The organism is Vitiosangium sp. GDMCC 1.1324, from assembly GCF_003044305.1.
Taxonomy (GTDB): domain Bacteria; phylum Myxococcota; class Myxococcia; order Myxococcales; family Myxococcaceae; genus Archangium.
On record NZ_PZOX01000013.1, the window covers coordinates 1 to 57,068 of the forward strand.

A 57,068-nucleotide genomic window follows, 5' to 3' on the forward strand; every position below is an offset into this window, starting at 1 on the left:
GACTGCGGTTTCCGCAATCGTCTTCTTCTTGGGCTTGCTATTTGGTTTTCAAAGACCGAGTCGCTTGTTGCTGCCGCGACTTCGTGCTACCGTTTTCTTCACTTCTCGGCTGCACCCCGTTCAACTTCGGGGCCGCCTTCTTTATTTCGAACCGGCTTCCCTGTCAAGCGACCGTTGCCGCTCCGTTTCACCGTTTCGTCCCGATTCGGTTTGCTCGGCGCCGTTGCGCTCTGCTTTCCTTTTCAGGAAGGGCGCGGAACCTACTGCTTTTCCGCATCCGCTGTCAACCCGCTTCGTCGACTCTCTTCTTCCCGCCGTCTCGACTTCGTCGCCTTGGCGACTTCCGCCGTTTCGAGGGGCTGCGGCTTCTACCACCACCGCGTCGGGAGTCAACTTCGCTCGCTGACTTTCTATTTCGTCTTTCCCTGCTTCGTCCGGAGGCCTCCGTCGCCGTTGCGACTTCGCCTTCCCGTCCGAGGGGCGCGGCTTCTACCACCGCTGCGCCTGGAGTCAACCGCCTTCGCCGACTCTCTTTTCCGCCTACCTGGCTTCGTCGCCTTCGCGACTGCTGCCTCGGTGAGGGGCGCGGCTTCTACCACCGCCGCATCGAGAGTCAACTCCGTCCTGCCGACTCCGTATTCCGTCTTTCCTCTCGTCCAGGATCTCCGCCGCCGTTGCGGCTTCGCCGGGTCGAGGGGGCGCGGCTTCTACCATCGCCGCGTTGGGAGTCAACTCCGTGCCGCCGACTCCGTATTTCTTCTTTCAGCACGTCCGGGTGGTCCCACCGCCAGTGCGGCTTCGCCTTTCCGAGCGAGAGCGACGTTGGATCTACCCGCCACTCTTCCCTTCCGCTCGGGGGGCGTGCAGCGCCGTTGCGCCAGCCCGTCGTGCGAAGGGACCGACTACCTAACGCTTTGTTGCGTTTCCGTCAAACCTTCCGTCGTGATGGGTGAGCCCGAGGAACAACTCAGCGTCGGGTTTCATTGGGCATAACCCTCCAGAACGACGCTCCCCTTCCCGCGAGGGCCAATTTCGCCCCGACTCTTCTTCACCGGCCCTTTTGGAACAGGCTGCCCTTCCTCAAGGTGAATTGGAGCGCACTCCGGGTCAGTCCTACAGCGGCGCTCGGACCACGCGAGTCCGCCCGCACCGACCTCAGCACCACACCATGGCTCCCTAGCAACGCCGGCAGGAAGTTCGCTGGCCCGCCAACCCCTCCTTCATCAGGAGCTCCACCGCGGAGATGACCACCTGGTCGAAGTGCCCATCCGCAATGCGGATGCCCTTGAACCAGGGACGGAAGGCCTCCCTTCCACATACGCACGCCCGGTCGTTCGGCATGTGGGGCGAGGGCCCCTCCTCTACCCGGTCGAAGTCCAGGCTTGAACCCCACAATCCAAGAGACCCTCGTACCGTCTCATGACCCGCCATCACCCTCGTCACCCGCACGCGGGTGCTCGCCATGAAGGCGCATCCATTCCAATGCTCAGGATTACCAGGCGCCAGACTCCATCTGGCCTACATGGTCTCCGAGAGCCCTGCTCCCAGTCGGGCAGGCCCACCCGCCCTACCGTCGACTGGAGGCACTCCCACCGGGCATGTGCATCCTTCTGCGTCTCCACCGGGCCCACTCGGAGCTCCTCTCCGTTCCCCAGATGCCCGCAGCACTCGCGTGCCATCGCACACTCTGTCGCCAGCTCAGCCCTCCCCTGTCCCCCTGCGCCACCTCGAAGGGGAATCATTGAGGCCCGATCAGCAGGCGACCCACCTCCTCCTGTTCGGCCAAGAGCTCGACGTGCGCTCAAGGGTGCACGTCGCCGTCTCATGCACTACCCGCTCCCACTCGCGCCCAGTGCAGAACACGCCTCGTCCTCGCCTGGACGTCCTTCCGTGCCCGGCGCCAGTTCCAGGCCCTGGAATCCAGAAGAGCGACCCCGCTCGCTATTCCTTCTTGAAGACCACGTAGCCCGCCGCCGGGATGTTCACCTTCGTATTCCCGCCACTCAGCGTGGCCCCATAATTGCCAAAATTGTTCCCCCCGTACGCCGCCGCATCGCTGTTCATCACTTCCTTCCAGTTCCCCGGCGGCAACGGCAGCGTGTAGCCCTCCAGGTTCTTCCGGTTCAGGCTCCCCACCATCAGGTACTCCTCTCCCCCTGACTTGCGCGTGAAGGCCATCACCGAGTCGTCATCGTGCGTGTACACCCCCCGCACCTCCGCGTCCGCGCGGAAGGCCGGGCTCGACTGACGCAGCGCAATCGCGTCCTGGTAGAACCGGAAGCTCTGCCGGCGTGTGATGTCCAGCATCGCCTCCGTCCTCTGCTCCGCCGGCATCGCCGCCAAGCTCTCGAAGACCTTCCGGTCCTCCGCCGATAGCCCCTGGTACTCCGCGTCCTTCGCTCGCGCCTCCGGCTGCTGCGTGAAGAGCCGCTCGTACGTCGCCTTCCGCGCGTCGTTGAACGTCACCTTGTCCCAGTTCCAATCCTTCCCCAGCGACTCCCAGCTCCAATCGCTGTCCCACGTGGAGGCATTGCCCCAACGAAAGTCGTTCTGCGCTCCGAACTCGTCTCCCTGGAAGAACATCGGTATGCCAGGGCCCGCCATCCCCACTCCCGCCGCAAATCGCGCCGCGCCCCTCGACCACTGGTCCGGGAAGTCCGTGGGCCTGTCCCCCTCCGCCGTGTTCATCGTCCGCTGCCCGTTCCCCACCTCGTCATGGTTCGAGATGATCGACAGCGCGTTCTTCCACCCGTCCAACCCTCGCGGATTCGTCAGCATGGACACGAATGCCCCCATGTCCGTCTTCCACCCGCGCGCCGCCGCCTGGATGAGCCCCGGTTTGCTGTTGTCGTTCACCAGCCGGTGCTGGAACTCCGTGTACCACTGCGCGTCGAACCCCGCCCCCGTTCCGTCCTTCTGCGCCGGCCTCGAGATGCTCGGGTCGTAGTCAAACTGCTCCGCCACCGTCCACACGTCCGGGTTGTAGAAGTGGACCTGCCGGTTGATCTCCCGAAGCATCTCCCAGCCATCCTTTCCTCCCACTCCCTTGATGGGCTCGGTGAAGTCGAAGCGCAGCCCGTCGAAGTGCAGTTCCTCCACCTGCGCCACCGCGTGGTCCACGAAGAGCTGCTTCACCTTCGGGTTCGAATACGCCGGCACCGAGCCCCATGGCGTGTCCCGCTGCTCGAACTTCCCCGGCTCCTTCGACCAGTTGAAGTACGGGTTCTCCGCTCCCCCCACGTTCCACAGCCCGTTGTAGTCCCCGAACACGTGGTTGTAGACCACGTCAGAAATGACGTTCAGCCCCCGGGCATGCGCCTCGTCGATGAACCGCTTCATCGCCTCCGTCCCGCTCACCCACTTCCCGTTCGCGTCCTCGAAGCCGAACGCACTCTCCACCGCCAGGCTGTTCACCCCCAGGTAGCCCCAGTTCCGGTTCCCCTCCACCTCGTTCACCGGCAACAGCTCCAGCGTGTTCACGCCCAGCTTCTTGAAGTAGTCCAGCTTCGCCGTCAGGTCCTCCAACGTCGACCGGTCCGCGTTCTTCGACTCGCCCAGGAAGCTCCCCACGTGCAGCTGGTACACCACCCACTTGCCGTGGTCCTTCTCCCTCGGCGCGCTGTCGTTCTTCCACGTGTAGCTCGACGGGTCCGTGATGACCGAGCCCCGGAACGTCACCCCGCTCCCCTCTGTAAGGACGTCGCTCCACGCGTCGTTGTTCGGTGACTTCCGGCGCTCCGCGTCGCTCAACCTCCCATCCCGGTTCCCGTCATCCCTCAGCCGCAGGTTGCCCTTCGCGTCCTTCTCGTAGACCTGGAACTCGTAGCGCAGCCCCACCAGCTTCTTCGGATCGTTCACCAGCGCCGTCCACGCCCCTCCCTCGTTCGTCATCCGGATGCGACCGTCCGCCTCGACGTTCTTCGACCAGAAGTCGTTGAACTTCCCGTCGTGCAGCTTGTCCACCAGCGTCGTGTCGAAGCTCCCCAGCCTCGCCACCAGCTCGTCCCTGCTCAACTGCCGGCCGCTCGCGTCCTTCAGCACCAGGTACGCACTGTGCGCGTCCTCTTCGTCGTCGATGTCGAAGCGCATCAGCTCGAGGTTGTCCGGTGCATACCGGTTCACCTCCTTGCCCGTCTTCGCGTCCACGTTCATCCGCGACAGGCCCCGCTGCTCGCCCATCATCACCCGCGCGTACGGATCCGGCCTCTCACTCGTCGCTCCCGCCGAGTCCACCACCTCGTAGACGTACGACTTGCCCACCAGGTCCTTCCACGCCCCCTTCGCCCTCGCGGACCAGTTGCCCTCGTCGTCTCGAGCCATCGCGAAGCGCTGCACCCGCCCCTCCGCGTCCGTCACCTTCACCTGCACGCTCTTCGCGTTCGGCGCCCAGAACTTGAACGTCGCGTCCGCTCCCGACTTCCTCGCCCCCATCTCGTGGTACGTCGTCGGCGCGTACGTCGCCGTGGGCTTCTTCACGTCCAGCTTCAGGTTGCCCTCCCCCATCACCGCCCACTTCCCCTTGCCCGACGGGCCATCCGCCAGCACTCCCCACTCCCAGTCGTGCGGCTGGCCATCGTCCAGCACGTCCACCGTCGCCGCCCACTTGCCGTCCCCCAGGGGCTTCATCGCAACGGTGCGCTCGTCCCACTGCGCGCTGTAGCGGCCCGTGGCGTCCCAGCTTCCCTTCAGTTGCAGGTTCGTGAGCTTGCTGTGCGGCCCCGCGTCGTAGACCAGCGTGATGGAGCGCTTCACCGGATTGTCCGCGGTGAGCGTGCTCGCACCCACCGCTACCGCCGCACTCGTGCCGAGCACGTTGCGCGCGGCCGCGCCTCCCATTGGCTCGAACGTGGAGTCCGGGCCTCGTGCGGAGGCCTGGCGCGCCGCTGCCTCGAAGGCCGAGTCCTTGCCTCGTGCGGAGGCCACCCGGGTCTTCGTCTCGAAGGCATCCCGTGCCTCGGGCGCCCCCGCCGCCGGCTTCTGCCCCGCCTTCTCCACTCCAGCGGTCGCGCTCTCCTTGCGGACATCGCGGCTGCTCGCGGCGGCTTCACTCTTCGGGCCCGGCACCGCGCCCTTCGGCGGCTGGTTGATCCTGGAAGAACTCACGCTCGTCTCCTCTGGCGCAGATTCGAAGTCGGGGACCTCGATTATCCGCCCATCGCGAGTCCGAGTTTCCTTCCACCCGATGTGACGCGCCGCATGGCACGACCGCTCCAACACTCCTGGTGCGAGCCATCGTTCACAACTCGTCAGCAGTCACGCTCCGAGGGTCTCTCGCCTCACCCCCAGCCCGGCCCCTCCGAGCTCGCCGAGTGCCCCACCTCTGTGCCCCGGAAGTCTCCCCGCTGCACCCGCAGCGCGAACTCCTCCGCGTCGATCTCCTCGCGCGTGCGCCACTTCATCCGGCGCAACACCGCCACCGGAAAACACCACCCCGATACCGCGTGTTGCAGCAGGAAGCCCGCCACCACCCCTGGCAACACCAGCCACTTCCGGCTCACCCGCACGCCCAGCGCCAGCCCCACCAGTGACACCACCGCCGCGCTCATCTCCAACGCGCGCTCGAGGTCCCACTCGCGGTCCAGGTCCTCCAACCGCCGCTCCACCTCGTCCTGGGGACGGCTCGCGTAGTAGGCGATGCGCTCGCGCATCTCCCGCAGGATTTCCTCGTTGGCCTTCTCCGGTCCGTGGCGGCGCACCCGGTCGTACCGGGGCTCGAGGAGCTGCTCCAACCTGGCATCCATGCCGAACCTCCCTGGGACGTACTCTCCCCGCCGGAAGGTGATGCCTCGGACACGCAGCGCCAAGGCGGCTCCGCTCCCCGGTGGCTTGCGCGCTCGAATGACAGACGGGCCACGAGGATTCGCTCCCCGCGGCCCGTGGTCCACTTTCTCCTGCAACGGCTACCGACGCTCCTTCACCTCTTCATCCGCGTCCTTGATGACCCGCTTCACGTCTTCAATCTTCTCCTTCACCTCGCCCTTGAGGGTGTCCTTCTTCCCCTCGGCCTCCAGCTCGCGGTCACCCGAGGCCACGCCCACCGTCTCCTTCACCTTGCCCTTCAGCTTGTCCGTCCACTCACCCATGGCACTCCTCCTTGGTGTCCATTCATCGACACGGAGAAGCTAGGTACCGGGGGGAGCCACAAGCACCCATCGAACGCTCGTCCGCACGCGTGCCCGGCAAACGGAGGACCAGCGAGCGGAACGGGCTCGACGCGCCGCACACATGCGCTCCGGCCAGCGCGAGCAGCCCCCTGAATCCGCCAAGCCCGCTCCACTCCTACCTCAAAAAAACGCGAGGCCCGGCGGACGGGAGGCCCGACACCTCCCGCCCACCAGGCCTACGCCTCCTTACCCCAAGGAGTTCTCTACGACGGTCTCAGCCGCAGACCGTCTCAAGCATGATGCGGCACACCTCGTATGGATCGCAGTTGGCCGCAGGACGGCGGTCCTCGAAGTAGCCGTGGCCGTCGTTCGCCGTCCCCAGCGGGATGCGGATGGACGAGCCGCGATCGCTGATGCCCCAGCGGAATACGTTGATCGGCGCCGTCTCGTGCAGACCCGTCAGGCGCTCCGTGTTGTGCGCGCCGTACACCTGGATGTGTGCATCGTGGCGCCCGCGCAGCTTCTCGCACGCCGCCTCGATGACCTTGATGCCACCCGGCGAGCGCATGGCCTTGGTGCTGAAGTTGGTGTGGCAGCCCGTGCCGTTCCAGTCACCCTTCACCGGCTTGGGGTGCAGCGTGGCGCTGATGCCGTACTCCTCGCCCATCCGGTACAGCAGCCAGCGCGCCAGCCACAGTTCGTCCGCCATCTCCAGCGGCGGGAGGGGACCAATCTGGAACTCCCACTGCGCGGGCATCACCTCGGCGTTCGTGCCGCACAGCTTGATGCCCGCGCGCAGACACGCCTCGGCGTGCGACTCCACCAGTTTGCGGCCGAAGACCTCGTCGCTGCCCACGCCACAGTAGTAGCCACCCTGCGGCGCCGGGAAACCCTTGTCCGGCCAGCCCAGCGGACGGTTCCCCTCGAAGAGCGTGTACTCCTGCTCCATGCCGAACCACGCCTCTTCCGAGGTCACCTTCTCCGCCACCGCGCGCAGCGGGGCGCGCGTGTTGCTCCAGTGCGCGCTGCCGTCCGGGTTCATCACCTCGCACAGCACCAGGATGTCCTTCGTCCCCGGCCGCAGCGGGTTCGCGATGAAACGCGCCGGCCTGAGCAGCAGATCGCTCTTCTTGCCCTCGGCCTGGTAAGTGCTCGAGCCGTCAAAGCTCCAGTCCGGCAGCTCGGAGGTGCTCCGGACTTCCCCATCCAGTACCTTCATCTTCGAGCGCAGCTTCGCGGTCGGCCGCTGCCCGTCGATCCAGATGTACTCCGCCATCACCTTGCTCATTCACTTCCTCCAAAGGAGCCCGTCGCCGGGCCGGTCTCTGCCGCGGCCCTTGTCAGGGCCTGACCCCTAGACTCTTCTGCAGATGCAATGCCAACGGGCCAAACGGCGGGGGGAGCGACGGAAACCCTCGAAATCGCTCGGGACGGGGCCTCGCGGGCCACCTGAATGGGGCCTCAGGTGGCCCGACAATTTTGTAGGATGGGCCCGAGATTCCTACAAAATCGTATGAAACCGCTCTCAGAATCGCGCGGGCGACAGTGACTCCAGGGACTCGGGGCCCTCGGCCGTGATTCCAGGGACTCGGGGCCCGACCCCCAGCCCTCTGGATGACCAGAATCCAACGGAGCCCCCCGATTCCGGGGCAGGCTCCTGGACGCTTCTCCGCCCGTCTGCTCCCAAAGTTCGAGACAGCCCCTCATACAATTTCGTAGGACTTCAGCCAGGAAGCGACAAAACTGTAGGAATCGCCCCGGGGCCCCTTCGGGGGCTCCCGCATCGTAGGAGCACCGTCACATGGCGAAGCGGTTGGACGAACAAACGGGCAAGCACGCGGCCCTGGCCAGCCTCCTCGAGGTCAGCCAGGCCCTGGCCGGCGCCCAAGACTTGAGGGCCGCCCTCCACCGCGTGCTGGAGCGGCTCGAGCGCTACCACGGCGTCGTCCGCGGCGCCGTCACCCTCCTGGACTCCAACTCCGGAGACCTCTACATCGAGGCCTCCATCGGGTTGAACGCCGAGGGCCGCAAGGCCCGCTACAAGATTGGCGAGGGCATCACCGGCCGCGTCGTCCAGAGCGGCAAGCCCATCGTCGTCCCGGAGATCAGCCGCGAGCCCCTCTTCCTCCACCGCGCCTACCTCGGCCGGCGCAGCGGCAGCCAGGAGCTCTCCTTCATCTGCGTCCCCATCCTCCTGCACCGCAAGCCCGTGGGCTCGCTCGGCGTGGACTTGCTCTACTTCAAGGACCGCGACTACGCGGAGGAGTCCCGCCTCTTCGGCGTCGTCGGTTCCATGATTGGCCAGGCGCTCTCCGCCCACCGGCTCCTGGAGGACGAGCGCAAGAAGCTCCTCGAGGAGAACACCACCCTGCGCCAGGAGCTGCGCGAGCGCTACGACTTCTCCAACATCATCGGCACCTCCGGCCCCATGCGGCAGGTGTACGAGCAGATCCACCAGGTGGCCCGCACCTCCACCACCGTCCTCATCCGCGGCGAGTCCGGCACCGGCAAGGAGCTCATCGCCAACGCCATCCACTACAACTCCACCCGCGCCAAGAAGCCCTTCGTCAAGGTCAACTGCGCCGCCCTCCCGGAGACCCTCATCGAGTCCGAGCTCTTCGGCTACGAGAAGGGCGCCTTCACCGGTGCCCAGGCACGCAAGCGCGGCCGCTTCGAGCTCGCCGAGGGCGGCACCCTCTTCCTGGATGAGATTGGCGAAATCAACCCCGCCACCCAGGTGAAGCTCCTGCGCGTCCTCCAGGAGCGTGAGTTCGAGCGCGTCGGCGGCACCGAGACGCTCAAGGCCAACGTGCGCCTCATCGCCGCCACCAACAAGGACCTCGAGACCGCCATCTCCGAGAAGGCCTTCCGCGAGGACCTCTACTACCGCCTCAACGTCTTCACCCTCTTCATCCCGCCCCTGCGCGAGCGCAAGAGCGACCTGTTGCTGCTCGCCGACCACTTCGTCGCCAAGTACTCGCGCGAGCACGGCAAGAACATCAAGCGCATCTCCACCCCCGCCATCGACATGCTCGTGAGCTACCACTGGCCCGGCAACGTCCGCGAGCTGGAGAACATCATCGAGCGCTCCGTGCTCGTCTGCGACGGCAACGCCATCCACGGCCATCACCTGCCGCCCACGCTCCAGACCGCCGAGGCCTCGGAGACCGTCACGAACCACTCGCTCGTCGACGCCGTCCAGCGGTTCGAGAAGGACATGATTGTCGATGCCTTGAAGACCACCCGCGGCAACCGCGCCAAGGCCGCCCGGCTGCTGCTCACCACCGAGCGCATCGTCAATTACAAGGTCACCAAGTACGAGATTGATTGCTCACGGTTCCGCGGGTAGCCGTCCTCCTCCGGCCCCGCGTGCCGCCCCCGCCCGGCACCGCTCCTGGTAGAGCGTCAGCCGGCGCTCATACTCCGCACGCAGCTCCCGGGGCGCTCCCTGCCCCAACAGGTCCAGCGCCCGCGCCTGCATCACCTCGCTGTCCGGACAGCGGCCGAGCTGGTCGAGCACGGACGCGCAGGTGTCGAGCACCACCGGATTCCCAGGCGAGAGCCGGACCGCGTGCTGTGCCGCCTCGAGCGCCTTCTCCAGGGGACCCGCCCGTGCGTAGAAGCGCGCCAGCGTGCCCAACACCTCCGCCTCGTCGGGGGCAAGCTGCTCGGCGCGCTGGAAGGCATGGCGCTGATCCTCCTCGGACGCTCCCGTCTCCGCGAGCGCCCTCCCCAGCAGCGCCCACGCCTGGCCACTCTCCGGGTGTGCCCACGCCAGCTTGAGCGCCAGGTCGAGCCGCTGGGCGGGTTCCGGAACCAGGCGCGCCTTGAGCACGAGGGCCTCGGCATTCGCCGGGTCCTCATGCAGCGCCCGGTCCACCTCACGCGCGGCGGCGGCGACCCGCTCCCCCACCGGAGACTGGCCCGGAATCTCCAGGTGGAGCTGTCCTCGCAAGGCGAAGACCTCAGCACAACCCATGTCACGCACGGTGGGCTCCTCCGTGGATAACGGCGGTAGCGCAACGGCCCGGGTGCTGAGCTGCGGGCGCCGGAGGTAGTTCTGAAATGGATTGCGCAGGTCTTCCACTCCCTGGAAGGCAGCCTCCCACGCCCGACGGGGATCCTCCGCTCGAGCCAGACGGGCCTGGAAGTCCGCGAAGCGCTCCGGATGCTCGTTGAGCAGGTAGTGCACCCACGCCCAGGCGGACGCCCGGTAGAGCCTGGCTTCGCGCCGGTGGAGTGACTGCTCGTCCCACGCCCAGAGCGACTCCAGGTCCGGGACGCGCCCCCCGGCATCGCGCAGGTACACGAGCGTGTCCTTGTATGCCATTCCGAAGAGGACCTCACCGGACGCCTCCTGCACGTCGGCCATTTCCAGATACTCAGCCAATCCCTCGGCAAGCCACCTCGGCTGGCGCAACAGGATGTAGTGGCTGAGCAGGTGCGCCAGCTCGTGTCTCAGGATGGGAAGAGGATCCTCAAACTCTTCCTTTTTCATAAAATACGGAACGGCGGATGCGCCTGACAGCACGAGCTGCGGACCGCGCTCGGTGAACTGGGTGAAGTGCGGCTCCGCCCTTCCTCCGGAGAACTCGTCCAGGGTGGAGCTCGCTCTCACGAGGAGCACCTCCGTCTCGCCGGGTGGGTCAACCGTGTCGTTCCAGTAGCGCCGCAGGATGCGCCGCTGCGCTTCCAGTTCCCTCACGAGCCGCTTCGACTCTTCCAATTCGAGATGGGAGCGCACCCGGAAGTGGGCGCTCCTCAACTCGTGCCAGGAATCTCCCCCCTGACGGGTGCACAGGATGCGAGGGAGACGTGCCGCACAGCCTGACGCGAGCACCCACACCACCAGCAGGACCGTGCATCGTTCCAATGGCATCGCTGCAACCGTGACACAGCAGGCCCGCCCTGGCTTTCACACACAGCGCCATTCCCTAGCCCGCGAGCACTTCCAGACACACCTCCAAAAAATATTTGCGCTTTGAAGCGCATCCGCCGCGCCTTCCCCTGAAATGTGTTGACCAACACACACTTTCCGTGAGATCTACTTTTCCACGGTAGGCAGAAAGATACCGTTTTATCGAAGAATGGAAATACACCTATGACATTTCAACGGGTCGATGTTTCTTCTTTCCGTGGGTGGCGGTGGGGTGTGGTTCTCCTGACGGCCATGGTGGGGTGCGCTCAAGAGCCGGAGGCTCCGGCCCCCGCCCCCGAACAGGAGTCCATTCGCGCCCTCGAGCAGCGCTCCCTGCAGCTGACACCGCCCGCCGGGTGCACGGAGATCTCCCTGGGCGAGCTGAAAAATGGCATCGAGCTGTCGCCCGTTCAGTACTCGTCCCAGCCGCTGTATCGCGGAGAGTTCGCGAGCTTCGGTGACCCCGCGTTCGTGGACACCGCGTACATCCGGTTGGACGTGAACACCGCCCCGGGGCTCCACGACCTGGCCAACGGCGGCACCAACCTGTTCAACTGCGAGCAGTGCGTCTATGGCTACCAGGATGTCAAGGGCCCGACGCAGAAGACCTTCGTCGCCGAGTCGGGCTCGCTCCTGCTCGCGCTCAAGCTCTCCCCTCAGCAGACCGCCGGTGCGCTCGCCAACGTGACCCTGCGCGAGTCGGTCTCCGCTCCGCCCCTCAACGCCCCGTACAAGGGCACCGCTCCGGTGGCGGGCGGTGAGTGCCGGTGGATCCGCTTCGCCACGTGGGACACCATCCGCTCCGGCGGCTGCGATCCCCGCGAAGGCTCGCTGACCTCGAACCTGCCCGGCCACACCTGCGTCGCCGAGGACGCCGCCGCCACCGACGGCACGCTCGAGAAGTCGCTCGGCACCAAGACTCAGGGAGAGGCGTGCACGAAGACTCCGGCGTCCGCGGATCAGCTCGCTTCGACGGACTGCGCCCAGGGCTACGCGTGTACCAACGCCTACACCGATGAGCGGCAGTGTCTCGCCACGTGCGACTTCATGGCCGCTGACCCGGGTTGCCCCACCGGCACCGTGTGCGGCGTCTATGGTCTGTGCATCCAGCAGTCCGTCATGGAGCCCATCGGCTACGCCTTCGACCCCGCGCACATCGGCGAGCCCTGCACCGAAACCTGGGCCGAGTTCTGCGGCGTCGAAGGTGCTCGCGGCGTCTGCGTCGCCCTGAACGGCGCGAGCCATGGCACCTGCTACCGCTATGCGCGCGCTCGCTCGGAGTGCGGTGCCGGCGAGGAGCTCGGCTACGTCTCCTACCCGCTCGCCGACGGCGGTCGCGACAACACCTACGGGTGGTGCTACCCCGACGGCCTGTGAGTCGTCCGCCTCCTGCCCGCGCGCGACATGGCTCGGGCAGGTGAGGTGACACTCCCGTCCGCCTCCGGTGTTCCCTGGTGAGCAATCACCCCGGAGGCGGACGTATGCGTCGCGATCGATTCCTCGCATGCCTGATCAGTGCCATCGCACTCGGTGGGCTCGCGGGATTTTCCAACAGGGACACCGAGGTAGAAGCATCCCTGTCCGAGGCCCCTGAAGCTCGAGGCGGCAAGAAGCTCTTCCAGCAGGCCTTTCCGAACACCAATGGGCGGTCCTGCGCCACCTGCCACGTCCTCGACGAGCACACCATCCTGTCGCCTGGGAACGTCGAAGCCCGGCTGGCCCGTGACCCGGGGGATCCGCTCTTCAACCGCATCGACGCGGACAACCCCGCCGCTCCAACCCCCACGTACGAGCACCTCAAGAAGGGACTCGTCCGTGTCGTCCTGCCGCTTCCCGGCAACATGGACGTCATCGACGCCTCGGGCAACGTCATCACCCCCCCGGACCGGAAGATCTCCGTCTGGCGTGGCGTGCCGAGCATCGAGGACACGGCCTTCACCGGGCCCTATCAGTACGATGGCCGCGCCGCCAACCTGCCCGCGCAGGCCCAGGCCGCGATCAGCAGCCACAGCGAGGGAGGCACGGTCAGGCCCGCGGAGCTCCAGCGGATCGCGGAGTTCGAGCGCAGCGTGTTCTCGTCGGTTCGCTCGCGGTTCGTCTCGGAGTTGCTCGAGCGCGGCGTTCCCCTCGAGAACATCCCGGATCCCGAGGCCTTCCTGCAGCTCAATGCCCAGGAGCAGCGCGGCCGCGACCTCTACCTGGCCGCCTGCGCCGCCTGCCACGGGGGCCCCACCACGAACCAGATCACGAATCGCGCCGTCCACGACGCGCTGTTCTTCGCCCTCACCCCAGAGGGCAACGTCCAATACACCGTGGCTCCGGGCTCGGCCCCCGTCCCCGTGCGGGTGCCGCGTCCGAACGACGAGTTCCTGAACATCGGGTTCTCGTTCCTCTCCTACCTGGGACAGCGCGGGCAATTCCCCACCTTCAATGCCTCCGTCGAGCTGCCTCGCTATCGCTTCCGCTTCTACACGGACGGCACGCGCCAGCACCCCGTCACCGAGCTGCCCCCCATCCCCGTCACCGCCAGCGGCGACCCCTTCGACCTCACCCCCGCGGTGGACGCGCGTGGAGCCCCCATCGTCGGGCCCAACGCGGCCCCTCAGTGGTTCTCGACCGATCCCGGACGCGCCCTCATCACCGGAGACCCGGCCGACTTCGAGGCTTTCGACGTTCCGCCCCTTCGAGGCATCGCTCGGACGGCCCCGTACTTCCATGACAACAGCCACGCGACCCTGCAGGACGTCGTCAACAGCTACAGCCAGTTCGTCCTGCCCTTCCTCCCGGACCTGAACCTGCCGCCCGTCAACCCACCCGAGTTCCCCGGCGGCGCTCCCGAGGCCCTCAGCCCCACCCAGAAGCAGGATCTGATCGCCTTCCTGAACCGGCTCTGAGCTCCGAGCCTCCACGTCTGAAACGCTCGGCCGCGAGCGGCGCACCTGGAGGCGCTACTCGCGGCCGTGAAGCGGTGACCGGGCTCTTTCCTCCGTCTCAGTTGCCGGTGCCGTAGAGGGCGTCACGCACGGAGATGGTGAAGGCGCCCGCCATGCCCTCGAACGCCGTGTTCGTGAGCGCCACGACCGTCAGGCCACGCGTCGGATCCACGAACCAGTTGTGGCCGTACGCTCCGCCCCACTGGTACGTCCCCGCCGACTGCGGGCTGTGCGCCTTCGCCGGGTCGACGAGCACCGCCCCCACGAAGCCGAAGCCCCAGCCCGGCCCCTGCGTCTCGGCCTCCGGCCCCACCTGGGCCGTGCTCAGTTGCTCGACGGTGGACGCCGTCAACACCGGCGTGCCCCCCTTGCGCAGCGTCTCCAGGAACTTCACGTAGTCCCCCGCCGTTCCCACCATGCCCGCCCCTCCGGACGGGAAGGCGCGCGGGTTCAAGGCCCGGCCCGGGGCGAAGTGCACCCCTCCGCCATTGAAGACCGCGACATGCTCCTTGCCCATGCGCACCGGCTCCGGCTTCCCGTCCGAGTAGGGCGTCGCGAGCCGCTTCACGTCCTTCACGCTGAAGCCCGTGTCCGGCAGGCCCAGCGGTCCGGTGACGAGCCGCTCGACCACCCGCGGCAACGGCGCCCCTCCGGCTTTCGCCACGACCGCGCCCAGGACATCCGTCGCCACCGAGTAGCCCCAGCGCTTCCCGGGCTCGTACGACAGCGGCACCGAGGCGATCCGGCGCAGGTTCTCATCCAGCGTTATCCCGGACTCGTCCAGGCCATCCGAGACCCCGGCCTTGTGATACGGCCCCTGCTCGGACTCCGCGAAGCCATACGTCAGGCCCGCTGTATGTGTCAGCAGATGGCGCACCGTGATGACGGGCTCGCTGCCGTCCGCCAGCTTCGGCTTGAAGGCCGGAATCCACTTCGCGACCGGATCCTCCAGCTTCAGCTTGTGCTGGTCCACCAGCGCCAGCGCCGCCACGGACACGATTGGCTTGCTCATGGACGCCAGGCGGAACAGCTCGTTCTCCTTCATGGGCCGACCCGCCTCGCGATCGGCCAGGCCAGCGGCCCGCTGGTAGATGACCTTGCCGTCCTTGGCGACGACGACCACGGTTCCGACGATGCGCTTCTCCGCGATCGCCCGGTCGATGACCCCGTCCAGACGCGCCGCGATGGCGCGCTCCTCGGAGACGTTGGCGCTGGCGGGACTGGCGGGAGCTTGGGCGAGGCTGGCGGCGACCATGGTGGCGGCGATGACAGAATACATGGGGTGGCACTCCTGTTTATCTAGTGACCGCTATATAAATAAAGAGCCCGCCACCCATTTCAATAGTGATCGCTATGAAAAATGACCCCACCCCAGAAAAGCGCCCGCGCGGACGCCCCCGTGCCTTCGACAGCACGCGGGCACTCGACCAGGCCCTGGAGGTGTTCTGGAGGCTGGGGTACGAGGGCGCGTCGATCGCCGACCTCACCGAGGCCATGGGAATCACCGCGCCCAGCCTCTATGCCGCCTTTGGCTCCAAGGCCGAGCTCTACCGCCAGGCCCTGGAGCGCTACCGGGCCAGCCAGGGCGCCTCCACCCCCCGCGCGCTCACCGAGGAGCCCACCGCCCGCGCCTCCGTGGAGAGACTCCTGCGCGAGGCCGCCAGGAACTTCTCCAGCCGGGAGCACCCGCGCGGATGCATGATCTCGACGGCGGTGCTGAGGTGCGCGGAAGAGAACCAGCCGGTCGCCGAGCATGTCGCCACACTGAGAGCAGGTGCGCTGGCGGCGCTCCAGGCCCGCATCGAGCAAGGCCTCGCCGCGGGGGAGCTGCCGGCCGGGACGGACTCGAAGGCGCTGGCTCGATATTGCGGCGCCATCATCCAGGGCATGTCGGTGCAGGCGCTGGATGGTGCGAGTGAGGCCGAGCTCCTCGGCGTCGTGGATATCGCGATGCTGGCCTGGGACAAGGTGGCCCAGAAGTCATCGTCGCCACGAAAAAAGCCGGGCCCCGCTTCCCAGTGAAGGGAGGGGGCCCGGCCTGAATCACGGTGTGCGCGTCCCTATGCGCGGCGCCGACGGAGGGCCAACGCGGTGAACGCACCCAGGCCCATCAGGACCCACGAGGAGTCCCGCCCCGTGGCCGAGCAGCCGCTGCCCAGGAGCGCGAGGTCCGCACTGGTGACACGGAAGGTCTGAGTGGCCGGAGTGTCATCCACGTTGCCCGCGGCGTCACGGGCTCGCACTTCCACGGTGTGCGGACCCTCGGCCAGGTTGGGGAAGGTGGTGGTCCGCGAACACGGGGTGAAGTCGACGGCGCCATCCAGGCGGCACTCGAAGGTCACGCCCTCCTCCGTCGAGCCGAACTCGAACGTCGCGTTCGGCTCCCGCGTGCGGCCGGACGGGCCGGAGACGATGGAGGTGTCTGGTACCGAGGTGTCCACCGTGAAGTTATTGAGCGTGCTCCTGGCGCTCCGCACCTCCTCCACCTCCGCGACAGCCTGCACCGTGTGGGGACCGTCGGACAGGTCCGAGGACGGGACGAGGGAGTAGTTGCCGCTGGCGTCGGCCGTCGTCCGGCCGACCTCGCTCCCATCGAGGAAGATGATGACCTCAGCACCGGCCAGCGCCGTGCCCGTGATGGGAGGACGGCGGTTGTTGGTGACACTGCCATTGGCCGGAGTCACCACCGTGGGCACCGACGGAATGATGAAGCCGCCCGGCAGCACGGTGGGGGCAACAGCGCCGCCCGCCTGAGCTCCGTAGGCAGCGTCCGAGGCGTCCTGCTGCACGCCGGACGCGGCGCCCGTGGCAATGATGGTGCAAGTGCCTCCCGCCGCCTGAAACAGCACCCGCCCACCGCCGCCGCCACCGCCCGGACCCACTCGGATGGCGTTCACGTTGCCACCAATGCCACCCGTGGCGGAGACCGAAGAACAATCGGCCGTCTTGACGAAGCGCAGGTAGACGGAGCCGCCCGCACCACCGCCACTGCCTCCATCCGAGGAGGAAGCACCACCCAGGCTACCCGAGGCAGTGATGAGTCCCGCCCCCGAGAGTTGGTTGGCCCGGATGAAGATGGCGCCGCCTCCCCTGCCGCCCGCCACGCCCGAGCTGTCAGAGCCATGACCAGCACCGCCGCCGCCGCCAAACGTGAGGTGGTTCAGCACCGAGTAGGTGAGCGGCGCGCCCCCCAACCCGCCAACGTCCCGGGAACCATCCGTAACAGATGCGCGCCCTCCCTGACCGCCCGCTCCGCCATTGCCACCTCCGCCACCACCCGATTTGAAGCAGACACCGCCGCCCGCCCCATTGGCGACGTTGCCACGCCCGGTCTCCGAGGTTCCGTAGCGCGAATTGACGATGCCCTCGCCCTTCTGAGCTCCCGCTGAGGCCGGCTCATCCGCTCCCGCGCAGAAAAGCGCCCCAGAGGTGTCATTGACGTACTGGCCTCCACGAAACCCGAGGCCACTGGTGGTGATCTGCCCACTGTTGCTCACGATGCCATTGGCCAGGAACGCGACGATGCCGCCCGTGCTCCCGTTCCAGGCGGGAGCCGTGATGCTCCGGCCGGCAGCGAGGGTGACGTTGGTGTACTCGGGCACCCGGATGACCTGCGTCACATTCGCCGTGTATGCGTGGACGAGCGGCGCCGTCAGCTCCAGTGCCGGCGCCGTCGTCACCGCGGCCAGCCGCGCGAACTCCCACCGTCCCACCGGGTCAGTGGAGAGATCGACAGCGGTCTGATCTCCCGAGGTGGTCGGTGCGAGACCCGTCGTCTGGTACACCAGCACCAGATCTCCGGCCGTGAAGCACGTGGGATCTCCGACACACGCACCAATGGGAATGGGAATGGAGGTAGCCCCTATCACCAGCGATGCCGTCACCGGGGCATAGCTGTTGATGACGGTGCCACTCCCCGCCACCGTGAGCGGCCCGTTGTGCCCATCACCCACCCCGAACGAATCGGGCTCGGCCAGGGCCGCCGTCGCACCTAGAGCCAGCACGCACAGCGCGGCCGAAAGCCACTTCCTCATGAATGAAGTTCTCATGACCTTTGATTCCTTCGGCTACTGCCCGCTGTCGGGGGTGAGGATGGTGAACGCCACGCGGCGGTTGGCCGCACGGCCCTTGGCGGTCTTGTTGGACGCGATGGGCCGATCCGGCCCGTAGCCCTTCGCATCCAGGCGCGTCTCCTCCACGCCCTTCTTCACGAGGTAGTCCTTCACCGACTGCGCCCGCGCCAGCGACAGCTTCCGGTTGGCGTCCGCGTTGCCGATGTTGTCGGAGTGGCCCTCGATGACGACCTTGTCGATCTCCGGGTGCTGCCGGATGACCTTGGCGATCTGGTCCAGCATCTTGAAGGAGCGCGGCTGGATGATGGCCTTGCCGTAAGCGAAGAACACCGACTGCTTGATCTCCAGCTGGCCCTTCTGGATGGCCACGAGCTGCTCCTGCTGCGGCGGGCAGCCCTGGTTGCTGGCCACGCCCTTCTCCGTGGGGCAGTTGTCCAGGTGGTCCGGCACGCCGTCGCCGTCCGTGTCCTTCGCCGGGCAGCCACGCAGCTCCACCAGACCCGCCTGCGTCGGACAGGCATCACGATCGTCCACGACGCCGTCCCCATCCGTGTCCTTCACCGGGCAGCCCTGACGCGAGGCCGGGCCCGCCTCCTTGGGGCACTTGTCCTGGGCGTCCTCGATGCCATCTCCATCCGTGTCCTTCACCCGGCAGCCATTGTTCTCGGCCGGGCCCGGCTCGTTGGGACACTTGTCCACGGAGTCCGCGAGGCCATCCCCGTCCGAGTCCTTCACCGGGCAGCCATGGCTGCTGGCCGGACCCGGCTCGTTGGGGCACCTGTCCGCGGAGTCCACGACGCCGTCCCCATCCGTGTCCTTCACCGGGCAGCCCTTGTTCCTGGCCGGACCCGCTTCGTTGGGGCACGCGTCCTCACCATTCTTCACCCCATCGCCATCGTCGTCCCGCTCCGAAACAGGCAGGGGCTCGGGACTCCCGAAGGACACGCCGAGCAGCACGCGGAAGGACGGCGTGCCCGGCGTATCACCGAAGCCCGGCCCTCCCAGCGCGTAGACCTCCACCGTCTTCCCCACCGGCAGCCGGAGGCCGGCCAACAGCTCCAGGGACTTCGGCTGGGCGGTGAGCGGAATGGTGCCTCGCACGTTGAGCTCCCCGCGCAATCCCCTGCCCGTGGTGGCGAGCACCGCGCCCAGGCGCACCTCGTTGCCCACCTCGTCCTGGATGTTCTCGTCCGCGATGAGCGCCACCTTGGGCCGCACCAGCATGCCCGCCTCCACACCCGCGCGCAGCAGCCCGAAGCGCCGGCCCACCATCACCTTCGGCGAGAACCGGAAGGTGCTGTCCCTCGCGAGCGCGTCCTCGCTCCCCACGGGAATCCCCACGCCCAGTTCCACGGCCAGGTCCACCGGGGCCTCTCGCCACTGCGAGGCCAGTCCCACGCGCACGTGCGCCGAGGGCGTGCCCAGTCCCGTCCCCGCCGGAGCCCCGAGCCCCTGCGCGCTCAGGTCGTCCCCTCGCTGCCAGACCACCAGCGGCACCTGGAGGCCCAACTCCAGCCACCTCAGCGGCGCCCAGGCCATCAGCAGGTGCGCCGTCACCCGGTCTCCCACCAGCGCTCCCACCCGATTCCCATCCGCGTACAGCACGAGGGGATCCTTCTCATAGTGACCCAGCAGGGAGAGGCGGAACCCTCCCGCGGGCAGCAACTCGCCCGTGCCCATCACCAGTGAACCCTTACCGTCAGGGTTCAACTCCAAACGCTCCAGCTCGAACCCCGGCACGCCCTCGGGTTGGGCGAGCGCGGCCGAGGCGAACAACAAGGTGGCAATGGCGGATAGACGCAGGCTCGGCTGCGTGTGGCTCATGAGCTCTCCGTGTGGAGCAATGGGAGGAGTCCCACTGTATCCCGGGGGCAGTGCATCCTTGCCGGGAAGGCGGTGTTTGCGTGTTCCGCTCATCAATCCCAGGAGCCCTCAAGTTCGACAAGACAATCTGCTCTCATCGAATTCGTGCGCCCGAGGAGGACGTCCCGTTCAGGAGGAGATGTCTCAAGGAGCGAGCACCTGGCATGTGCGAGTGACACGCGGCCCCTGCGCTGTCTCCATACCAACGGGGGGCTCATCCCGTGGGGGCTCGTTACGGCCCCGAGCCCTCTCCCTATCTCTCAGAGTGCAGAAGAGGAGGAGCGGCCCATGTGCGGCCCTCGCCCCGGAGTCCTCGAGTGAGAGGAAGTGCTGGGGGCACTCCGTACGGCAAGGAGCCCACAATGAAACGATTCAAGGCGTTGATGTCTCTCTTCGTGGTGGCAATGACCGGGTGCTACTCCACCTACGATCCCTACTACTACGACTACGCGTATTACGACCCATACTATTACGGCTACGACGCATATTATGCCTACAGCTGGGTCGACCCTTACGGCGTCTACTACTACTCCGCCCCGACCCCGATGCAGAACACCATCGATCTGAACGCGGCCGCGACGGCGATCGCCAACCGGGCCGACGCCTACTACACCCCTGCCGGGTGTGCGGTGGCGACGGCCTCGGGTCCCACGGTGAATTACACCTTCAACAACTGCGAAGGCGCCTTCGGGCTGACGTCGGTCTCCGGGGCCGTGAAGCTCGAGCTCTCGGAGAGCAACGGCCAGCTGGTCCTCACCGGCACCTCCACGGACCTGACCGCGGGTGGACACCCCTTTGTCCTCGACCTGAAGGCGACCGCCACACGCTCGGGCACCCAGCGGGCGGTGACGATGACGTCGCACAGCCACGCGACGGATCAGGTCGACTCCCGCGACGCGCAGATCACCATGACCTGGGAGCAGGGGAGCGGGTGCGTGACCATGAATGGCCAGAGCGGTAGCACCCGCGGTGACAAGACCGTCACCTCGACCATCACCAACTACCAGCGCTGCCAGAACCAGTGCCCCTCCGCGGGCAAGGTGACGGTGGACGGCAAGGACGGCGCCTTCACTACCGAGTTCAACGGCACCTCGACCGTCAAGGTGACCGGCCCCAACGGGGACACGAAGACCTACGATTTCCAGTGCCAGTGACCGGCAGCCCGACTCAGCGCGGCATGTGACACGACGGGCCCGGAGACCTCTCCGGGCCCGTTGGTCCAGGAGCTGACACTGCAAGCGGCCAGGCTTCACGCCCCCACCCGACGAATCCTTTGCGCGGGCCCGGGGCCACGCTCTATACGGTTCGACGAACGAGAGGACGTCAGCCCATGAGCGAGAAGAAGCCCGACACCGCCGTCACCCAGCCGTTCACCCCCATCGACCAGCATCTGTTCGAGGCTCGCACCGTCTTCGTCAGCGGAGAGGTCAACTCCGAGCTCTCCATGAAGGTGAACCGCCAGCTGCTCGCGCTCGAGCGCGCCAATCCGACCGCGCCCATCATCCTCTGGGTGGACTCGCCGGGCGGAGAGGTCTACTCCGGCTTCGGCATCTACGACACCGCGCAGTTCATCCAGCCTCGCATCATCACCGTCGTGGCGGGGCTCGCGGCGAGCATGGGCTCGGTCATCGCGCTGGCCGCCGAGAAGCAGGACCGCGTCGCGCTCCCCAACGCCAAGCTCCTCATCCACCAGCCGCTCGTGGGCGGCGCCATCCGGGGCTCGGCCTCCGAGCTGGAGATCCACGCCAAGGACATCATCGAGCTCAAGAGCAAGATGCACCGGCTCTACGCGGAGCGCACGGGGCTCCCCGTCGAGCGGTTCGTCGACCTCATGGAGCGCGATCGCTGGATCGCCCCGAAGGAAGCCGTCGAGCTCGGGCTCATCTCGAAGGTCATCTCCAGCCGCAAGGACCTCGAGGCGATCATCAACCGCTGAGTGACGGCGAGGCGCTCGGACCCCTCTCTGTCCGAGCGCCCCGGCACTCAGAGCGCGTCGTGGAAGATGATGCCGAGGGTGTGGCGCCGCCCCGACCGCAGACGGCTGACGCCATGACGCAGGGTCACCCGGTACGCCCGGCGGGTTCCCTGGACCGGCCGGTGGTGGACCGCGAAGATGACCGCGGAGCCCCGGGTCAGCGGCACGACCTCGACGCGCGACTGCATCCTCGGACGCTGTTCGGTCAGCACGAACTCGCCACCCGTGAAGTCGCGTCCCGGCTCGGACAGCAGGATGGCCACCTGGAGAGGAAAGACCTGCTCGCCATAGAGGTCCTGGTGCAGGCAGTTGTAGTCGCCTTCTCCGTATCGCAGCAGCAGTGGCGTCGGGCGCAGTTGTCCGGCTGCGTGACACCGCTCGACAAACGTGGCGTGGTCCTCGGGGAACCGGGTCTCGCTCCCGAGTACCGTGTTCCACCGGTTGGCGATTCCCACGAGCGGCGCGTAGAACGCGCTCCGCAGCTCGGCGACAGGGTCCGGCAGGGGATAGGCGAAATACTTGTACTCGCCCCGCCCGAAGCCGTGGCGGCTCATGACCACCCGACTCCGGAACAGCTCCTCCGATTCGTAGGCCGCCGCCAGGGCCGCGCACTCCGGTGCCGAGAGCAGGCCGTCGAGACGCGCACAGCCCAGGGTGTCGAGCTCCTGGCCGATGCGCTCCCAATCCAGCATCCCCACCCGCTCGGTGATGGAAGGTCGTGACGTCATGCCCGCGAGGTAACCCGGCTGGAGCGCGGGGGCGACCCGGTTCTTGCGCACACTCTCGCCAGGGCGTGGTCCAGGGAAGCAGCTACCGGACCTTCGGAATCAGTTGCTCCGCGTCCGAGACGCCAGCGCCCGCTCGACCTCCAGCGCCAGTTCCTCCTCCTGGCGTGGGTCCCTCTCCTTGCGCAACGCCTCCCCCTCGCCCCAGGGCAGGTCGTCCCGCTCGCGCAGCTCCACCCATTGCTGGTGCTGCCCGTTCGTCTCGACAGCCAGCCGCGTGGCCCGCTCCGTCAGCTTCAGGATTCCCTGCGCATCCAGCACGTTCGTGGGATCCAACTGGTCCAACGGCGTCTGCTCCAGTCGGCCCAGGGACACCCGATCCAGGGTGAAGCCCAGCAGGTCGCTCCCCACCTCCACCATCACGTGGTCAATGAAGAGGCTCCGATCCGCCACCAGCTCATCGAAGTTGAACGTGCTCGCCGAGCTCACCAGCGCGCAGGAGAACCGCTCCTCCAGCAGCGCCTGCACCTCCTCCGGCCGGTTCGCCCTCGCACACCCCACCTCCCGCGCCACCCGCAGCACATTCGCCGCCACCCGCTCCACCTTCACCAGGAACGTGGCCCTCACGTCCACGCGGATTCCATCCCGGCACGACAACCCCTGTCGCCCCCGCCGCTCCACCACCACCTTGCGCACCGACAGGTCCAACACCTCCGCCCGGTGCAGCATCGGCAGCACCAGCGCGCTCCCGAAGCTCACCCGCGTGTTCGCCGCGCCCAGCTCGATGACCAGCGCCTCCCCCGAACCCACCCGGCGGTAGCACGTCAGCAGCACCCCGGCACACGCCATACAGGCACCAGCCACACCAGCAATCGCAAGCAGGATGGAGGTCTCCACGGGCACCGGCTCCTGAAAGGGGCTCGACACTCCACCACGCCCCCTGCCCCGCGCGCCAGGGTGCACACCCCCGCGTTGGTGTAGCCTGTTCACCATGCGTCCTATCGACATCTGCTCCGCGGTTCTGGTCACCACTGGCAACCGTGCCTTGCGTGAACCCTCGAAGGTCCGATGGGAATCTGTCGAGGAGCTCCTGGGCCTCAGCCTCCGCTCCAGGAGCTCCTTCGACGCACGTGTGACGATGGTGGACGCGGGCGGCGAGCGCATGTCTTTCGAGGAGTGGTTGGAGAACCGTCCCGCGCCCTCGGCGCGCCTGTGGGTGTCCCCCTTCCCCGACGGAGGCTCCACCGATCCCAGCCTCGAGGAGCTCTCCGACGAGGTGCGCGAGGCCGTCGACAACGGGGGACTCGGGTTCCTCCTGTACTCGGACGGCGAGCGCGCCGAGCGGTTCGTCCCCCGCGAAGTGCAGCCCCGCCTCTACGACATCTCCGGCCCCCAGCTGTACGCGTTCGTGAAGGGCCGCAAGAACGCCGCCGCCCTCATCCGCGTGCTCGCGCGTGAGCTGGAGCTCAAGACCGAGGACGTCGAGGGCTACCTCGGCACCTGCTCGCCCGACGAGATGCAGGACATCCTCCAGCGCTTCCTGTCCGCCAGCGCCGAGGTGCAGTACTCCTCCTCCGGCGAGGACGGGCCCGACTTCGACGAGGTGGAGAGCTGGAATGCCTTCTTCGCCCCCGCCCCCGGCTCCTCCAGCGTGTCCTTCGAGCTGCTCTACGCTGGGGCCGGCTCCGAGGATGACCTGGAGCGCGAGCTCGAGGCCGCCCGCGCCTCGCTCGCCAGCACCCTCGAGGCCGTGCAGGAGTTCGCCCACAAGCAGGGACTGCGCACCTGGAGCAAGCACTTCCGCCGCGCCCTGATCCGCCTGTCGCTCGAGCCCCAGCCGCTCGAGGACCTGCCCGAGCTGCTCCTGCTCAACGGACTGCCCACCCCCGCCATCCAGCTCGCCCTGTGCGCCGATGCCTCCGATGTGTTCGGCGGCATGGGCTCGTGGAACGACATGGCCTTCGAGGGCGCGGCCAGCGACGCCTACAACCAACTGTCGGATCGGCTCTTCAACTCGGTGAAGACGGCCCTGCGCGCCAGCCTCAACCGCTCGGCGCGCTGAGCGCTACTTCTCGTCCTTCTCGTCCTTGTGGCGCTTCATCGCCTTCTGGAGCTTCTTCATCTTCTCCAGGATGAGGCCCCGCTTCAGGCCCGACAGGTAGTCCACGAAGACGTGCCCGTCCAGGTGGTCGATCTCATGCTGGAGCACGTGCGCCAGACGGCCCTCCGCCTCCAGCTCGTGCCACTCGCCCGCCCGGTCCTGGTACTTCACCTTCACCTTGTGGAAGCGCGGCGTCTTCTCGAACTGGTCCGGCACCGACAGGCAGCCCTCCTCGAGCGTCACCGGCCCCGACTTCTCCACCACCTGGGGGTTGATGATCTCGAAGAACGTCCCGTCCTCGCGCCCCACCCACGAGCAGCGCAGCGACACGCCCACCTGGTTGGCCGCGATGCCAATCCCATCCGCCTCCTTCATCGATTCGGACATCTCCTCGAGCAGCTTCGTGAGGGGGTCTCCGAAGTCCGTCACCGGCTTCGTCGGCGTGCTGAGGACCTTGTTCGGCCAGATGACGATGTCGCGAGCCATACGGTGTCTCTTCTCCCTGCGCCTCCGCGCGTGAAGCGCCGTTGTACACCGTGCCCGCGCCATGGCCACAGCCCCGAGTGTGACCCGCCTGTCACCACCTCGACGCCCAGGGCACCGGCAGGGGGGAGTCTCTGCTACACCCGGAAGGAGTCAGTGCGAGGCGGTGTCTCGGGGAGGTGCTTCCGTGGCGCCTGTTCTCAACGCGGCCTTCAGGAGTTCGTGCACGTCCAACTCCGTGCGCCTCACGTTGCGAGCCTTCGACAGCGCCTCCTTGTACCCCGCCGCCACGAACGCCTGGAAGTCCGTGGTCGCCACCCGGTACGTCGTCTCTGGCTTCACCGGCTCGTAGCCCGCCCGGGGGTCGTTCGGGTCCTTCAACACCTGGAGCCCTTCCACCCGCCCGTCCCTCACCTCGTACCGGACTCCGCTCCGCTGGCTGTAGCCGTCCGTTCCCGCCTTCGACTCGCTCAGCGCCACCCAGTCCGCCAGCTGCGCTCCCGTCAGCTCCGCCGTCACCACGACGTTCCGGTAGGGAATCGCTCCGTAGAAGTCCTCCACCGTCACGTTGCCCGCGGGCAGTCCCGCCCGGAAGCCCGCCGACGTCGCGAAGAAGGCGTGCGCACCCGCCGCCCGACGTAGCACTTCCGTCGCCCAGATGCCCACCTCCGACTCGCCCGTCGAGAGGCCCTCGTCCCGCAGCGGCTTCGTCAGACGGCCCAGCACCTCGAAGCGCTCCGGCCTCTTCGCCACCAGCGCCCGCTGCAGCTCCCCTACCTTCGCCGCCGTCTCCGCGTCCTCCCGCTTCGACCCGTCCAGCTTCACCAGGCCCCCCTCCACCCGCTCCAATGTCCTCCCCCGGAAGTGCAGCCGCACCTCCGAGAGGTACGCGAGGTATTGGTACGGAGAGAGGTAGTACGTCCGTGTACCTGGAATGACTCGCAGCTCGCCCCGGTAGTGCGAGTGCGAGCCCATGATGACGTCGATGCCCGGCACCTCTCGCGCCAGCGCCTCGTCGTCCTCGCGTAGCTGGTGGCCGATCAGCACCACCGCGTCCACGTGTTCTTCGTTCCGCAGCGCGCCGACCATCGCTCGTGCCGCCTCCTTCGCATCCGTCCACCGAGTCCCCGCCGGCAGGTTCTCCGCCTTCACCAGCCGCTGCATGTCCGGCCCCGCCAACGCGAAGAATCCCAGACGCACGCCGCCCACCTCTCGCACCAGGTACGGCCGGCCCTCCACCTGGAAGTACGGCGCTCCGTCCGCTCGCACCAGGTTCGCGCACAGCAGCGGGTACTGGATGCCCGCCCTGCACCGCTCGAACGTCTCCGCCCCGTAGTCCAGGTCGTGGTTGCCCAGGGCCATCACGTCCAGCAACTCGTTGAACCACGGCCACTCCACGCACCCGTACTCGTCACTCCACGTGGGCACGCCCTTGTTCAACGTGTCTCCGCCCGACACCACCAGCGTGTCCGGGTGCGTCTTCGCCTCCCGGAGAAAGGCCAGCGCCCTCGCCACTCCGCCCTGTCCGGGCTCTCCCTCCGAATAGAAGGGCACCGCATGCGAGTGGTAGTCCGTCATCCCCACCAGCGTCACCGTGCGCGTCGTCTGGCAGGCCGGAAGGAACAGGAGGCTCGTGAGGAGGGCGAGGGACTTGTTCATGGTGTGGGGGCTCGTGCTCGCATCCCATCACACCGAGGGCCTCACGACGTCAAGCCAGGCCCCACTCAGGAACGGCCACGCTTGAGCCGCTCCAGCTCGGCCTCCAGCTCCGCCGCCCGGCGTGCCTCCCGGTCCGCCCTCCGCTCGGCTTCCGCGGCCCTCCGTTGCGCCTCCGCCACCCGGCGCTGTTCCCTCCGCAGCAGCCGGGCATCCTCCTCCACCCGATGATGCAACCCATCCACCATCTGCTCCAACTCGGCGCGCATCTCCTCGGAATCCAGCAACAGTTCCAGGCCGTCGTAGAAGCGCAGCCTTCCGTCCTCCAGGCGCAGCTCCAATCCCAGCTGCTTCGAGAGATAGACCCCCGCCCGAGGCTTCACCGGCACGTACGCCCGCGCGCTCGCTCTCGGTAGCCGATAGCCAAGCACCTGCTGCCGCGCCCCGTCGTAGATGAAGTACTCGGGGATACCCAGGCGGGCGTAGCGGACCACGTTCTTCCGGGCGTCCTTCCTGCGGTCTCCCCCCACGTGCACCTCGAGCACGAAGTCCAGCCCCTTGCCCTCGGCACTCACCATCCACTTGTTCCGCTCGTGGGCCTCCGCATCCAGCACCACCAGCAGGTCCGGTGCGAAGCGGCGCGCCCCCGGGTAGTACACCGGCAGCTCGGCCGCCAGGTACGCCCGCCTCCGCTCCCGGGCGAAGTAACCACGCAACGTGTCCAGCGCACGCACCTTCGCCTGGAAATGCCTGTCCCCCTCCGGCGGCGACATCTCCGCATCCGTCACCTCGCCCGGCAGCGAGGCCACCACCCGTTCCCGCTCCTCCGGGCTCATCGCCTCCCACGCCTCCTGCGAGGGAGCGCGGGGATACCTGTCCTCCTCTTGCGAGCCGCGCCGCAGCGTCATGCCCCCAGCCTGTGGCTCCCCTCCTCCCTCGTCAACCAACAGCCCCACGCCGCTGTTCTCCACCCGCTCCCGAACCCCTCCACCGTACGAAGCCTTCTGGTCCATCCCCATGCCTTACCTCCAAGGTCATGTTACCTATGAGGACGAGAAAAGTCATCCTGACACAACAGGTCACCCGTGATGGGCTCACGCCCCGGCTTCGACAGGGTTGAGCCAGACGACGCCCTGCATGGACGGCCCCCGCCTTTTCCCATCCGATGCCGCCATGGTCTGGGAGCGCATCAAGCTCCGGTCGCGCAAGGCCATACCCCGCGTTCACTCGCGGAGCAGCGGAAACAGGACGACATCGTCCGGCTGCTGGGCGGCTGACGGGCCCCCTCGCCAGACATCAGGGCCGCGTACCACCGAACGCCTCCACCGGCCGCGGCCAGTGCCCGAATCCATCCGCGGTCCGTCGAGCCCCCCTACGGGGCGGGAGTCCTGCTCGCCTGCCCTCCGGCCCGCCGCGGCCCGGTGCTCGCACCGCTCGGGCATGAAACCCGCAGCGTCGCCACTCTTTCGAGCAACGGAAAGGAGGGCGTTCAATGGATGCCATTGCGCTCTTGAAGGCAGACCACAAGACAGTCGAGACGCTCTTCCGCAAGTTCGAGCAGGCGGGACGCAACGCGAGAAAGCTCAAGCGCAAGCTCGTGGACCAGATGGTGCGCGAGCTCGCCATCCACTCGGTCATCGAGGAGCAGGTCTTCTATCCCTCGGTGCGCACCCGGGCCGAGGCGCTGGAGGAGGACGTGCTCGAGGCACTCGAGGAGCACCACGTCGTCAAGTGGTTGCTCAAGGAGCTGGAAAACCTGCCCGCCGAGGCCGAGCGCTTCGAGGCCAAGGTGAAGGTGCTGATGGAGAACGTCCGCACCCATGTCAAGGAGGAGGAGCGTGTGCTCCTTCCCCAGGTGCGCAAGGCCTTCAGCCCCGGTGAGCTCAAGGACATGGCCGAAGCGCTGATGCTCGCCAAGAAGGCCTCGCCCACCCGCCCCCATCCGCGCGCTCCCGATACCCCGCCGGGCAACCTCATGGCGGGCGCCATGTCGGCCGTGCTCGACATGGGCAAGGACGCGCTTCGGGCCGCACGCCGCAAGGTCGCCAAGAAGAAGCGCACCACCCCGGGCACCTCGCGCAACGTCCGGCACGCGGGCAACGGCTCGGCCCGGGAGATGGCCACCGAGTCCTCCTTCCTGATGTAGACCGGGGCGGAACAGCGCGATGCAGGTGAGCCCGGCCGTGCTAACATCGCATGGGCCGGGCGTTGCTGTTCACCGGAAACCTCAATATCAAGCAAGGAATGAGACGTGACTTCAGCCATAAGGGTCGCCATCGCTGAAGAACGCCCCCCTGATTCCAGAAACAGGCGCCGGACCATCCGCGAAATGCATCGCGGGCACATCAAGCGCGTGCCCTCCATGCTCCTTGCCATCTTCCTCTACTCGTCATGCACGAGCCCTCCCAAGGACTACACGCTCTACTCGGGCCATGGAAATGACGAGGCCCAAGGACCATGGGCACGATTCCCAGGTGTCGCACTGTCCAAGGCAGATCTGACACACAACGACATCCAGGGCCTGCTGAATGTCGATTTGCTCAAGCCCATGGCCGATGAATTGCTGCGCCTCGATGGTGCGACGCAATGCGATTCTGGCAGCAACTTTGTGCTGCACCGGGTGCAGCATGCTCTCCCGGCTCTGGCCTGGAGAACCCGGCCCTCCCCTCCAGTGGCCTACGCCCGAGGAGCTGGCCGGGCTGCAACCAGTGGGAGGGGAGCTCAGTGGGGAAGTGGCGGTGGTGGCTGCAGCGGCCATCAAGCAGACCATCCGTGATTGGAAGGCCCAAGACCTCTTCGCCGGCTGTCCCACTCCAGCCGCCGGTCTCGGAGCAACCGTCTATCTGTGGAAGGGGACGTACTACGTGAGTATCTCAGAGCGATTCGACCGCTGCGGAAGAGCACGCTCTGGGATGCTGGATTGGTGGGAGGTCTTCGCCGTATCCCCCGAGGGCGCGGTGTTGGGGCGTCACCCCTTTGGGTATTGAGAGCCTGGACCGCCCAGCGCTGGCCACCGCCGACGGAAGTCGGGCTCGAGCCGTTGCCGCAATTGAAACTGGCCTGCAACTGCCACGGGCATTACGCTCGCCGGTCTCTCTCGACTGGAGGCGTGATGCTGAAGAACTCGCGTTTCGGAAAGCTGTCGTTCGCGGTGCTGGCGGCCGGAGCCCTGCTCGTTGGATGCGGTGGCACCGAGGAGATGCAGGGCCCGGCCCAGCCGGAGGCCCAGCAGGCGCCTCGCGGAGAGGTGAGGGCTCAGAGCGCGTGCAACCTGGACACCGACTGTGTCGTCCTCTCCTCGTCCGTGACCTGCCGGGATGGGTTCATCATGTACGCGTACTCGTCGGATGATGGCTGGTGCATCAAGCGCGACGTCTGTGCCCGGCACGGTGGCCCCGTCGTCTGTCCGTTCTAATCCCCATCGCCGAGGACGAAACCTGACTCGCGGCCCACGGCAGGAAGCGCCTCGCCTGGTGCCGCGAGTCTGGGGACCCGGCCGTCGACGAGGCCATGCAGCGGGCGCTCGAGCGCGTGGAGGTGGGCGCGCTCCAGTCACTCATCGAGAGTCCCTGGATCGCCACCTGCTCCAGGGGTGAGGCCGTCAGAGCCGGGAGCCGGTGGAGAGGCCGGTGCTCACGCGGTGAGCGGCCGCGTCTCCGAGAAGCCGCCCCTGGATGCGGAAGTTGTTGAGCTGCCGGCCCCGCGTGAAACGCGAGTAGAACACCGCGGCGCCTCCCCGCCCGTCCGAGGCGAGCGTCGGCGTGAGCTCCTCGTTGAGCGGGTCGGCGGCGATGGCCATGCCCCCCGGGTCCAACACCGTCCCGTCCGTGCCCACCCGGGCACCGAAGATGTCCGGGCGGATGAAGACACCCTGGATGGGCGGCACTTCGCGGTCATCCTCCCAGGCCACCCGGTAGCGCGTGCCGTCGAAGGTGGCCGTGGGTGTGGTCTCGTTCTGCGGCCCGGCCGAAATGGGGAATCCCTCCGGGTCGAGCACCGTCGCGTCCGCTGTCACGCGCGTGCCCCGGATGTCCAGGTCCACGGCACTGGTGTCTCGGAGATCGGCCCACACCACCAGCGCCTGCGTCCCGGACGAGGCGATGGCCGGGTCGAACTCGAAGCCGGGCCGGTCCACGACGACGAAGCCCTCCGGGTCCACCACGGTGCCCTCGGTCGTCACCCGCGTGCCGAGGATGCGGTTGATGACGAAGGGGAACGTGAGGAAGCGGTCCCGGTACACGACGAGGAAGCGGCCACCGACGAAGGCCACCGCGGGCTCCACCTGGTCCCCTCGCTCGGAGGGCGAGATGAGAAAGCCGCCCAGGTCGAGCACGGTGCCATCCCGAGCCACACGTGCTCCGAAGACGTGCAGGTCGCTGAAGGGTGGGGCACCCGGCGCGCCCCCCGACCAGACCGCGAGGTAGCGGCCCCCTCCGAACGCCACCGCCACGCGCGTCTCCAGTCCGGTCGTGGTGCCAAGCTCGAGCGCGGTGTCATCGCGCAGCGCCCCCGAGCCACTCACTCGCGCCGCGCGGATGGCGAGCTCCCCCGCGCCCGGCTCCTGCCAGACGACGAGGAAGTCACGTCCGTCCGAGGCCACCGCCGGGCCGGAGGCACCGGGGGCACTCGGAAGGCGCAGGCCACTCGTGTCGAGCACGGTGCCGTCCGGACGCACGCGCGCCACGCGGATGTGCGGCCCTTCGTCCTCGCGGAAGTCCTGCCATGCCACCAGGTAGTTGCCACCACCGAAGGCCGCCGCGGGCATCCGCTGCGCCGGAGCCCCGCGCAGCACTCGGAGCGCGGGGGAGTCGAGCGTGTCCCCATCATCATCCACGCGCACGGCGAGCACCGTCTTGGCGTCCGGGCGTGACGCGTCCTGCGCCGCCGCGAAGGTGACGAGGAAGCGCCCGTCCCCGAAAGCCACCGCCGGCGTGTCCTGGGTGAAGAATGCCTTCGAGACGGCGAAGCCGGACGGGTCGCGCACGTCAGCCCCCTCCACTCGCGCCCCACGGACGCGCGGGCGGCCGGTGCGCAGGTCCGTCCAGACGACGAGCGTCGTTCCTCCTCCAGAGTCGACGCGGGGCCGGGATTGTCCGGCGAGCGCGGCGGAGACGGGGAAGCCGGACGGGTCCACCACGGTGCCCTCCCGCGTCACGCGTGCGCCGAAGATGTCGCCCTCGTCCGCGCGCGTGTCCTCCCACACCACGAGGAACCGGCTGCCCGTCCACGCCACGTCCGGGTTCTGTTGCGCCCCGGGCGCGGTGGAGATGGGAAACCCCGCAGGGTCGAGCACGGTGCCCTCCCGCGTCACGCGCGCACCGAAGATGTCGTCCTCGCCAGCGCCGGGGAGCTGGTCCTGCCAGACGACGAGGAACTCGCGGCCGGACCAGGCCACCGCCTGGCTGCGCGGCAGGCTGTCCCGGCTGCCGATGCGGAAGGCGTCCCCCACCACCGCGCCGTCGCGCAGCAACACGCCACCGAGCACCTGGTCCTCGCCGGGAGGTGGCTCCTCCTCCTCGGAGAACTCCTTGCGCACCACCAGGCACGTTCCGCGGCCATCGCATGCGATGTCCGGGGTGACGCCCACCCCCGAGAGGATGGGCGGCAGCGGGATGCCCTCCGGGTCGAGCGAGCGGCCGTCCCGCGTCACGCGCGTGGCGAACAAGCCTCGGCTGTCCTCGCGGCCCTGCCAGAGCACGATGAAGCGCGTCCCGTCGAAGGCCACCGCGAGAGAGCCGCCCTGCACGAGCGCGAGGCTCTCGGGGAGGGGCTCCGCGACGATGAAGCCGGCCGGGTCCAGCAGCGTGCCGTCCTTGCGCACCCGCGCACCGAAGAGGTTGGGCACCGCCCGGCGCGCGTCCGCCCAGACCACGAGGTACTGCTCTCCGTCGAACGCCACCGCGGGCCCACTGGGCGATAGCCCCTGAGCGAGCGTCTCCAGCGTGCGCAACACGGCCTGATTCACCGGGAACTCGGGGGACACGCCCCCACTCCACGGCGCCAGCGCCGACTGGGACTCGCCCTCGGGCCCGTTTCCCGCGTCCTGCGTCACCGGCCCACACGCGAGCAGCAGCGCGCCGCAGACTCCTCCCAGCCCGCACACCCAGCGCGCGAGCCTCCTCCCTCCCCACATTCCCATGGCCCCCTCCCCCTGCAAGTGACGGCAAAGCTGGAACGCACCTCTCGATGCGGCATCGCACTGGAGGCCACCACCGGGCGCTTCCCGTGCTGCGCTTCGAGCGGCACGAGAACCTCGCGGGCCAGCAGCTCCGGGCCGGAGAACCGCTCAGCGCCACGGGAGAGGACGGCAAGCCGGTGCGGCTCACCATCCAGCGCGAGCTGTCCTCTCTGGTGGGACCGGACTTCTCGCCCTGAAGCGTTGCTCGCCCGACACCACCCGGGCCCCCGGGTCCCGGTGCAGTTGCCAGCCCGAGCCAGACCGTCCAGATCGCCCTTGCGCGGAGCCGTCACGGAGCGTGTGAGGGGGGGACGATGGGGAAGCGTCTCTGGCTGGGGTGGGTGGCCAGCCTGCTCTGTCTGTCATGGGCTTGTACGGGCTCGGACAGCAGCGGCGGCGGGGATGTCCCGGCGGTAGCCGAGGGAGCGGTGTGCCCTGCCTCCACGGAAGGTACGAGCCGCTGTGCCTCGGATGGCTCGGCCTGGCTGCAGTGCCGCGCTAGCGCCTGGGTCCTGGTGGAGGCATGCACCTCGTGCACCGAGGGCCCTCGCGGCGTGAGCTGTGTGCCGGTGATGCGGAGCGGAGAGACGAACAACGCTCCCGCGGTGGGTGGTCCCTGTGGCGACGTGCGCACGGCCGGCCGCTGTGCGACGCCCACCCGCGTCGAGTTCTGCTCGGTGCCCACGGGCAATGGCGCTCCGTTCCTCGATGCCTTCGACTGCCCCGCCGGGCAGGGCTGCATGCTCGTGAACGGGCGGGCGACGTGCTCGCTCACCGGGGCCTGTGCCGAGGGAGACACGCGCTGCTCGGGCGCCACCCAGCTCGAGACCTGCACCAACGGAGCCTGGGTGGCGTCCACCTGTCCCGGCCGGTGCACCGGCTCTCCCATCGGGAGTTTCTGCGCGGCCGCCGTCCCCTCCCGCGCCTTCTCCGCGCAGGTGGCCTACGAGGCCCGCGCCGCCAACGAGAGCCGCACGGACTGGGGCCCGCTCTCCCAGTCTCCCGCGCCCGGCTTCCTCGTGCTCTCCTATGCCAACAACGGCGAGCTGCTCGACGCCGCGGAGACGGACGCCAACGGGGCCTTCTCGCTCCAGGTGCCGACCACTCCCGGCGCGCAGGATGCCGTGGTGGTGGCGCTCGCCGCCTCCGACAACGCTGGCGGACTGGCCTACCTGGTGGCGGACCCGGGCTTCGATGCCGCCGGCGAGAGGGACCCGGGCACGGTCGGCACCAACCCCCGGCTCTGGTCCTATGCCTTTCCCTCCGCGTCCCTGACCGATGGGGCCCCGCTCCTCGTCACCGAGGCGATGGGCTCCGGTGCGGCACGCGTCTATGACAACCTGCGCTACGCATACGCATTCGCTCGCGCCCAGTACTCGGGCACGCCGGGCAAACCCCTGGTGGTGTGGCTGGGGTACGGAAACGCGTGGACCTGCGGGAGCTGCTACGCCGCGCAGCCAGTGCTCGCGTTCGACATTCCCTTCGACGCGCAGCTCTGGCTCGGGGGCTCGCTGGAGAACCAGGAGTTCTGGGCCGATTCCGTCACCGTGCACGAGCTCGGCCACTGGACGATGGACAGCTACAGCTTCCCTCCGGCCGAGGGAGGCCCGCACAAGCTCGCCGTCCCCACCTTCCCCGGCCAGGCCTGGTCCGAGGGCTTCGCCACCTGGTTCAGTTCCAACCTGCGCAAGGACAGCGTGTACCTGGACAAGCAGGGCGGGACGATGTTCTGGCTGGACATCGGACTGCGGAGCTACTCGCTGGGCGCGCCCTGGCAGCGGCCGACTCCTCCCGGGGGCCTGTTCCAGAACATGGACGAGAACGAGGTGTCCGCCATGCTCTGGAGCCTCTCCAACGCGGGCCCCACGGCCCCGGGCTCGATGTTTGGCGCGCTCGCGGCGCCACGGATGACGGCCCGACCCTTCGTGGGACGCGGCTATACACGGCGCGTCTGGCAGGTGGGGCCGGATGGAGCCCCCACCGATGTGCAGAACACGGGAGAGGGCATTCCCTTCCTCGCCGACTACCTCGACTCGCTGGTGTGTGGCGGCTTCCCTCCGGACACCGTCAACGCGGCGACCGAGCCCGGCTCGGCCTACCCGTATCCCAGCGAGGCCCCGGTCTGCACGCCCTGACGGGTTGCCGCGCCTTCCCTCCGCACCGGCCCGAGCGTGGCCACGAGGTCGTCACCATGAACCGTTCCCGACTCTGGATGTTCTGCGCGGCGGCCGCCGTCGCATGGGGGTGTCACCAGCAGGAGCCTTCGCAGCCACGGCAGACACCGCCCGAGGCCCCCGCTGCGTCCCCCGGGCAGGGAGGCTCCGGAAGCACGCCCTCCCAGACCATCCAGGCACCGGCCCGGGTGTCGTGGAAGGTGGTGTCCTCGGACCCGAAGACGGTGACGCTGCTGGCGCAGGTGCACCAGTTGACGCCGCTCGCCGTCCCGCTGAACGTCTCCATCGAGACGCCCCCGGGAGTCCGGCTCATCAGCGGCCCGAGCACCTGGACGGTGCCACCCACCGACAAGCCCTGCATCCACGAGACGCGGCTGACGTTCGCCATCGACACGCCGCCCACGGGAGACCTCCTCCTGGTCGCGGACGCGCGGGGGACGGGCTTCGGCATCCACGCGACGAACGCCTACCGCTTCGGCCGTCCCGAGCCCACGCCCGCGCTCCCCAAGCCGACCGGGCCCGAGGTGAAGCTGGGGCCGCGCAAGTTCGGCCCCGCCGTGCCCTCCGACGAGGGGAGCAACACGCCTCGCTCACCGCACTAGAACTCGAGCACCGTGGTGGTGGCGTAGGCGGCGACCGTCACATAGCCGACCCCGATGTGTATCGTGCGCATCACGTCACCGAAGTGCTCCCTCGCGCCGGGGTTGATGCCGATGACCTCCGGGTAGGAGGTGATGAGCCCGAGGATGGGCTGGAGCACGATGCCCACCAGGTGCACATAGGAGAGAATCCGGTACAGCGGCCCCTCCGACTGGTTGAGGCCCAGGGGCAGCCCCTGGACAGCGGTGGCGGTGTAGAGGACGACGGACAGGATGGCGCTGGCGCCGTGCACGATGTGCAGGGACTCGCACCCATAGTCTCCCAGCAGGGGATGGCCGGTCGTGCAGCGCCCGTCATGGAAGGCGGTGCCCTCGTTGATCGCGGTCAGGGTCCCCAATGCCGCAGTCACGAGCAGGCTGCCCGTGGTCACGACGCTGAGCGTGCGATGCGTTCGGAGCGCGTGCTCGGTACGCTCCGGCCGCGCCTCCCCGCTCGTGCCCCCGCGCTCCTCCTCCATCGAGCCCCCGTCTCCCGCCGGCATGAGGAGCATGCGCCTGGGCGCGTCTCCCGCGGCGAAGACATCACCCGCGTGCAGTTCCCCGCCGCTCGACGTCAGGGCACCGAACACAACGCCCACCACCATTCCCACGGTCGGCAACATGACACCTCCCACGAATCAGAAGGAGGGAGGATGGGGAGCGCGAATCCCCGGGGACCATTGCACCCTGGCCCATCACACGGTTCGCTTGGGAACGAACCCGCCAGGTAGCCGCGAGTCAATTCCGCGCGGAGCCGTCCCGGCGGACCTTGGTGGTGATGTACGGTTTGAACGTGTCGGGTGCGTTCGGCGGGGCAATCTCGAACGTGAGTGCCACCTCGGCGGGGGTGGCTCCGGTCCACGAGTAGGTGAGCCGGAATCGGGGCGCGCCCGGAGCCGGGTCGCTCAGGAACACCACCTTCGAGGGCTCGGGGAAGCTCACCTCGTAGTGGATGACGTGGCCCTCATTGTCCCAGTAGTCGGCGCGCGTCTTCTTGCCTTCCGGGTAGATGACCATCAGGTCGTCATGCACGGAGGCCGGCCGGCCATTGGCGGCGGGGTACTCCGCGTGGTTCTTGCGCACGAGGACGCGTCCCCGCACCTCCCGCTCGAGGGAGAACCACCCGCTGCTCCCATCGGGCTGGGTCTTCGCCTCCGCGACCCAGCGGCCCAGAATCGGAGCCCAGGCCGCCCAGGGCTCCGCCTCCGGAGCGGGAGCAGCGGGGGCAGGGTTGGCGGACAGCAAGGACAGAATCAGGGCCGCGGTGTGAAGGGTATGCATGGGAGCTCCTTGGACCATGGAGGACGGCACGCGTGCAATCGCCGCCCGCCATGCCGGAACCCAGGTCAGCGACCCAGCCGCGCCGCCAGTTCCAACCGCGCCGCCACCGCCAGTGCGTCCGCGCGCTCGTTCTCCTCGTGCCCCGAGTGCCCCCGCACCCAGTTCCACGTCACCCGGTGCACCCGCGCCTGCTCCAGCAACGCCTGCCACAGGTCCGAGTTCTGCACCGGCTGCCGACTCGACGTCTTCCAGCCCGTGCGCTGCCACTTGTCCAACCACTTCTCCTCGAAGGCGTTGCGCACGTACTGCGAGTCCGTGAAGAGCTGCACCTGACACGGCGCCTTCAACGCCCGCAGGGCCATCAGCGCCGCCGTCAGCTCCATCCGGTTGTTGGTCGTCTCCGGCTCGGCGCCACTCAGCTCCCTGCGCGCGTTGCCATGCGCCGGGGAGATGAGGATGGAGCCCCAGCCGCCAATGCCAGGGTTGGGCGAGCACGCGCCGTCACAGTAGATGTGGACCAGGGGAAAGGACATGCGAGGGCGCGCATCCTACTCCCAGCCGAACATGAGCCCACCATTCAACCCGTCCAACCACTCGTGCTGCACCCACGCGTTGCGTCCCCCCATCTGGCGCAGGAGCTCCAGGGTCGAGCCCTCGTGGCACGCGGCGGGCAGGAAGTCCCCCTGACGCACCAGGCGGCCACTGCGCTGCCCCATCCACTCCACCTCCAGCCCCCCGAAGCCCAACGTCTGCCGGTAGATTTCCGGAGCGACCGTCAGCATCCGCCGCGGGTCGCCGTTCGCCACCACCTTCGCCGCGCGTCCCACCGGCGAGGCCAGGAAGTCCAGGGTCGACTGCCGCCCCATCTCCCACAGCACCGACTCGCCTCCTCCAGCGGTCGGCCCCATCACCTCCACCGCGAAGGAGAACACCTTCAGCAGGGACTGGACGGGGTAGTTGAAGAAGCTGACGAACCGCGTCTCCCCTGCCAGCTCCAGGCAGCGCCGCAGGGCCTCCTCGCCCCCCAGCCTGCGCACCGCCTCCAGCGGACCCTGGAAGTTCAGCCCGCGCACCGTGTGCTCGGGCCTCGCGCGGGAGATGCGCCAGACCAGGTCCTGCTCCCAATCGCACGGCGACTTCGTCAACCCCACCGCAAGTACGGTCATGGGCAGACTCCCAGCGTTTGTGTCGAGGTGGTCGCGGCGCGAAACCCTACCACCGCGTATGGAGCGCTCCAAAGTGCATCGCCCATGCCCTCGGGCACCCGCGCGCCTGTTTCGTCCGCTGCACCACACAGCGGGGCGCTCCAGTGGTCGCAGCCCCACACTCCGCGTCCTGCCTCCCCCGCACGCTCCGTTCTCCACTCCGCAAGTCCTGCGGGGAGCCCGAAAACGCCCCGTGCAAATCCTGCGACTCACTCCCAGGAGACGAGGTACTCGCCGTCGAGCACATCCACCCGGGAGCCCCGCACCTCCACCCCGCGCGCATTCATCCCCTCGAGCGCCGCCAGCAGCAGGCCCTCGTGGTAGGCGCACGGCATGAAGTCGCGCCGCATGAGGACGCGCCCGCGCGAGGGCCCTTCCCACACCACGGTGCGCTCCCCGTAGTTCACCGCCGTCCGATACGCCGAGGGCAGGTTGCCCACCAGGCGCCGCGTCTCTCCCTTCGACAGCAGCAGCAGCGCCTTGCCCCCCGCGGACTTCAGCATGTCCGCCGTGGCGCGCCGCCCCAGGTGCCGCTGGGCCTGCTCCCACCCGCCGTACCGCGGCGCCAGCACCCGCGCCGCCGTGTCGTTCACCTTCAGGAAGGTGCTGACGGAGTAGTTGAAGAACTCCACGAAGCGCGGCTCGCCCCCCGCCTCCACGCAGCGGCGCATGCCCTCCTCGCCCGCCGCCGTCCGCACCACCTCCAGCATGCCCAGGAAGAACATGCCTCGCACCATGTCCGCCGGCGTCGTCAACGCCAGCCGCCGCTCCAGGTCCTCGCGCAAATCCTGCGCTTCCTGGTCCACCAGGACCTCATGCCTGCTCATGCTCATGTCCCCATCCGTCCAATCACCCTAACCACGGACCCCGCACCGCCGCGCCTGCATTCCGCGTCCCACACGTCCGTTGCTGGACGCGGCCGGGTCCTCGCGCATGCTCCGCGTGTTGTGCCACGGACAATGACGGAATCCGGACGAACAGGACCTCGTGCCGCCCCACGCGCCCCAGTGGGGGCCGCATGCTTCTCAATTGAAGCACCACGTGCCCCGTCGCCCTCCGGCCCGGCAACCCCCCTCTCCACCTCCCGCCTCTGGACGAAAATCCATTCTCTTGATTTCTCTGGAATTCCAACCCGCCTTCACATTTGACGCGGAAGCGCATCAGAGATGACCGTTACGAGTGAAGTCCCCACCGTGTCGCGCAGCGAACGCAAGCCCCTGTACGTGCAGGTGGTCACCCAGCCCGCGCTGCATGGGTGCTGGGCGGTGAACATCAGCGAGTCGGGCATCGGGTTGATCGCCACCCCGAGCGGGCCGACGGAGGGACCGCGCGAGGGCGAGGATCTGGAAATGGCCTTCACGCTGCCGGACACACGGGCGCGCATCCGCGTGAGGGGCGTGGTGCGCTGGAGGCACGATCCGGCGGAGCGGGACGAGGCCGCGGTGACGGCGCTGGGGGTGAGCTTCAACACCTTCGAGGGCTCGGACGGGGTGACGCTCAAGCGCTACCTGCTGGACCACCAGCTGTACGTGGCGGTGGTGTACGCGGAGGAGTCGGAGCTGCGCGGCCTGCGCGAGGCGCTGGAGAGCCATGTGCGGCTGCGCTTCGTGCAGTCGCCGGTGGACGTGGACACGCTGCTGGGGCGCGGGGACGTGAGCGCACTGCTGGTGTGCGGGCGGGACGAGGCGCGGGCGATTGCCCTGGTGGAGCGGCTGGCCTCACGGCGCGCGGAGGTGGACCCCACCGGAGCCGGGCCGGCCAGTGACTTGTCTCCGCGCATCCTCTATTGCGCTCCGGCGGCGGCCTCGCGGCTGGTGGAGCTGTTCAACCAGGGGAAGATTTTCAGGGCGCTCACGCCGCCCTTCGAGCAGGTGGCGCTGCGCCAGGCCGTGCTCCAGGCGAGCCGCGAGCTGGGCCTGCGCACCGAGCAGCGCCGGGCGGCACTGGAGCTGGAGCGCAACCTGCTGCGCGAGCGGGCGCGAGAGGCCCCCCGGCTCTCGCCGCACGCGGATGTGGGGGACGAGCCCGGCTTCCGCAGCCCGGTGATGCGGCAGGTGTTGGACCTGGTGCGAGTGGCGGCGCCCCACCGCGTGGCGGTGCTGCTGCAGGGCGAGACGGGCACGGGCAAGGAGGTGCTCGCCCGCGTCATCCACCGGCTGAGCGGGCGCAGCAACCAGCCGCTGGTGGTGCAGGACTGCGGTGCCCTCACCGAGACGCTGCTGGAGAGCGAGCTGTTCGGCCACGTGAAGGGAGCCTTCACGGGGGCGGTGGCGGACCACCCGGGCCTCTTCGTGCTCGCCGACGGGGGCACCATCTTCCTGGATGAGATTGAGAACACCACGCCGAATCTCCAGTCGAAGCTGCTGCGCGTGCTGGAGAGCGGGGATGTGCGGCCGGTGGGAGGCACGCAGATACGGCGGGTGGACGTGCGCATCATCGCCGCGAGCAACCGGGATTTGTCCGAGGAGGTGCGGGTGGGGCGCTTCCGGAGCGATCTCTTCTACCGGCTCAACAGCTTCACCATCGACCTGCCGCCGCTGCGCGAGCGCCCCGAGGACGTGCTGGACCTGGCGCGCTACTTCCTGGCCCACTTCAACCGGACGCTGAGGCGCTCGGCGAGCGGACTGTCCGCGGACGCCGAGCAGATACTGGTATCGGCCCGGTGGCCGGGCAACGTGCGAGAGCTGCGCAACTGCATCGAGCGCGCGGTGCTGCTGTCCACGGACGACGAGCTGGTGACGCGGCGGCACCTGCCTCCGGCGCTCGTGGGGAGCGTGGAGGGAGCGAGGCCGCCGGCGCGGGTGACGGGAGCGGGCTCGCTGCGCGAGCGGCTGGAGCAGATGGAGAAGGAGATCATCCGCGAGGCGCTCGAGCGTCACGGCGGAGTGGTGCGGCGGGCGGCGGCGGCACTGGAGATGGACCCGGTGACGCTCGGCCGGCGGGTGCGGCGCCACGGACTGCTCACCACCAAGGAGCAGGAGCAGTAGGGGCGCGAGCGGCTCGGGTGCCTATTGCAGCCCGAGCTCGTAGTCCCAATCATATAACTTCTCGAGCAGGTCCGACGTGCACGCACCGGAGACTCGCTCGAATGCCTGTGGGTCGAGCGCGGCGAGGCGCTGGCGCTGGAAGACAGGGTCGGCGATCACATCCCGGTACTTCAGACCGCGCGCGGAAGAGAGGGCCCGGGGCATCTGCCGGAGGATGACCTCAATGCAGTCCTCCCGCGTAGCCCGAGCCATGCGCTCCGCCGCCGTTTCCAGCCGCGCGCGCACGGAGGCCGCTCCCAACGGACACCACGCCTCCATGGCCCAGTTGCAGGCGTCCACCATCAACTCCTCCAGGGTGAGCGCGGCACTTGGGGTGGTGAAAAGGTAGCGCGCGGACTGGAGTGGAGCCCAGAAGCGCAGCAGCGCCTGGAGGCGCTGCGCCGTGCGCTCCGCGCTCACCGGGCACATCTGCGTCGTCGCGAAGAACAGTGCGCCCCAGGCCGTCTCTCGGAAACACTCCTCATAGTCATCCCTCACGGGAAACGAACTCTGCGGAGGTTCGGATAAGGCAACCATGACATGGGACACCATGTACAGCCGCCAGGCCGGTCGCTCGCGCTGGAAGTCCACCACCTCGTGTGCCACCACCACCTCTCCCGGGGGCACCTCCACCATTTGCCGAGGGGTGGGGAAGGCACCTTCCTCGCGGTACTGCTCGCCACACCGCAAGCCCTCCTTCTTCGTCTTCTGCTGCACCGAGCGGAAGGTGCCATAGAGGAAGGACGGCAGTTGCAGCGAAGTGGACTCTCCAGACGTCATTGTGCGCGTCCTAGCAAAGCGGCCCCTCAGCGGGGAAGGGACATACCTGCGGCGGCCGGCACCTGCGCTGGGGGCGCAGTGGGTGGAGGCCGCACCGGGAAGGGAATGACCTGTCCACCTCCCTGCGCCGGCGGTTGCCGGGACCCGGTCCCCATCTGACCCAGAATCGACCCCCACAAGACCGTCGTCGCGACCCCTCCGACGACGTCGATGACCATTCCCACGGTTCCGCTGATGGTGGCTAGATTCTCACGCCAGCTCACCATTCCTTCCACGGCCTGACTCACCCAACCACCATACTGCCGCAACTCTTCTACGGTGAGGTCTACCCACTGCCCGGCCTCATATGCGGCTGCCTCAGAATCGAAGCGTTGCTGGCTGCGCGTCCACTTGTACTGGACTACTCCGGGCTCTGGTGTCTTCCACTCCAGACGCCAGATGTATTGCCCTCCTGCGAAGCAGACGAGGATTTCGCCCTGGAAGTCCGTGCCCCCCGTAAACCGTTTGCCGGTCAAGATGGTCCGATTCAGCGCGGCCAGGTATTTGCGAGCCGCCTCGCGGCCTTCCCAGAGGGCCTGCTCATTCCAGGGTTTGATCTCGAAGAGGCTCCGCATGGTGACATCGGTGATGTCCGGGCGGAGTTGGCTCTCGCCCGGGAGCAGGAGGGATGCATCTCCAACTTTCGTTTCATCAATGATGGCTTTGATTGGCTTGGTGTTGTAATAGGCTCTATTGTCCGGGTGATTCACCCTGTACATGTATGCAATCAGCAGGTGAGAGGCGTTGCCGAGGAAGAACTCCCAGGGCACCTGCGAATCCGGATTCCGTCCGGGGACGTTGTAGCCCTGCACCGCCGGGCCAGTGGGCTCCCCACCCGTCTTCGGACCATCGCTCGTGGCCAGAAGGCGTCGCGACTGCGAAGGGGAGACTGACGCCGGGCTGAACCTTGCTCCCCCGCTCCCCCAGGTAGGAGGCGCCTGCATGCCGGGGGCCGTGGCACAACCGGAGAGCATCCACACGAGGAGTTGGACCACCCAATACCGTGCGATCCGCCACGTGGATGGACGCCACTCAAGGCCAATGCACATGGGAACCTCCCACTCCGCGCACCCAGACAGGCGCGAAGTCCGGTAACAGTGGAGCTCCGGAGCCGAGGGAAGACAAGGTTCCCCGCCGTCAGGTTGTGCGGGACGTCCCGCGCTCCTGCGTAAAGACAGAATGGCAGATACGCTTCGTGGACTCGTGTCAGATGGGACGGGCGGGCCGCGCGCCGGCCATGACGCTCCCTGGGCGCCGCGCGGGGAATGGGCCCTGCAATGGGCGCGACGGAAACCCGTATGGACCCGATGAGAAGGGAGCTCTTCATGAAGTGCGCAGGCCACACCCTCTGGATGGCACTCCTGCTGTGCCTGAGCGCATGTGCCACTCGCGGCGACGGCACTCGGCCCCCTGCCGCGGCGCAGGTGTCTGGCATCACCGTGAGGGTCCAACGCGCCGCCGCCGGCTCCGACTCCTGGAGCATCGCCTACGAGCTCCCCCATCCCATGCACGCTGTGCGCTTCACCCGCCCGGGACATGGGTATCGCCAATCCCACTGGCGGGTGCTGGAGCCCGCGGGACTCACCATCGAGCGCCGTGGCGAGGAGGACGTCCTCCTGGCGCCAGCGGGCTCGCCCTTCCGCACCCTGCGGATGGAGGTGCGCTCCTACGCAGACAAGCCCGAGAAGGACTACCAGGTCTTCATCCCGTACTCGGACGGCGCGGCCCTGCTCTATACGGGGATACTCGGGCTCGCGTCCGATGGGGCCGAGCCGCCGCCCCTGCACGTCCTCCTGACGCCTCGCCCGGGGGAGCGGGTCGTCGTGGCCGGCCAGAGCAGTGAGCGCGAGGTGCGCTGGGAAGGCGCCCCCGAGGGGACGTATGCCTATTTCGGCGCGAGCACCGCGGTCCAGCAAGGCGTGACGGCGGTGGTGGACCCGGGAATGCCTCGGCACCTGCGCGAGCACATCGAACGTCTGCTGCCTCGGCTCTTCGCGTTCTACACCCAGCGCACCGGCAGCCCGCTCACCTTCTCCCCCGCCCTGTTCATCAGCTTCAGCCCCTCATCCAGAAGCCCCGGCGACATCAACATGAGCGGGGGAACGCTGCCAGGGCTCGTCCAGCTCGACATCCGGCTCGGCAGCGACCGCCTGTCCGCCGATGACCCGGAGGTCTCCAAGCTGTTGTCCGAGCTCGTCGCGCATGAGGCCGCGCACCTCTGGAACAGCGAGCTGGCCTTCCACGAGGTGCCAGGCGGGGACTGGATGCACGAGGGCGGCGCCGAGGCCTTCGACCTGCATGCGCTCGCGGAGCTGGGCGCCGTCCCGGCGGAGCACGTCCGCAAGCGTCTCTCGGACTCCGTGTCCGAGTGCCTCTTCCAACTGGAGGGCGCTCCGCTCCGGGAGTCCTCGCGCCCCGGGAAGTACACGAACTACTACCGGTGCGGCCTGCTCATCTTCGCCATGGCGGAGGCCTCGGCGCGGCAGGCGAATCCCCAGGCGGACATCTTCGCGCTCTGGGGGCGGCTGCTACGGGACGTCGGGCCGAGAGGACGCTACGACGAGGCACGGCTGTATGCAGCGTTCGCGTCAGAGGGAGTCCCTCCGCGCACGCTCGCCGTCATCCGGCAGTTGGTGGACGGGCCCAATGCGGACGCCGCGCCCCGGGTCCTCGAGGAGCTGCGGCTGCTGGGTTTCGAGCCGCAGGTGCGGGACGAGGAGGCGCCGGAAGCCTTCCGTTATCTCGTGGCACGAGGGGCCGTGCGCGCCGCCCTCCGTCAGGACTGTGCCGCGGAACTCTCGCCCTCGGTGGAGCGCGGCGCGGTGCTCGCCCGGGGCGGCAGGTGCCAGGTGCTGGGCGAACAGCCACGCATCGCCCGGGTCGCCGGCCACTCCCTTCCCGCCGAGGCCCTCGCCGCCTACGACACCCTGCACGCACGGTGTGCCGAGCAGGGCCGAGTGGCCGTGGAGCTCAGTGGACAAGGACAGGCACTCCAGATCCCCTGTGACGGACACCTCGCGCGCCGGACGCCCTACGTGCGCGTCGGGCGCGTGCCCTTCCTCCCCTGAGTCTGTCTGGGATTGGGCGGAGGCGGGCCCTACTCCACCAGCTCGCAGCCGTCGCGCTCGCTGACGAGGCGGGCCTTCTCTCCCCACAGCAGCGCCGCAGCCGTCTGCACGCTGCGCTCCTTGTAGTCCACCTTCACCGTGGCCACCGCGGGGCTCGCCGCCGTCCAGCGCCGACAGTACTCCTCGCTCATCTGCATCACGAAGACGCACGAGCAGAAGTCCTTCGCCGTATAGGACGTCACGAGCTGCAAGTCATTGTTGTCATAGGGGCGCTGCACCGTGTCGCCCCTCCCGCAGGAGAGCGCCGCGACGCTCGCGAGCACCAGGAAGGCCCGGCTCCAGCTCATGGCAGATCCTCCACCACCGCGAGGGACAGCTTCAGCAACGAATCCAGCTCGAAGGAGCCGTCCCGGTCATCCCCCGTGCGCACCACGATGAGGTCCTTCGACGGAATGATGGAGATGGACTGGCCCCAGTGGCCCCGCGCCGCGAAGGCGTCCTCGGGCACGTTCGGCCAGGGGCGCTCGGCCTGCACGCCGGGAATAGGACGATTGAGCCACCACTGCCAGCCCTGCACATCCTCGTGCTCCCGCTCGTAGGACTTCTGTTTGATGGGCTCGGACACCTGCGTCGACTGCGCCACCCAGCCCTCGGGCAGCACCCGCTGGCCCGCCCAGCACCCGTCGTTGAGGTAGAAGAAGCCGAACTTCGCCAGGTCTCTCGGCGTGGCGTGCAGGTACGAGGAGCCCACCACCACGCCCTTACCGTCCCGCTCCCACGTGGCGCTCTTCATCCCCAGCACGTCCAGCAGCAGCGTGAAGGGCCAGTCCCGGCCCTCCGAGGGCTTGAGCGCCGCGTCCAGCACCCCGCTCAGCAGCGTCGCATCCCCGGACGAGTACCTCCACGAGGTGCCCGGCTTCTCCTGCAACTCATGCCCGGTGATGAAGGACACCATGTCCTTGCGGCCCTCGCCGTACAGCATCGCCAGCACCGAGGAGTCCTGGTAGCTGCCACCATTCTCATAGTCCTCGCGCCAGTCCAGCCCCGAGGCGAACTCCAGCAGGTTGCGCACCGTGATGGCGCAGCTCTCCTGCCGCTTCGCCTTCACGTGTTTGCAGATGGAGTCGTCCAGCGCCACCGCGCCCCGCTTCACCGCGATGCCCGTGAGCGCGCTGGTGAAGCTCTTCGACACCGACCAGGACAGGTGCCGCTTGCTCACGTCGAAGCCGCGCCCATAGCGCTCGTACACCACCCGGCCCTTGTGGATGAGCAGCACCCCATCCGTGCGGATGCCCTTGCGCTCCTCGTCCTTGCCCGTGAGCGTGAAGGCATAGTCCTCCAGGGCCTTGATTTGCGCGGGCCTCGCCGCCGCCACCTCCGCCTTCCCGTCGGGCCAGTCCTCCGTGGGCCAGGTGGGGCGAGAGGGGCACTCGGCCCGGGCCGGCGATGCGAGCGCCAGCGCCCCGGCGAGCAACAAGGGGGACATTGCGTGGAGTCGACTCATGGGAGCTCTGTCTCAGAAGGTGTAGCGCAGCAGGGGCACCACCAGCGCCCGCGAGGCGGTGGCCTCCACCACGGCGCGCGGCCGCTCGGGGACTCGCGACAGGGTGGGCGGCGGCACCGGCGCCGTCGCGCGCATCGTCAGCGTCACCGCCGTGGGCAACACCAGCGCCTCCACCAGGGTGAAGAGCGCCGCGTCTCCCAGGTCGTCCACCGTGGCGCCGAGCAGCACCGCGCCCGTCACCGCCAGCACGTGCACCCCGAGCGCCACCCACACCGCCGGCTGGAAGCGCGCGCTGCCCGGCTGCAACCGGTTGCCCACCAGCCACTGCGCCCCCGCCACCGCCAGCGGAGGCAGCGCCGCCAGCAGCACCACCGCCGGCACCGCCGCCAGCACCAGGTCCGACGACAGCGTGCCCACCCAGGCGCTCAGCGCCAGCGTCGCCGGCACCGCCACCACCGCCGCTCCCGCCCCCGTGGCCAGCTCCAATGCCATCCACCGCATCGGGTTGTCCGTCTGCATCGCCGCTGGCGGCTGCTCGGGCAGCAACCGTGCGGACTCCGGCGCCGCACGCGACGTCTCCGGCACCATCATCAGGACGAGAGCCAGCAGCAGGGCCGCTCCGGGGCTCGTGGACCGACAGGCCCGCCGCGCATCCGCTCGCAAGTGGAACATGGCCCGATGTCATATCACTGACACGCTTCGTCCGGGCCTCCTCACACCTGGAGGGGGCTTTGCGCCACTCCCCACTTCATGACACGGTGCAGAAACTCCGCGCGTGCCTGAACCGAAGCACATCCTCCAACCATGGCACCTGCTCGGGCGGCTGGGGCTGTTCGCGCTCCTCTACTGCGCCTCCGCCTGGCTGGGCATCCGGCTCACCCCTCCGAGCGACCACATCTCCGCCATGTGGCCCGCCAGCGGCGTGTTGCTCACCGCGCTGCTGCAGTCGCGCAGGCGCCACTGGCCCGCCATCGCCCTGGCGGCCATCATCCTAGAGCCCCTCGCCACCACGCAGGGACGGATGCCCTCCCTCACCCACTTCACCATCTCCACGGGCAGTGCCCTGGAAGGGCTCGCCGGGGCCTTCCTCATGCGCCGGTTGGCCAGCTTCCGCCCCTCGCTGGAGCGGGTGCGCGACGTGCTGTCCCTGCTGAGCTCCTCCGCCCTGCTGAGCACCATGCTCGCCGCCACCATCGGCGTCACCGCGCTCGCCGCCGACGGCAGCATCGCCTGGGCGGACTGGGGCAGGCAGTGGCGGGTGTTCTGGGTGGGCGATGCCATGGGCATCCTCCTGGTGGCCCCCATGCTGCTCACCTGGACGACGCGCGGCCTCGAGGGCTGGAGCCGCCTGCGCCAGCTCGAGCTCGTGGCGCTGCTGCTGTCGCTCGTGGCCACCGTGCACCTCGTCTTCTTCTGGGCACCGGCCGCCACCAGCGTCTACCACCCCGTCACCTACGTGGCCTTCCCCTTCCTCCTCTGGGCAGCCCTGCGCTTCGAGGCCCGGGGGACGGCGGCGGCCATGCTCGCGCTGGCCTCGGTGGCCGTGTCTCACACGCTGGCGGGCAGCGGGCCCTTCGCGCTGGGACCCGAGGGCCACTCCGCCGGGCCTACCGCGAGCCTCGTCTTCCTCCAGTCCTTCCTCGCGGCGTCGGGCGCCTCCGGGCTGCTCATGGCCGCCGCCCTGGGCGAGCGCCGGCACGCGCAGGAGAAGGCCAACCACCTCAACCGCGAGCTGCGCCAGTCCCTGGAGGAGCTCGCCACCGCCCAGCAGGAGCTGGTGCGCCGCGAGCGCATGGCCGCGCTCGGCGAGCTGTCCGCCAGCGTGGCCCACGAGGTGCGCAACCCCCTGGCCGTCATCTCCAACTCCGTGGCCGCCCTCACCCGCCTGGCCCGGCCCGAGGAGAACAGCCCCGCCTGGGAGCTGCTCGGCGTCATGAACGAGGAGGTCGCCCGGCTGGACCACCTCGTCCACGGGCTGCTGGACTTCGCCCGGCCCCTGCGGCCCCGCCTCTACTCACAGCCGCTCGCCACCGTGGTGGACGGGGCGCTGGAGGCCTCCCTGCGCTCGGAGCCTCGCGCCCACGGGGTGCAGGTGGTGCGCGAGCTGGACCCGGAGCTGCCCGAGGCCCCACTGGACGCGCAGCTGCTGCACCTGGCGCTGAGCAACCTCTTCATCAACGCGCTGCAGGCCATGCCCCACGGAGGCACGCTCCGGGTGGAGCTGGGCCGCGGCGAGCCGCGTCAGGGCACGCCCCAGGCCCGCATCCGCATCACCGACACCGGAATCGGAATGACTCCGGAGGTGATGGCCCGCCTCTTCGAGCCCTTCTACACCACCAAGGCCGCCGGCACCGGACTGGGGCTCGCCATCGTGCGCCGCATCGTGGAAGCCCACCAGGGCCAGGTGGAGGTGCACAGCACCGCCGGCCAGGGGACGACATTCACCGTCTTCCTTCCCCTGGCCTCGGCCGCCCGCTCCACCGCCTGAGCCGGCTCAGAACGGGATGGAGTCGTCGTCGTTGCCACCGCCGGAGAAGTCATCATCCCCGTGCGGAGGAGGCTCGTCGCCGCCCATGCCTCCACCCCCGGCATCACCGCCCCGCTGACGGGCCATCTCCGCCTCGATGGAGGCCAGCAGCTGGCGCTCCCGGTCGTGCCAGCGCGACTTGCTCGGGTCGCCCAGCGAGCGCCGCGCACCGTTCGCGTAGAACTCGAGGTCCTGCATGCTCGCCCCCTGGATGGGAGCGCCCTTGCTGCGCCCGTAGTTGGGGAACACCTCTCCCCCGCCGCCACCACCACCACCGCCTCCGCCACCACCGCCGTACGAGGAGGAAGACCGCCTCGGCGCCGCGGCCGCCGCATCGGGCGCCGAGCCGATGCTCAGCTCGCCCAGCCTCAACGTGAAACCTTCCCCATTGCGGAACGCCGTCCCCACCCGCACCTGCTCCACGCGCCCGTCCTGGCGCCGCACTGCCACCGTCACCGGATAACCCTGATCGCTCATGCCCGCCGGAAATCATTCCAGGCACAGCGTGTCAACGACTCCGCGGGGCAGAGGTGCTCGGGCCAACCCGCTCGCGGGGCGGGCGGGCTCCGGCCGTTTCCGGGCAGACGCTTCCCGTGACCCTCTCCCAGGGAAGAGGGGACTCATCCGGGAACCCTGCGCACCCATGACTCAGTGCAGCGAGATGCGCTCCTTGCCACCCTTCTTGCGCACCCACGCCTTCGGCTTCGGCGGCACCGTCGGCTCGGGACGCTGCGGGGCCACTTCCTCGCGCGCCTTCGAGGCGGCACGTCCCCTGGGCAGGACAATCTCCGCCACCGACTGCGGCTTCGCGTCATCCACCCAGGCCGCCGGCCGCCGGCCCGTCTTCACCAGCAACCGCAGCTTCTGGTAGTGCGCGGAGCAATAGCCCTTCGAGCGCGCCGGCCTCGTGCACCCGATGACGGCGCACCGGCGCTCGCCCTCGGCCAGGGCCGCGGGAGGACGTCCCGGACGGCCCCTGGGCACCGGCACCACCGCGACCGCCGCCTGCCTGCCCCGGGCCGCCGGCGCGGGCGCCGCACTCTGGCCCCGGGCCGCCGGCGCGGGCGCCGCACTCCGGCCCCGGCCCACCACCGGAACGCTCAGGCCCGGCAACGACAGTTGCAACGACTGCATCCGCGTGGCCAGAGGCGCCAGGCGCTTGATGATGTCCGACAGCTCATCAATGACGTCCAGCCGCTCACCCATGCGCGTGATGGCTTTGTGCATGGGCCCCAGCCGGCCCTTCAGCTCCGCCTGGACCATCTCCCGCAACGGTTTCTCGATCGACATGCGCGCACCATATGCCACCCAGTGGCCCCGCCCGCCAGTCCCTCGCGCCTCCGCTGTGTCGACCCGGCCACTTCCCCTCCCTTCGTCCACCTCTGCTCATCCCATGCCGAATGCTGCGGCGCTCCCGCCCCGCTTGGGGCATGGTGCACCGTCCGAGGGCACGAGGACTCCCAGCTATGACTCACGATAAAACCGATTGGCTTTCCATCAACACCATCCGCACCCTCGCCATGGATGCGGTGGAACAGGCCCACTCGGGCCACCCCGGCGCGCCCATGGCCCTGGCGCCCGTGGCCTACCAGCTCTGGCAGCAGGAGCTGCGCTTCGACCCCACCCAACCCATCTGGCCCAACCGCGACCGGTTCGTGCTCTCCAACGGGCACGCCTCCATGTTGCTCTACTCGCTGCTGCACCTGACGGGCTCGCGCCGCGTCACCTCGAGCTACACCGTCGAGGACGGGCCGGCCGTGTCGCTGGAGGACATCAAGAAGTTCCGCCAGTTGGACAGCTCCACCCCCGGCCACCCCGAGTACCGCTGGACGAGCGGCGTGGAGACCACCACCGGCCCGCTGGGCCAGGGCGTCTCCAACTCGGTGGGCATGGCCATCGCCAGCCGGTGGCTCGCGGGCTACTTCAACCGCCCCGGCTTCGAGCTGTTCGACTACGACGTCTGGGCCATCTGCGGTGACGGCGACATGATGGAGGGCGTGGCCAGCGAGGCCGCCTCCATCGCCGGCCACCTCAAGCTGCCCAACCTGTGCTGGGTCTACGACAGCAACCACATCAGCATCGACGGCAGCACGAGCCTGGCCTTCACCGAGGACGTGGGCAAGCGCTTCGAGGCCTATGGCTGGCGCGTGCTGCACGTGAACGACGCCAACGACCTGGACGCGCTGTCCAAGGCGTTCCGCACCTTCAAGCAGGACCGGGGCCTGCCCACGCTCATCATCGTGCACAGTGAGATTGGCTGGGGCGCGCCCAAGAAGCAGGGCACGGCCAGCGCCCACGGCGAGCCGCTGGGCGAGGAGGAAATCAAGGGAGCCAAGCGCAAGTACGGCTGGCCCGAGGACGCGAAGTTCCTCGTGCCCGACGGGGTGCGCGAGCGCTTCGCCGAGCGGGTGGGCGAGCGCGGCCGGAAGCTGCGCACCGAGTGGGAGGCGAAGTTCGCCGAGTACCAGAAGCAGTACCCCGAGCTGGCGGACCACCTGCAGCGGATGCAGCGGCGCGAGCTGCCGGTGGGCTGGGACAAGGAGCTGCCCACCTTCCCGGCGGACGCCAAGGGCATGGCCACGCGCGAGTCCAGCGGCAAGGTGATCAACGCGCTGGCGAAGAACTACCCGTGGCTGTTGGGCGGCTCGGCGGACCTGAACCCGTCCACGAAGACGTACCTGACCTTCTCCGGGGCGATGAAGCCGGGGGACCTGACGGGGCGCAACATCCACTACGGCGTGCGCGAGCACGCGATGGGCTCCATCACCAACGGCCTGGCGCTGTGCAAGGTGCGCCCCTACAGCGCGACGTTCCTCATCTTCAGTGACTACGAGCGGCCCGCCATCCGCCTGTCGGCCATCATGGAGGTGCCCGCCATCCACATCTTCACGCACGACTCCATCGGGCTGGGAGAGGACGGCCCCACGCACCAGCCGGTGGAGCACCTGGCGAGCCTGCGTGCGATTCCGGGCCTCATCGTGCTTCGCCCTGGGGACGCCAACGAGGTGACCGAGGCTTGGCGCCTCATCGCCCCGCTGCGGCACGAGCCGGTGGTGCTGGTGCTGACGCGGCAGGCGGTGCCGACGCTGGACCGGACGAAGTACGCGCCGGCCTCGGGCGTGGCCAAGGGCGCCTACGTGCTGTCCGACTCCAAGGGCACCCCGGACGTCATCCTCATCGGCACGGGCAGCGAGGTGTCGCTGTGCCTGCAGGCGCAGGAGCAGTTGGAAGGCCAGGGCGTGAAGACGCGCGTGGTGAGCATGCCCTCGTGGGAGCTGTTCGAGCGGCAGGACGAGGCGTACCGCGAGCAGGTGCTGCCCTCGTCGGTGAGGGCGCGCGTGGCGGTGGAGAAGGCGGCGACGTTCGGCTGGGAGCGCTTCGTGGGCCTGCGCGGCGCCGTGGTGGGCATGCGCACCTTCGGCGCCTCCGCGCCGCTCAAGGCCCTGCAGCAGAAGTTCGGCTTCACCGTGGAGAACGTGGTGAAGACGGCCCGTGAGGTGATTGAGCAGGCGAAGAAGTAGTCGAAAGAATCACCGTCAAAGCAGTCACCGTGGAGGACCCCTCTCTCCCGCCTGGGAGGGAGGGGTCTTTTCATGTCCGCCTCGAACGCATCCATCGCACCGCGCCAGGAACGCACGCGCGATCAGGCTCGCCGAGTCAAGAAACAAAACCCACGAGAACGTTGGGACAAATAGAGACCCGCGGGCACGGACACCGCTGGGCACCGGCTGGATCCGTTCACTGGGGGTGTGTTACGCATTGGACGCCTCTCAGCCCTTCAGTACCAGCCACAACGCAGTCCCCGTCTCGAGGTGACTCAATGGCCCTGGTTCGTCCCCCGCTCTCGGCACCCGGCGTCTACGTCCAGGAAGTGCCGAGCGGCGTCCGCACCATCATCGGGGTGTCCACTTCCCTCACCGTCTTCCTCGGCCGCACCGAGCGCGGCCCGGTGAATCAAACCACCCGCGTCTCTTCATGGGAGGAGTTCGAGCAGCTCTTCGGCGGGCTGCTCGCCGACAGCCCCATGACGTACGCCGTGCAGGACTTCTTCCTCAACGGCGGCGCCCAGGCCCTCATCCTCCGGCTGTTCGAGTCGGTGCAGCGCGACGCCACCACCGGCGAGCCCACCAAGGACACCCAGGGCAACGTCCAGCTCGATCCCTCCACCTACTACGTCCAGTTCCGGCCACCTCCCGCGGCACAGGGGGCCACGCCCAAGACCCAGGACGACCACCTGCCAGACAAGTCGCTCGTGGCCGCCAACCCTGGCGCCTGGGGCCAGCACCTCGGATACCGCACCGACACCGACGGCCTCACAGACAACACCGTCAAGCGCTTCATCCCCCCAGGCTCGGGCCTGACGACCGCCGACTTCTTCAACCTGACCGTCTTCTTCACCGACCCCGACGGCAAGGACACCACCGAGACCTTCCCCTCCGTCTCCGCCAACCCGAAGGCCGGTGCCCGCTACCTCGGCACTCTGCTCTCGCAGACCTCGCGCTTCGTCCGGCTGGCCTCCACCGATCCCGCGACCGTCAAGCTCTACATCGACCCGAAGGGCACTCCACCGGATCCGACGAAGCACACCCTGGATGGTTCGCTCCGCCCGGTGAATCCGCAGACGTATAAGGACGGGCTCAGCCTGTTGGACCAGCTGGACCTGTACAACATCGTCTGCATCCCGCCCGAAACCTTCGACGGAAACACCGACATCGGCGTCTACTCCACCGCCGCCGAGAAGTGCTCGAAGATGAAGGCCACCCTCATCCTCGACCCTCCCACTTCCTGGACTCCCGACGTCGACAACACCGTCCACCTCGATGACCCTCGCGGTATCGGCATTACCCCCGCCGACGCCCACGCCCCCTACTGCGCCGTCTACTTCCCTCGCGTCTCCGCCGAGGACCCTCTCCAGGGTGGTGCTGAAGTCGTCCGCCCCGCCTCCGGCATCATTGCTGGCATCATCGCCCGCACCGATGCCACTCGCGGCGTGTGGAAGGCTCCCGCTGGCTACAACGACGGTGGCCTCTCCGGCATTACGGGCCTGCAGTACGCCCTCACCGACCCCCAGAACGGTCAGCTCAACTCCCTGGGCGTCAACTGCCTGCGCTCCTTCTCTCCTGTCGGGCCCGTCGTCTGGGGCGCTCGCACTCTCGCTGGTGCCGACGTCCTCTCCAGCGACTTCAAGTACCTCCCCGTCCGCAGGCTCACCGACTACATCGAGCAGACCCTCCTTCGTCAGACTCGCTGGGCCGTCTTCGAGCCCAATGACGAGCCCCTCTGGAGTCAGCTCCGCCTGGCCATCGGCTCCTTCATGAATGACCTGTTCCGCCAGGGTGCCTTCCAGGGCTCCTCCCGTGACCAGGCCTTCTTCGTCAAGTGCGACTCCTCCACCACCACCCAGGACGACATCAACCGCGGCATCGTCAACGTCGAGGTCGGCTTCGCTCCTCTCAAGCCCGCTGAGTTCGTCGTCATCTACATCGAGCAGAAGGCCGGTCAGACCGCCTAACGGAGCCTCCCATGCCCGAGTTCACCAAGAACCCCAAGCGCGTCGACCCCTACAAGAACTACAAGTTCATCGTCTCCTGGGACGGCAAGGCCGTCGCCGGTGTCTCCAAGGTCAGCCCCCTCAAGCGCAGCACCGAAGTGGTGAAGCACCGCGCCGGCAGTGACCCTTCCACCACTCGCAAGTCCATTGGCCAGACGGACTGGGATGCCATTACGCTTGAGCGCGGCGTCACCCATGACACCGCCTTCGAGCAGTGGGCCAATAAAGTCTGGGACTACGCCAACTCCTCTTCCCTCGGCCAGGAAGTCTCCCTCTCCGACTTCCGCAAGGACATCACCATCGACCTCTACAACGAGGCCGGTCAGAAGGTGATTTCCTACAAGTGCTACCGCTGCTGGCCCTCCGAGTTCGTCGCTCTCCCGGAGCTCGACGGCATGGGCAACGCCGTCGCCATCCAATCCCTCGTCCTCCAGACCGAAGGCTGGGAGCGCGACCAGAGCGTCCAGGAGCCCTCCGAGCCTTCCTTCAACGACCCCAACCAGTAATCCGCCGCATCGCCTCACTCCGCGCAGTCCGCTTGTAAAGGTGACCCATGGCCCTTGTCCGTCCCCCACTGTCGGCGCCCGGCGTCTACGTCCAGGAAGTGCCGAGCGGCGTCCGCACCATCATCGGGGTGTCCACCTCGCTCACCGTCTTCCTCGGCCGCACCGAGCGCGGCCCGGTGAACCAGGCCACCCGCGTCTCGTCCTGGGAGGAGTTCGAGCAACACTTCGGCGGGCTGCTCGCCAGCAGCCCCATGACGTACGCCGTGCAGGACTTCTTCCTCAACGGCGGCGCCCAGGCCCTCATCCTCCGCCTCTTCAACGGGGACCCCGCGGCCGCCACCGCTGCCATCCCGTTCTCCGCCGAGTCGGGCAGGACGAGCACTCCCACCGCTCTCGATGGGCGCACTCCCAAGAGCAAGAAGGACGCCTCCGACAAGGAAGGACAGGCCATCACGGGCAACTACGCCCTCAAGGGACAGTCCCTGGTCGCCTCGAGCCCCGGGACGTGGGCCTCCGGTCTCTCCTACAGCACGGACACCGACGGCCTCACCAGCCCCGAGCTGGACGCGAATGGCAAGCCCAAGGCCGGCGGGAAGACCCTGCTCCGCGACAGCCTCGTGACCCGCTACGCCACGCGTGACTGGCCCGCCCTGGACCTCTTCAACCTGACCGTCACGTACACCCAGCCCAACGGCCAGAAGTCCACCGAGCGCTTCTCCGCCGTGTCCCTCCACGACAACGCGGGCTCCCGGCGGCTCGACCGCGTCCTCCAGCAGTCCTCGCTCTACACCCGGCTCTCCGCCTCTCCGGGCACCGCCAAGGACTCGGATCCGCTCACCCCCGCCAACTACGCCGCCGGCCTGGACCTGCTGGACCAGCTGGACCTGTACAACATCGTCTGCATCCCGCCCGAAACCTTCGACGGAAACACCGACATCAACGTCTACTCCGCCGCCGCCGAGAAGTGCTCGAAGATGAAGGCCACCCTCATCCTCGACCCTCCCACTTCCTGGACTCCCGACGTCGACAACACCGTCCACCTCGATGACCCTCGCGGTATCGGCATCACCCCCGCCGATGCCCATGCCCCCTACTGCGCCGTCTACTTCCCCCGCGTCACCGCCGAGGACCCTCTTCAGGGTGGTGCTGAGGTCGTCCGTCCCGCCTCCGGCATCATCGCCGGCATCATCGCTCGCACCGACGCTACTCGCGGCGTGTGGAAGGCTCCCGCTGGCTACAACGACGGCGGCCTCTCCGGCATTACCGGCCTGCAGTACGCCCTCACCGACACCCAGAACGGCCAGCTCAACTCCCTGGGCGTCAACTGCCTGCGCTCCTTCTCTCCCGTGGGGCCCGTCGTCTGGGGCGCTCGCACCCTCGCCGGCGCCGACGTCCTCTCCAGCGACTTCAAGTACCTCCCCGTCCGCAGGCTCACCGACTACATCGAGCAGACCCTCCTTCGTCAGACTCGCTGGGCCGTCTTCGAGCCCAATGACGAGCCCCTCTGGAGTCAGCTCCGCCTGGCCATCGGCTCCTTCATGAATGACCTGTTCCGCCAGGGCGCCTTTCAGGGCTCCTCCCGCGACCAGGCCTTCTTCGTCAAGTGCGACTCCTCCACCACCACCCAGGACGACATCAACCGCGGCATCGTCAACGTCGAGGTCGGCTTCGCACCTCTCAAGCCCGCTGAGTTCGTCGTCATCTACATCGAGCAGAAGGCCGGTCAGACCGCCTAACGGAGCCTCCCATGCCCGAGTTCA

The 57,068-nt window shown here is 68.3% G+C and carries 47 protein-coding genes (1 of these 47 running past the window's edge); 20 read left to right on the plus strand and 27 right to left on the minus strand.

Features of this window, described 5'->3' with window-relative positions:
• Positions 1 to 1,176: 1,176 nt before the first annotated feature.
• The 5 genes from DAT35_RS59280 to glnII form a co-directional block, all read right to left on the minus strand.
• Positions 1,177 to 1,464: a hypothetical protein gene (locus DAT35_RS59280; RefSeq protein ID WP_158501980.1), complete on the minus strand. Its 288-nt coding sequence runs from the start codon at positions 1,462 to 1,464 to the stop codon at positions 1,177 to 1,179.
• Between the two features lie 477 nt (positions 1,465 to 1,941).
• Positions 1,942 to 5,103 carry an alpha-amylase family glycosyl hydrolase gene (locus tag DAT35_RS32135; protein WP_233261854.1) on the minus strand — a complete coding sequence of 1,054 codons (3,162 nt, stop codon included), beginning with the start codon at positions 5,101 to 5,103 and terminating at the stop codon, positions 1,942 to 1,944.
• 173 nt (positions 5,104 to 5,276) lie between these two features.
• Positions 5,277 to 5,741, minus strand: coding sequence for a DUF2892 domain-containing protein (locus DAT35_RS32140; RefSeq protein ID WP_199243065.1), 465 nt, complete (start codon positions 5,739 to 5,741; stop codon positions 5,277 to 5,279).
• Positions 5,742 to 5,900: 159 nt separating this feature from the next.
• Positions 5,901 to 6,083 (minus strand): CsbD family protein, encoded by a 183-nt coding sequence (locus DAT35_RS32145; RefSeq protein WP_108072207.1) that lies wholly within the window; start codon positions 6,081 to 6,083, stop codon positions 5,901 to 5,903.
• Positions 6,084 to 6,378: 295 nt separating this feature from the next.
• The gene (gene glnII, locus DAT35_RS32150; RefSeq protein ID WP_108072209.1) at positions 6,379 to 7,392 is read right to left on the minus strand and encodes a glutamine synthetase GlnII; all 1,014 of its coding nucleotides are present in this window, start codon (positions 7,390 to 7,392) and stop codon (positions 6,379 to 6,381) included.
• A gap of 513 nt (positions 7,393 to 7,905) precedes the next feature.
• On the opposite strand from glnII, the gene DAT35_RS32155 reads away from it, so the two are divergent.
• The gene (locus DAT35_RS32155) at positions 7,906 to 9,453 is read left to right on the plus strand and encodes a sigma 54-interacting transcriptional regulator (protein ID WP_108072211.1); all 1,548 of its coding nucleotides are present in this window, start codon (positions 7,906 to 7,908) and stop codon (positions 9,451 to 9,453) included.
• Here DAT35_RS32155 and DAT35_RS32160 read toward each other — a convergent pair.
• Entirely contained in the window at positions 9,436 to 10,848 is a 1,413-nt protein-coding gene (locus tag DAT35_RS32160; RefSeq protein ID WP_158501981.1) for a DUF1570 domain-containing protein, read from the minus strand. The two genes, DAT35_RS32155 and DAT35_RS32160, sit on opposite strands and share 18 nt — an antisense overlap.
• Before the next feature lie 408 nt (positions 10,849 to 11,256).
• On the opposite strand from DAT35_RS32160, the gene DAT35_RS32165 reads away from it, so the two are divergent.
• Together DAT35_RS32165 and DAT35_RS32170 are read left to right on the plus strand one after the other, a co-directional pair.
• The gene (locus tag DAT35_RS32165) at positions 11,257 to 12,399 is read left to right on the plus strand and encodes a hypothetical protein (protein ID WP_233261855.1); all 1,143 of its coding nucleotides are present in this window, start codon (positions 11,257 to 11,259) and stop codon (positions 12,397 to 12,399) included.
• Between the two features lie 104 nt (positions 12,400 to 12,503).
• The gene (locus DAT35_RS32170; RefSeq protein WP_108072217.1) at positions 12,504 to 13,916 is read left to right on the plus strand and encodes a cytochrome-c peroxidase; all 1,413 of its coding nucleotides are present in this window, start codon (positions 12,504 to 12,506) and stop codon (positions 13,914 to 13,916) included.
• A gap of 97 nt (positions 13,917 to 14,013) precedes the next feature.
• Here the strand turns inward: DAT35_RS32170 and DAT35_RS32175 are convergent, their stop codons facing one another.
• Positions 14,014 to 15,234: a serine hydrolase gene (locus tag DAT35_RS32175; protein ID WP_108072219.1), complete on the minus strand. Its 1,221-nt coding sequence runs from the start codon at positions 15,232 to 15,234 to the stop codon at positions 14,014 to 14,016.
• Between the two features lie 74 nt (positions 15,235 to 15,308).
• On the opposite strand from DAT35_RS32175, the gene DAT35_RS32180 reads away from it, so the two are divergent.
• On the plus strand, positions 15,309 to 15,977 hold the full coding sequence (locus tag DAT35_RS32180) for a TetR/AcrR family transcriptional regulator (protein WP_108072221.1): 669 nt from the start codon (positions 15,309 to 15,311) through the stop codon (positions 15,975 to 15,977).
• 38 nt (positions 15,978 to 16,015) lie between these two features.
• Here DAT35_RS32180 and DAT35_RS62170 read toward each other — a convergent pair whose 3' ends face one another.
• Both DAT35_RS62170 and DAT35_RS32190 read right to left on the minus strand, forming a co-directional pair.
• Positions 16,016 to 17,989, minus strand: coding sequence for an Ig-like domain-containing protein (locus tag DAT35_RS62170; RefSeq protein ID WP_304466074.1), 1,974 nt, complete (start codon positions 17,987 to 17,989; stop codon positions 16,016 to 16,018).
• A gap of 33 nt (positions 17,990 to 18,022) precedes the next feature.
• Positions 18,023 to 19,852, minus strand: a complete 1,830-nt coding sequence (locus tag DAT35_RS32190) for a thrombospondin type 3 repeat-containing protein (protein ID WP_108072225.1) — start codon at positions 19,850 to 19,852, stop codon at positions 18,023 to 18,025.
• 401 nt (positions 19,853 to 20,253) lie between these two features.
• Between DAT35_RS32190 and DAT35_RS32195 the strand changes: the two genes are divergently transcribed.
• The gene (locus tag DAT35_RS32195; protein WP_108072227.1) at positions 20,254 to 21,045 is read left to right on the plus strand and encodes a hypothetical protein; all 792 of its coding nucleotides are present in this window, start codon (positions 20,254 to 20,256) and stop codon (positions 21,043 to 21,045) included.
• 176 nt (positions 21,046 to 21,221) lie between these two features.
• Positions 21,222 to 21,827 carry a ClpP family protease gene (locus DAT35_RS32200; RefSeq protein ID WP_108072229.1) on the plus strand — a complete coding sequence of 202 codons (606 nt, stop codon included), beginning with the start codon at positions 21,222 to 21,224 and terminating at the stop codon, positions 21,825 to 21,827.
• Between the two features lie 47 nt (positions 21,828 to 21,874).
• Here the strand turns inward: DAT35_RS32200 and DAT35_RS32205 are convergent, their stop codons facing one another.
• The gene (locus tag DAT35_RS32205; protein WP_233261856.1) at positions 21,875 to 22,645 is read right to left on the minus strand and encodes a 2OG-Fe(II) oxygenase; all 771 of its coding nucleotides are present in this window, start codon (positions 22,643 to 22,645) and stop codon (positions 21,875 to 21,877) included.
• 48 nt (positions 22,646 to 22,693) lie between these two features.
• Positions 22,694 to 23,488, minus strand: a complete 795-nt coding sequence (locus tag DAT35_RS32210) for an SPFH domain-containing protein (RefSeq protein WP_158501982.1) — start codon at positions 23,486 to 23,488, stop codon at positions 22,694 to 22,696.
• Between the two features lie 94 nt (positions 23,489 to 23,582).
• On the opposite strand from DAT35_RS32210, the gene DAT35_RS32215 reads away from it, so the two are divergent.
• Positions 23,583 to 24,653 carry a hypothetical protein gene (locus DAT35_RS32215; protein ID WP_158501983.1) on the plus strand — a complete coding sequence of 357 codons (1,071 nt, stop codon included), beginning with the start codon at positions 23,583 to 23,585 and terminating at the stop codon, positions 24,651 to 24,653.
• A 3-nt stretch (positions 24,654 to 24,656) separates the two neighbouring features.
• On the opposite strand, the gene def is transcribed toward DAT35_RS32215, so the two are convergent.
• From def to DAT35_RS32230, 3 genes are all read right to left on the minus strand, one after another.
• On the minus strand, positions 24,657 to 25,178 hold the full coding sequence (gene def, locus DAT35_RS32220) for a peptide deformylase (RefSeq protein WP_108072236.1): 522 nt from the start codon (positions 25,176 to 25,178) through the stop codon (positions 24,657 to 24,659).
• A gap of 150 nt (positions 25,179 to 25,328) precedes the next feature.
• Positions 25,329 to 26,834 carry a bifunctional UDP-sugar hydrolase/5'-nucleotidase gene (locus DAT35_RS32225; RefSeq protein ID WP_108072238.1) on the minus strand — a complete coding sequence of 502 codons (1,506 nt, stop codon included), beginning with the start codon at positions 26,832 to 26,834 and terminating at the stop codon, positions 25,329 to 25,331.
• 65 nt (positions 26,835 to 26,899) lie between these two features.
• The gene (locus DAT35_RS32230) at positions 26,900 to 27,844 is read right to left on the minus strand and encodes a Uma2 family endonuclease (RefSeq protein WP_369946194.1); all 945 of its coding nucleotides are present in this window, start codon (positions 27,842 to 27,844) and stop codon (positions 26,900 to 26,902) included.
• 479 nt (positions 27,845 to 28,323) lie between these two features.
• Between DAT35_RS32230 and DAT35_RS32235 the strand changes: the two genes are divergently transcribed.
• Positions 28,324 to 28,977 (plus strand): hemerythrin domain-containing protein, encoded by a 654-nt coding sequence (locus DAT35_RS32235; protein ID WP_108072239.1) that lies wholly within the window; start codon positions 28,324 to 28,326, stop codon positions 28,975 to 28,977.
• Positions 28,978 to 29,943: 966 nt separating this feature from the next.
• Positions 29,944 to 30,246: a hypothetical protein gene (locus DAT35_RS32245; RefSeq protein WP_108072243.1), complete on the plus strand. Its 303-nt coding sequence runs from the start codon at positions 29,944 to 29,946 to the stop codon at positions 30,244 to 30,246.
• A 186-nt stretch (positions 30,247 to 30,432) separates the two neighbouring features.
• Here DAT35_RS32245 and DAT35_RS32250 read toward each other — a convergent pair whose 3' ends face one another.
• Positions 30,433 to 32,970, minus strand: coding sequence for a hypothetical protein (locus DAT35_RS32250; RefSeq protein ID WP_108072245.1), 2,538 nt, complete (start codon positions 32,968 to 32,970; stop codon positions 30,433 to 30,435).
• Between the two features lie 47 nt (positions 32,971 to 33,017).
• Between DAT35_RS32250 and DAT35_RS58365 the strand changes: the two genes are divergently transcribed.
• From DAT35_RS58365 to DAT35_RS32260, 3 genes are all read left to right on the plus strand, one after another.
• Positions 33,018 to 33,206 carry a hypothetical protein gene (locus tag DAT35_RS58365; protein ID WP_146209975.1) on the plus strand — a complete coding sequence of 63 codons (189 nt, stop codon included), beginning with the start codon at positions 33,018 to 33,020 and terminating at the stop codon, positions 33,204 to 33,206.
• A gap of 117 nt (positions 33,207 to 33,323) precedes the next feature.
• Positions 33,324 to 35,144, plus strand: a complete 1,821-nt coding sequence (locus tag DAT35_RS32255) for a hypothetical protein (RefSeq protein ID WP_146209976.1) — start codon at positions 33,324 to 33,326, stop codon at positions 35,142 to 35,144.
• A gap of 56 nt (positions 35,145 to 35,200) precedes the next feature.
• On the plus strand, positions 35,201 to 35,785 hold the full coding sequence (locus DAT35_RS32260) for a hypothetical protein (RefSeq protein ID WP_146209977.1): 585 nt from the start codon (positions 35,201 to 35,203) through the stop codon (positions 35,783 to 35,785).
• Here the strand turns inward: DAT35_RS32260 and DAT35_RS32265 are convergent.
• From DAT35_RS32265 to DAT35_RS32285, 5 genes are all read right to left on the minus strand, one after another.
• Entirely contained in the window at positions 35,782 to 36,444 is a 663-nt protein-coding gene (locus DAT35_RS32265; RefSeq protein ID WP_108072253.1) for a hypothetical protein, read from the minus strand. The two genes, DAT35_RS32260 and DAT35_RS32265, sit on opposite strands and share 4 nt — an antisense overlap.
• A gap of 115 nt (positions 36,445 to 36,559) precedes the next feature.
• Positions 36,560 to 37,102 (minus strand): hypothetical protein, encoded by a 543-nt coding sequence (locus DAT35_RS32270; RefSeq protein ID WP_108072256.1) that lies wholly within the window; start codon positions 37,100 to 37,102, stop codon positions 36,560 to 36,562.
• A gap of 65 nt (positions 37,103 to 37,167) precedes the next feature.
• Positions 37,168 to 37,635, minus strand: a complete 468-nt coding sequence (gene rnhA, locus DAT35_RS32275) for a ribonuclease HI (RefSeq protein WP_108072260.1) — start codon at positions 37,633 to 37,635, stop codon at positions 37,168 to 37,170.
• 15 nt (positions 37,636 to 37,650) lie between these two features.
• Positions 37,651 to 38,268, minus strand: a complete 618-nt coding sequence (locus DAT35_RS32280) for a TIGR02265 family protein (RefSeq protein ID WP_108072264.1) — start codon at positions 38,266 to 38,268, stop codon at positions 37,651 to 37,653.
• 248 nt (positions 38,269 to 38,516) lie between these two features.
• Positions 38,517 to 39,134: a DUF2378 family protein gene (locus DAT35_RS32285; RefSeq protein ID WP_199243066.1), complete on the minus strand. Its 618-nt coding sequence runs from the start codon at positions 39,132 to 39,134 to the stop codon at positions 38,517 to 38,519.
• Between the two features lie 339 nt (positions 39,135 to 39,473).
• On the opposite strand from DAT35_RS32285, the gene DAT35_RS32290 reads away from it, so the two are divergent.
• The gene (locus DAT35_RS32290) at positions 39,474 to 41,294 is read left to right on the plus strand and encodes a sigma 54-interacting transcriptional regulator (protein WP_108072270.1); all 1,821 of its coding nucleotides are present in this window, start codon (positions 39,474 to 39,476) and stop codon (positions 41,292 to 41,294) included.
• A gap of 21 nt (positions 41,295 to 41,315) precedes the next feature.
• On the opposite strand, the gene DAT35_RS32295 is transcribed toward DAT35_RS32290, so the two are convergent.
• Together DAT35_RS32295 and DAT35_RS32300 are read right to left on the minus strand one after the other, a co-directional pair.
• Positions 41,316 to 42,113 (minus strand): hypothetical protein, encoded by a 798-nt coding sequence (locus DAT35_RS32295; RefSeq protein WP_108072273.1) that lies wholly within the window; start codon positions 42,111 to 42,113, stop codon positions 41,316 to 41,318.
• Positions 42,114 to 42,139: 26 nt separating this feature from the next.
• Positions 42,140 to 42,964 (minus strand): hypothetical protein, encoded by an 825-nt coding sequence (locus tag DAT35_RS32300; protein ID WP_146209978.1) that lies wholly within the window; start codon positions 42,962 to 42,964, stop codon positions 42,140 to 42,142.
• A gap of 513 nt (positions 42,965 to 43,477) precedes the next feature.
• On the opposite strand from DAT35_RS32300, the gene DAT35_RS32305 reads away from it, so the two are divergent.
• Positions 43,478 to 45,220 carry a hypothetical protein gene (locus DAT35_RS32305; protein WP_146209979.1) on the plus strand — a complete coding sequence of 581 codons (1,743 nt, stop codon included), beginning with the start codon at positions 43,478 to 43,480 and terminating at the stop codon, positions 45,218 to 45,220.
• A 29-nt stretch (positions 45,221 to 45,249) separates the two neighbouring features.
• Here the strand turns inward: DAT35_RS32305 and DAT35_RS32310 are convergent, their stop codons facing one another.
• The 3 genes from DAT35_RS32310 to DAT35_RS32320 are packed head-to-tail and all read right to left on the minus strand — an operon-like array spanning position 45,250 to position 47,396.
• Positions 45,250 to 45,567, minus strand: a complete 318-nt coding sequence (locus DAT35_RS32310; RefSeq protein ID WP_108072281.1) for a hypothetical protein — start codon at positions 45,565 to 45,567, stop codon at positions 45,250 to 45,252.
• On the minus strand, positions 45,564 to 46,706 hold the full coding sequence (locus tag DAT35_RS32315) for a serine hydrolase (protein WP_233261857.1): 1,143 nt from the start codon (positions 46,704 to 46,706) through the stop codon (positions 45,564 to 45,566). Before DAT35_RS32315 ends, DAT35_RS32310 begins: the two co-directional genes overlap by 4 nt.
• Positions 46,707 to 46,736: 30 nt before the next feature.
• Positions 46,737 to 47,396, minus strand: coding sequence for a hypothetical protein (locus DAT35_RS32320; RefSeq protein WP_108072285.1), 660 nt, complete (start codon positions 47,394 to 47,396; stop codon positions 46,737 to 46,739).
• Between the two features lie 103 nt (positions 47,397 to 47,499).
• On the opposite strand from DAT35_RS32320, the gene DAT35_RS32325 reads away from it, so the two are divergent.
• Entirely contained in the window at positions 47,500 to 49,212 is a 1,713-nt protein-coding gene (locus DAT35_RS32325) for an MASE1 domain-containing protein (protein WP_108072287.1), read from the plus strand.
• 6 nt (positions 49,213 to 49,218) lie between these two features.
• Here DAT35_RS32325 and DAT35_RS32330 read toward each other — a convergent pair whose 3' ends face one another.
• Positions 49,219 to 49,728 (minus strand): hypothetical protein, encoded by a 510-nt coding sequence (locus DAT35_RS32330; protein WP_108072289.1) that lies wholly within the window; start codon positions 49,726 to 49,728, stop codon positions 49,219 to 49,221.
• 171 nt (positions 49,729 to 49,899) lie between these two features.
• Positions 49,900 to 50,541, minus strand: coding sequence for a hypothetical protein (locus tag DAT35_RS32335; protein WP_108072921.1), 642 nt, complete (start codon positions 50,539 to 50,541; stop codon positions 49,900 to 49,902).
• A gap of 176 nt (positions 50,542 to 50,717) precedes the next feature.
• On the opposite strand from DAT35_RS32335, the gene tkt reads away from it, so the two are divergent.
• From tkt to DAT35_RS32360, 5 genes are all read left to right on the plus strand, one after another.
• Positions 50,718 to 52,772 (plus strand): transketolase, encoded by a 2,055-nt coding sequence (tkt, locus tag DAT35_RS32340; RefSeq protein WP_108072291.1) that lies wholly within the window; start codon positions 50,718 to 50,720, stop codon positions 52,770 to 52,772.
• A 299-nt stretch (positions 52,773 to 53,071) separates the two neighbouring features.
• Positions 53,072 to 54,763, plus strand: a complete 1,692-nt coding sequence (locus DAT35_RS32345) for a phage tail sheath C-terminal domain-containing protein (protein ID WP_108072293.1) — start codon at positions 53,072 to 53,074, stop codon at positions 54,761 to 54,763.
• 11 nt (positions 54,764 to 54,774) lie between these two features.
• Complete coding sequence (locus tag DAT35_RS32350) at positions 54,775 to 55,308, plus strand: phage tail protein (protein WP_108072295.1); 534 nt, start codon at positions 54,775 to 54,777, stop codon at positions 55,306 to 55,308.
• A 47-nt stretch (positions 55,309 to 55,355) separates the two neighbouring features.
• Entirely contained in the window at positions 55,356 to 57,044 is a 1,689-nt protein-coding gene (locus tag DAT35_RS32355) for a phage tail sheath C-terminal domain-containing protein (RefSeq protein WP_108072297.1), read from the plus strand.
• Positions 57,045 to 57,055: 11 nt separating this feature from the next.
• Positions 57,056 to 57,068, plus strand: the 5' end (the start) of a protein-coding gene (locus DAT35_RS32360; RefSeq protein WP_108072299.1) for a phage tail protein. 521 nt of this gene lie beyond the right edge of the window; 13 of the gene's 534 nt are visible here — the first part of the coding sequence; it begins with the start codon at positions 57,056 to 57,058; the stop codon falls past the right edge of the window.

Excerpts from the sequence above, each read along its gene's own strand:
- DAT35_RS32225 (WP_108072238.1), bottom strand. The coding sequence starts at position 26,834 with ATGAACAAGTCCCTCGCCCTCCTCACGAGCCTCCTGTTCCTTCCGGCC.
- DAT35_RS32285 (WP_199243066.1), bottom strand. The coding sequence starts at position 39,134 with ATGAGCAGGCATGAGGTCCTGGTGGACCAGGAAGCGCAGGATTTGCGC.
- DAT35_RS32145 (WP_108072207.1), bottom strand. The coding sequence starts at position 6,083 with ATGGGTGAGTGGACGGACAAGCTGAAGGGCAAGGTGAAGGAGACGGTG.
- DAT35_RS32195 (WP_108072227.1), top strand. The coding sequence starts at position 20,254 with ATGAAACGATTCAAGGCGTTGATGTCTCTCTTCGTGGTGGCAATGACC.
- glnII (WP_108072209.1), bottom strand. The coding sequence starts at position 7,392 with ATGAGCAAGGTGATGGCGGAGTACATCTGGATCGACGGGCAGCGGCCG.
- DAT35_RS32345 (WP_108072293.1), top strand. The coding sequence starts at position 53,072 with ATGGCCCTGGTTCGTCCCCCGCTCTCGGCACCCGGCGTCTACGTCCAG.
- DAT35_RS32335 (WP_108072921.1), bottom strand. The coding sequence starts at position 50,541 with ATGTCGATCGAGAAACCGTTGCGGGAGATGGTCCAGGCGGAGCTGAAG.
- DAT35_RS32245 (WP_108072243.1), top strand. The coding sequence starts at position 29,944 with ATGCTGAAGAACTCGCGTTTCGGAAAGCTGTCGTTCGCGGTGCTGGCG.
- DAT35_RS32175 (WP_108072219.1), bottom strand. The coding sequence starts at position 15,234 with ATGTATTCTGTCATCGCCGCCACCATGGTCGCCGCCAGCCTCGCCCAA.
- def (WP_108072236.1), bottom strand. The coding sequence starts at position 25,178 with ATGGCTCGCGACATCGTCATCTGGCCGAACAAGGTCCTCAGCACGCCG.
- DAT35_RS32310 (WP_108072281.1), bottom strand. The coding sequence starts at position 45,567 with ATGAGCTGGAGCCGGGCCTTCCTGGTGCTCGCGAGCGTCGCGGCGCTC.
- DAT35_RS59280 (WP_158501980.1), bottom strand. The coding sequence starts at position 1,464 with ATGGCGAGCACCCGCGTGCGGGTGACGAGGGTGATGGCGGGTCATGAG.
- rnhA (WP_108072260.1), bottom strand. The coding sequence starts at position 37,635 with ATGTCCTTTCCCCTGGTCCACATCTACTGTGACGGCGCGTGCTCGCCC.
- DAT35_RS32190 (WP_108072225.1), bottom strand. The coding sequence starts at position 19,852 with ATGAGCCACACGCAGCCGAGCCTGCGTCTATCCGCCATTGCCACCTTG.
- DAT35_RS32155 (WP_108072211.1), top strand. The coding sequence starts at position 7,906 with ATGGCGAAGCGGTTGGACGAACAAACGGGCAAGCACGCGGCCCTGGCC.
- DAT35_RS32350 (WP_108072295.1), top strand. The coding sequence starts at position 54,775 with ATGCCCGAGTTCACCAAGAACCCCAAGCGCGTCGACCCCTACAAGAAC.
- DAT35_RS32140 (WP_199243065.1), bottom strand. The coding sequence starts at position 5,741 with ATGGATGCCAGGTTGGAGCAGCTCCTCGAGCCCCGGTACGACCGGGTG.
- DAT35_RS32320 (WP_108072285.1), bottom strand. The coding sequence starts at position 47,396 with ATGTTCCACTTGCGAGCGGATGCGCGGCGGGCCTGTCGGTCCACGAGC.
- DAT35_RS32250 (WP_108072245.1), bottom strand. The coding sequence starts at position 32,970 with ATGGGAATGTGGGGAGGGAGGAGGCTCGCGCGCTGGGTGTGCGGGCTG.
- DAT35_RS32305 (WP_146209979.1), top strand. The coding sequence starts at position 43,478 with ATGAAGTGCGCAGGCCACACCCTCTGGATGGCACTCCTGCTGTGCCTG.
- DAT35_RS32330 (WP_108072289.1), bottom strand. The coding sequence starts at position 49,728 with ATGAGCGATCAGGGTTATCCGGTGACGGTGGCAGTGCGGCGCCAGGAC.
- DAT35_RS32180 (WP_108072221.1), top strand. The coding sequence starts at position 15,309 with ATGAAAAATGACCCCACCCCAGAAAAGCGCCCGCGCGGACGCCCCCGT.
- DAT35_RS62170 (WP_304466074.1), bottom strand. The coding sequence starts at position 17,989 with ATGAGGAAGTGGCTTTCGGCCGCGCTGTGCGTGCTGGCTCTAGGTGCG.
- DAT35_RS32200 (WP_108072229.1), top strand. The coding sequence starts at position 21,222 with ATGAGCGAGAAGAAGCCCGACACCGCCGTCACCCAGCCGTTCACCCCC.
- DAT35_RS32170 (WP_108072217.1), top strand. The coding sequence starts at position 12,504 with ATGCGTCGCGATCGATTCCTCGCATGCCTGATCAGTGCCATCGCACTC.
- DAT35_RS32280 (WP_108072264.1), bottom strand. The coding sequence starts at position 38,268 with ATGACCGTACTTGCGGTGGGGTTGACGAAGTCGCCGTGCGATTGGGAG.
- DAT35_RS32235 (WP_108072239.1), top strand. The coding sequence starts at position 28,324 with ATGGATGCCATTGCGCTCTTGAAGGCAGACCACAAGACAGTCGAGACG.
- DAT35_RS32290 (WP_108072270.1), top strand. The coding sequence starts at position 39,474 with ATGACCGTTACGAGTGAAGTCCCCACCGTGTCGCGCAGCGAACGCAAG.
- DAT35_RS32255 (WP_146209976.1), top strand. The coding sequence starts at position 33,324 with ATGGGGAAGCGTCTCTGGCTGGGGTGGGTGGCCAGCCTGCTCTGTCTG.
- tkt (WP_108072291.1), top strand. The coding sequence starts at position 50,718 with ATGACTCACGATAAAACCGATTGGCTTTCCATCAACACCATCCGCACC.
- DAT35_RS32215 (WP_158501983.1), top strand. The coding sequence starts at position 23,583 with ATGCGTCCTATCGACATCTGCTCCGCGGTTCTGGTCACCACTGGCAAC.
- DAT35_RS32270 (WP_108072256.1), bottom strand. The coding sequence starts at position 37,102 with ATGCATACCCTTCACACCGCGGCCCTGATTCTGTCCTTGCTGTCCGCC.
- DAT35_RS32230 (WP_369946194.1), bottom strand. The coding sequence starts at position 27,844 with ATGGACCAGAAGGCTTCGTACGGTGGAGGGGTTCGGGAGCGGGTGGAG.
- DAT35_RS32265 (WP_108072253.1), bottom strand. The coding sequence starts at position 36,444 with ATGTTGCCGACCGTGGGAATGGTGGTGGGCGTTGTGTTCGGTGCCCTG.
- DAT35_RS32355 (WP_108072297.1), top strand. The coding sequence starts at position 55,356 with ATGGCCCTTGTCCGTCCCCCACTGTCGGCGCCCGGCGTCTACGTCCAG.
- DAT35_RS32315 (WP_233261857.1), bottom strand. The coding sequence starts at position 46,706 with ATGTCCCCCTTGTTGCTCGCCGGGGCGCTGGCGCTCGCATCGCCGGCC.
- DAT35_RS58365 (WP_146209975.1), top strand. The coding sequence starts at position 33,018 with ATGCGGCATCGCACTGGAGGCCACCACCGGGCGCTTCCCGTGCTGCGC.
- DAT35_RS32260 (WP_146209977.1), top strand. The coding sequence starts at position 35,201 with ATGAACCGTTCCCGACTCTGGATGTTCTGCGCGGCGGCCGCCGTCGCA.
- DAT35_RS32295 (WP_108072273.1), bottom strand. The coding sequence starts at position 42,113 with ATGACGTCTGGAGAGTCCACTTCGCTGCAACTGCCGTCCTTCCTCTAT.